The 53206-nt window shown below is 32.7% G+C and carries 49 protein-coding genes, 3 tRNA genes, 1 other RNA gene and 1 other annotated feature; of the genes, 48 read left to right on the top strand and 5 right to left on the bottom strand.

What is annotated here, in order from left to right:
- Both BMZ74_RS08180 and BMZ74_RS08175 read right to left on the bottom strand, forming a co-directional pair.
- On the bottom strand, positions 1-205 hold a 205-nt coding region (locus tag BMZ74_RS08180; protein ID WP_089861759.1), incomplete at its 3' end, for a transposase family protein.
- Positions 206-450: 245 nt separating this feature from the next.
- Positions 451-1731 (bottom strand): glutamate-cysteine ligase family protein, encoded by a 1281-nt coding sequence (locus tag BMZ74_RS08175; protein WP_089861758.1) that lies wholly within the window; start codon positions 1729-1731, stop codon positions 451-453.
- Positions 1732-1944: 213 nt separating this feature from the next.
- On the opposite strand from BMZ74_RS08175, the gene BMZ74_RS08170 reads away from it, so the two are divergent.
- Positions 1945-3111 carry a nucleotide sugar dehydrogenase gene (locus tag BMZ74_RS08170; RefSeq protein WP_089861757.1) on the top strand — a complete coding sequence of 389 codons (1167 nt, stop codon included), beginning with the start codon at positions 1945-1947 and terminating at the stop codon, positions 3109-3111.
- Positions 3112-3451: 340 nt separating this feature from the next.
- Entirely contained in the window at positions 3452-6982 is a 3531-nt protein-coding gene (gene nifJ / locus BMZ74_RS08165) for a pyruvate:ferredoxin (flavodoxin) oxidoreductase (protein WP_089861756.1), read from the top strand.
- 72 nt (positions 6983-7054) lie between these two features.
- Here the strand turns inward: nifJ and BMZ74_RS08160 are convergent, their stop codons facing one another.
- Positions 7055-8044 carry a YeiH family protein gene (locus BMZ74_RS08160; RefSeq protein WP_089861755.1) on the bottom strand — a complete coding sequence of 330 codons (990 nt, stop codon included), beginning with the start codon at positions 8042-8044 and terminating at the stop codon, positions 7055-7057.
- 206 nt (positions 8045-8250) lie between these two features.
- Here BMZ74_RS08160 and BMZ74_RS08155 point away from each other — a divergent pair, with 206 nt between their 5' ends.
- The 34 genes from BMZ74_RS08155 (at position 8251) to rlmH (ending at position 39182) form a co-directional block, all read left to right on the top strand.
- Complete coding sequence (locus tag BMZ74_RS08155; protein WP_089861754.1) at positions 8251-9153, top strand: LysR family transcriptional regulator; 903 nt, start codon at positions 8251-8253, stop codon at positions 9151-9153.
- A gap of 136 nt (positions 9154-9289) precedes the next feature.
- On the top strand, positions 9290-9712 hold the full coding sequence (locus BMZ74_RS08150) for an MgtC/SapB family protein (protein WP_089861753.1): 423 nt from the start codon (positions 9290-9292) through the stop codon (positions 9710-9712).
- A gap of 151 nt (positions 9713-9863) precedes the next feature.
- Positions 9864-11306, top strand: a complete 1443-nt coding sequence (gene lnt, locus BMZ74_RS08145) for an apolipoprotein N-acyltransferase (protein ID WP_089861752.1) — start codon at positions 9864-9866, stop codon at positions 11304-11306.
- A 239-nt stretch (positions 11307-11545) separates the two neighbouring features.
- Positions 11546-12541 carry an HD-GYP domain-containing protein gene (locus BMZ74_RS08140; RefSeq protein ID WP_089861751.1) on the top strand — a complete coding sequence of 332 codons (996 nt, stop codon included), beginning with the start codon at positions 11546-11548 and terminating at the stop codon, positions 12539-12541.
- A 307-nt stretch (positions 12542-12848) separates the two neighbouring features.
- Complete coding sequence (locus tag BMZ74_RS08135; protein ID WP_089861750.1) at positions 12849-14414, top strand: PAS domain S-box protein; 1566 nt, start codon at positions 12849-12851, stop codon at positions 14412-14414.
- A 24-nt stretch (positions 14415-14438) separates the two neighbouring features.
- Positions 14439-16223 (top strand): FapA family protein, encoded by a 1785-nt coding sequence (locus tag BMZ74_RS08130; protein ID WP_089861749.1) that lies wholly within the window; start codon positions 14439-14441, stop codon positions 16221-16223.
- Positions 16224-16328: 105 nt separating this feature from the next.
- On the top strand, positions 16329-17057 hold the full coding sequence (locus tag BMZ74_RS08125; protein ID WP_089861748.1) for a GntR family transcriptional regulator: 729 nt from the start codon (positions 16329-16331) through the stop codon (positions 17055-17057).
- A gap of 97 nt (positions 17058-17154) precedes the next feature.
- Positions 17155-17553 carry a PTS sugar transporter subunit IIA gene (locus BMZ74_RS08120; protein WP_089861747.1) on the top strand — a complete coding sequence of 133 codons (399 nt, stop codon included), beginning with the start codon at positions 17155-17157 and terminating at the stop codon, positions 17551-17553.
- Positions 17554-17570: 17 nt separating this feature from the next.
- On the top strand, positions 17571-18059 hold the full coding sequence (locus tag BMZ74_RS08115; protein WP_089861746.1) for a PTS sugar transporter subunit IIB: 489 nt from the start codon (positions 17571-17573) through the stop codon (positions 18057-18059).
- Between the two features lie 19 nt (positions 18060-18078).
- Positions 18079-18852 (top strand): PTS mannose/fructose/sorbose/N-acetylgalactosamine transporter subunit IIC, encoded by a 774-nt coding sequence (locus tag BMZ74_RS08110; protein ID WP_089861745.1) that lies wholly within the window; start codon positions 18079-18081, stop codon positions 18850-18852.
- A gap of 1 nt (position 18853) precedes the next feature.
- Positions 18854-19669: a PTS system mannose/fructose/sorbose family transporter subunit IID gene (locus BMZ74_RS08105; RefSeq protein ID WP_089861744.1), complete on the top strand. Its 816-nt coding sequence runs from the start codon at positions 18854-18856 to the stop codon at positions 19667-19669.
- A 119-nt stretch (positions 19670-19788) separates the two neighbouring features.
- Positions 19789-21567 (top strand): class I mannose-6-phosphate isomerase, encoded by a 1779-nt coding sequence (locus BMZ74_RS08100; protein ID WP_089861743.1) that lies wholly within the window; start codon positions 19789-19791, stop codon positions 21565-21567.
- Positions 21568-21650: 83 nt separating this feature from the next.
- A complete protein-coding gene (locus BMZ74_RS08095) occupies positions 21651-22430 on the top strand; it encodes a glucose-6-phosphate isomerase family protein (RefSeq protein WP_089861742.1) in 780 nt (259 codons plus the stop codon).
- Between the two features lie 120 nt (positions 22431-22550).
- Positions 22551-22627 (top strand) — tRNA-Arg (locus BMZ74_RS08090).
- A gap of 20 nt (positions 22628-22647) precedes the next feature.
- A complete protein-coding gene (gene tadA, locus BMZ74_RS08085) occupies positions 22648-23109 on the top strand; it encodes a tRNA adenosine(34) deaminase TadA (RefSeq protein ID WP_089861741.1) in 462 nt (153 codons plus the stop codon).
- A tRNA-Ser gene (locus BMZ74_RS08080) sits at positions 23096-23185 on the top strand. The genes tadA and BMZ74_RS08080 overlap by 14 nt, the downstream gene beginning before the upstream one ends.
- Positions 23186-23289: 104 nt before the next feature.
- A tRNA-Ser gene (locus BMZ74_RS08075) sits at positions 23290-23381 on the top strand.
- A gap of 32 nt (positions 23382-23413) precedes the next feature.
- Positions 23414-23680, top strand: an RNA gene (gene ffs, locus BMZ74_RS08070) — signal recognition particle sRNA large type.
- A 100-nt stretch (positions 23681-23780) separates the two neighbouring features.
- Positions 23781-25886 (top strand): DNA polymerase III subunit gamma/tau, encoded by a 2106-nt coding sequence (gene dnaX / locus BMZ74_RS08065; RefSeq protein ID WP_089861740.1) that lies wholly within the window; start codon positions 23781-23783, stop codon positions 25884-25886.
- The gene (locus BMZ74_RS08060) at positions 25840-26148 is read left to right on the top strand and encodes a YbaB/EbfC family nucleoid-associated protein (RefSeq protein ID WP_089861739.1); all 309 of its coding nucleotides are present in this window, start codon (positions 25840-25842) and stop codon (positions 26146-26148) included. The genes dnaX and BMZ74_RS08060 overlap by 47 nt, the downstream gene beginning before the upstream one ends.
- Positions 26148-26747, top strand: coding sequence for a recombination mediator RecR (gene recR / locus BMZ74_RS08055; RefSeq protein WP_089861738.1), 600 nt, complete (start codon positions 26148-26150; stop codon positions 26745-26747). Before BMZ74_RS08060 ends, recR begins: the two co-directional genes overlap by 1 nt.
- A 436-nt stretch (positions 26748-27183) precedes the next feature.
- Positions 27184-28647, top strand: a complete 1464-nt coding sequence (gene guaB / locus BMZ74_RS08050; RefSeq protein ID WP_089861737.1) for an IMP dehydrogenase — start codon at positions 27184-27186, stop codon at positions 28645-28647.
- A gap of 442 nt (positions 28648-29089) precedes the next feature.
- On the top strand, positions 29090-30133 hold the full coding sequence (gene trxB, locus BMZ74_RS08045) for a thioredoxin-disulfide reductase (RefSeq protein ID WP_089861736.1): 1044 nt from the start codon (positions 29090-29092) through the stop codon (positions 30131-30133).
- A gap of 229 nt (positions 30134-30362) precedes the next feature.
- Entirely contained in the window at positions 30363-30992 is a 630-nt protein-coding gene (gene tmk, locus BMZ74_RS08040) for a dTMP kinase (RefSeq protein WP_089861735.1), read from the top strand.
- 1 nt (position 30993) lies between these two features.
- The gene (locus tag BMZ74_RS08035) at positions 30994-31353 is read left to right on the top strand and encodes a cyclic-di-AMP receptor (protein WP_089861734.1); all 360 of its coding nucleotides are present in this window, start codon (positions 30994-30996) and stop codon (positions 31351-31353) included.
- A 50-nt stretch (positions 31354-31403) separates the two neighbouring features.
- Positions 31404-32393, top strand: coding sequence for a DNA polymerase III subunit delta' (holB, locus tag BMZ74_RS08030; RefSeq protein ID WP_089861733.1), 990 nt, complete (start codon positions 31404-31406; stop codon positions 32391-32393).
- 24 nt (positions 32394-32417) lie between these two features.
- Complete coding sequence (locus BMZ74_RS08025; protein WP_089861732.1) at positions 32418-33224, top strand: PSP1 domain-containing protein; 807 nt, start codon at positions 32418-32420, stop codon at positions 33222-33224.
- A 22-nt stretch (positions 33225-33246) separates the two neighbouring features.
- Entirely contained in the window at positions 33247-33573 is a 327-nt protein-coding gene (locus BMZ74_RS08020; RefSeq protein ID WP_089861731.1) for an initiation control protein YabA, read from the top strand.
- 5 nt (positions 33574-33578) lie between these two features.
- Positions 33579-34301, top strand: coding sequence for a tRNA1(Val) (adenine(37)-N6)-methyltransferase (locus tag BMZ74_RS08015; RefSeq protein ID WP_089861730.1), 723 nt, complete (start codon positions 33579-33581; stop codon positions 34299-34301).
- Positions 34302-34361: 60 nt separating this feature from the next.
- The gene (rsmI, locus tag BMZ74_RS08010; RefSeq protein WP_089861729.1) at positions 34362-35240 is read left to right on the top strand and encodes a 16S rRNA (cytidine(1402)-2'-O)-methyltransferase; all 879 of its coding nucleotides are present in this window, start codon (positions 34362-34364) and stop codon (positions 35238-35240) included.
- A 2-nt stretch (positions 35241-35242) separates the two neighbouring features.
- The gene (gene metG, locus BMZ74_RS08005) at positions 35243-37204 is read left to right on the top strand and encodes a methionine--tRNA ligase (protein ID WP_089861728.1); all 1962 of its coding nucleotides are present in this window, start codon (positions 35243-35245) and stop codon (positions 37202-37204) included.
- A 28-nt stretch (positions 37205-37232) separates the two neighbouring features.
- Positions 37233-37880 carry a redox-sensing transcriptional repressor Rex gene (locus BMZ74_RS08000; RefSeq protein WP_089861727.1) on the top strand — a complete coding sequence of 216 codons (648 nt, stop codon included), beginning with the start codon at positions 37233-37235 and terminating at the stop codon, positions 37878-37880.
- 2 nt (positions 37881-37882) lie between these two features.
- Positions 37883-38701 carry an MBL fold metallo-hydrolase gene (locus BMZ74_RS07995; protein WP_089861726.1) on the top strand — a complete coding sequence of 273 codons (819 nt, stop codon included), beginning with the start codon at positions 37883-37885 and terminating at the stop codon, positions 38699-38701.
- 1 nt (position 38702) lies between these two features.
- The gene (gene rlmH / locus BMZ74_RS07990; protein WP_089861725.1) at positions 38703-39182 is read left to right on the top strand and encodes a 23S rRNA (pseudouridine(1915)-N(3))-methyltransferase RlmH; all 480 of its coding nucleotides are present in this window, start codon (positions 38703-38705) and stop codon (positions 39180-39182) included.
- Positions 39183-39296: 114 nt separating this feature from the next.
- On the opposite strand, the gene BMZ74_RS07985 is transcribed toward rlmH, so the two are convergent.
- Positions 39297-39764 (bottom strand): hypothetical protein, encoded by a 468-nt coding sequence (locus BMZ74_RS07985; protein WP_089861724.1) that lies wholly within the window; start codon positions 39762-39764, stop codon positions 39297-39299.
- 388 nt (positions 39765-40152) lie between these two features.
- Here BMZ74_RS07985 and BMZ74_RS07980 point away from each other — a divergent pair, with 388 nt between their 5' ends.
- The 4 genes from BMZ74_RS07980 to BMZ74_RS07965 all read left to right on the top strand — a co-directional run bounded on the left by BMZ74_RS07980 (position 40153) and on the right by BMZ74_RS07965 (position 44578).
- The gene (locus BMZ74_RS07980) at positions 40153-41100 is read left to right on the top strand and encodes a 5'-nucleotidase C-terminal domain-containing protein (protein ID WP_177181396.1); all 948 of its coding nucleotides are present in this window, start codon (positions 40153-40155) and stop codon (positions 41098-41100) included.
- A 29-nt stretch (positions 41101-41129) separates the two neighbouring features.
- Positions 41130-42920: a sensor histidine kinase gene (locus tag BMZ74_RS07975; protein ID WP_089861722.1), complete on the top strand. Its 1791-nt coding sequence runs from the start codon at positions 41130-41132 to the stop codon at positions 42918-42920.
- Positions 42921-43017: 97 nt separating this feature from the next.
- Positions 43018-43731 (top strand): response regulator transcription factor, encoded by a 714-nt coding sequence (locus BMZ74_RS07970; protein ID WP_089861721.1) that lies wholly within the window; start codon positions 43018-43020, stop codon positions 43729-43731.
- A complete protein-coding gene (locus tag BMZ74_RS07965; RefSeq protein ID WP_089861720.1) occupies positions 43721-44578 on the top strand; it encodes a helix-turn-helix domain-containing protein in 858 nt (285 codons plus the stop codon). Before BMZ74_RS07970 ends, BMZ74_RS07965 begins: the two co-directional genes overlap by 11 nt.
- A gap of 49 nt (positions 44579-44627) precedes the next feature.
- Here the strand turns inward: BMZ74_RS07965 and rpsD are convergent, their stop codons facing one another.
- Positions 44628-45224 (bottom strand): 30S ribosomal protein S4, encoded by a 597-nt coding sequence (gene rpsD / locus BMZ74_RS07960; protein ID WP_089861719.1) that lies wholly within the window; start codon positions 45222-45224, stop codon positions 44628-44630.
- A 308-nt stretch (positions 45225-45532) separates the two neighbouring features.
- Between rpsD and BMZ74_RS07955 the strand changes: the two genes are divergently transcribed.
- The 8 genes from BMZ74_RS07955 to aroF form a co-directional block, all read left to right on the top strand.
- Positions 45533-46165 carry a class I SAM-dependent methyltransferase gene (locus BMZ74_RS07955; protein WP_089861718.1) on the top strand — a complete coding sequence of 211 codons (633 nt, stop codon included), beginning with the start codon at positions 45533-45535 and terminating at the stop codon, positions 46163-46165.
- Between the two features lie 14 nt (positions 46166-46179).
- Complete coding sequence (locus BMZ74_RS07950; RefSeq protein ID WP_089861717.1) at positions 46180-46596, top strand: hypothetical protein; 417 nt, start codon at positions 46180-46182, stop codon at positions 46594-46596.
- A gap of 162 nt (positions 46597-46758) precedes the next feature.
- Positions 46759-47286 (top strand): transcription repressor NadR, encoded by a 528-nt coding sequence (locus tag BMZ74_RS07945; RefSeq protein ID WP_342742438.1) that lies wholly within the window; start codon positions 46759-46761, stop codon positions 47284-47286.
- Positions 47287-47451: 165 nt separating this feature from the next.
- On the top strand, positions 47452-47649 hold the full coding sequence (locus BMZ74_RS07940; protein ID WP_089861715.1) for a hypothetical protein: 198 nt from the start codon (positions 47452-47454) through the stop codon (positions 47647-47649).
- Positions 47650-47653: 4 nt separating this feature from the next.
- Positions 47654-49165, top strand: coding sequence for a sodium:solute symporter family protein (locus tag BMZ74_RS07935; protein WP_089861714.1), 1512 nt, complete (start codon positions 47654-47656; stop codon positions 49163-49165).
- Positions 49166-49354: 189 nt separating this feature from the next.
- Positions 49355-50617: a transposase gene (locus BMZ74_RS07930; protein WP_089861713.1), complete on the top strand. Its 1263-nt coding sequence runs from the start codon at positions 49355-49357 to the stop codon at positions 50615-50617.
- 115 nt (positions 50618-50732) lie between these two features.
- Positions 50733-50974, top strand: a binding site (T-box leader).
- A 122-nt stretch (positions 50975-51096) separates the two neighbouring features.
- Positions 51097-51972, top strand: coding sequence for a prephenate dehydratase (pheA, locus tag BMZ74_RS07925; protein WP_089861712.1), 876 nt, complete (start codon positions 51097-51099; stop codon positions 51970-51972).
- 377 nt (positions 51973-52349) lie between these two features.
- A partial coding sequence (gene aroF, locus BMZ74_RS07920; RefSeq protein ID WP_089861711.1) for a 3-deoxy-7-phosphoheptulonate synthase occupies positions 52350-53206 on the top strand: 857 nt, incomplete at its 3' end.

The following is a 53206-nucleotide window of genomic DNA, read 5'->3' as shown; positions in this document are numbered from 1 at the left end:
CTGTTTTTTTATCTCGAAGAGAAGTATCCTGAATCATTTGAGTTTTTCTATCATGAATCTTTTCTGCTTTTTTGCCGCAGACAGGACATTTAACATGATCTATTTTATAGTCAGCTACAAAAACTAAATATTCCTCCGTTTTAATTAAATCTGTTGCAACTAGGTCTGGTAAATCCATTAAATCTGTGATAAGATTATTATGCATTTGCTTGACTCCTTTATTGAATTTTTGGTGTTGTAACTATTTAATTCAACGGAGCCAGGCAAATGCCTTTTTTATTTAGATATTTTTAGATTTACAGTTTTTTCTTCACAACATTAATTATACAACCCTAATTTAAAATTAAATTTAGTTATTGCAGCAGTACTTGCTTTTATGCTAGCTATATTTATAATGTTTTTTACTGAGTTTATTAAGTCAGAATAGTAGATAATAAAACCTGCTCTTGATCAAGAGCAGGTTTTATTATCTAAAATACACCACTGAAGAGCTGATTTTTTATTAATTTTTTCTTTAAATAAAGCTAGTGTTTTGTTTTTAAAATTACCATACTGCTGTTGGATATCTTTAAGCGGGTCTAGATAGGCTGACTCAACAGCTGGTAATCCACTGGCAGCTTTTTCAATTAATAGACTAATTAGAGCTTTTCTGGTCTGATAACTATTATTTGATAACATTTTATTTTTAAAATCCAAGAATTCAGCTTGATTATATTTTAATGATTCTTGATAAAGATAATTGAGATTTTCTTTTTGATAAAAAAGCCCCTTTAACAAGGCTGCAAAAGCAAAATTATAAGGATAAGGCACAGCATCAGCTGTTCTAATTTCAATATATTTTTTAGTTCTGATGTCAGGGAAAACCATAGAGAGATAGTGTTCAATCTGCTGAGAGTTATTATTTTTCATCAGATCTTTAATCAAAGTCTCTTTACTATAGACTAATTTATTATTGTCTTTATCAATAATAGCAGGTGTATTCAAAATATATTCAGCATAACTTTTATAGCTGAAATTCTCAGAAAAAACACCATTAATAATGCCAGAACGATTACTGTCACAGTGAGACCATATATTAGCTCTGACACTAGGCCCAGAAGTTATTTTGCTGGAGAAAAAGGCTGTATTATCGAATAAGTAATAAATCATAGGTGTTAAAAAATAAGCAGCTCTTATCTTTTTCTGATAATCTGCTTCATCTTCATAATCAATACTTAATTGGAGAGAAGCTGTCCCTTTCATCATATGATGAGCAAACTCACCTTTATTATTAAAATATTTATACATATAATGATAGCGTTTTTTAGGCAGTAATGGTATTTCACTAATCTTAGTTATCGGTTGATAACCAACCGCCATCAATATTTGCTTATTTTCCTGTAAAATAGGTTTTATTTCCTGCCAGAAAGCTAAATAAATTTTTTCTATTTTCTTTAAACTTTGATAAGGACTAATACTTAGTTCTAGCTGTCCTCCTGGTTCGAGAGTGATTGTGCAATTATCTTTCTGGAGAGCAATTAAGTTTTTAGCTTCATAAATTTTTTGCCAGTTATTAACTGATAATTTTTCCAAAATTGAGCTTATACCATGTTCTCCTCTATAACTAACAGCAGTTAAATCTTGATTGAGGACAAGATTTTCAAATTCTAGACCTAGTTTAAAGTCAGCTGCCTTAGTTTCAGCCTGTCTTATGTAATTAACTAATGCTTTAATCTGCTTTGAGTATTCCATAATTCATCCTTTCTATCTAGATTGTTGATTATTTTAGTCATATATATAAACTTAGCGCTGATTAACTAAATTCCTGCTTTAATTGACTACCTAAAGTTTATTTATTTTAATTGTGAGATCTTTTTGACTGGAGTTGAATCTTAGTGTTCTTTGTAATAAAATTAATTTGATGAATTATACTTAATATGAATATGACTTAAGGAGTCTGATAAGATGAAAATTACTGTTGCAGGGGCAGGTTATGTTGGATTATCGAATGCAGTGCTGCTGGCCCAGAACCATGAAGTAATCGCTGTTGATGTAATTGAAGAAAAAGTAGAGCAGATAAATCAGGGTCAATCACCAATAGTTGATAGTGAGCTTGAAGATTATTTAGCTAATCATGAGCTCAATTTGCGAGCTACAACTGATGCTTTAAAAGCTTATCGAGAAGCAGATTATGTAATAATTGCTACTCCAACTAATTATGATCCAGAACAAAACTATTTTAATACAAGAACTGTAGAGGCTGTAGTAGCCAATGTTTTATCATTTAATGAAGATGCAGTTATGATTATTAAATCTACAGTACCAGTTGGTTATACAGCAGAATTAAGAGAAAGATTTGATACACAAAATATTATTTTTTCACCAGAATTTTTACGAGAGGGTAAGGCGCTTTATGATAATTTATATCCATCTCGGATTATTGTAGGTGAGCAGTCTCGAAGAGCTGAAAAATTTGCTAATTTACTTAAAGAGGGAGCAATTAAAGAAGATATTCCAGTATTGTACACTGATTCCACAGAAGCAGAAGCAATTAAACTATTTGCCAATACATATTTAGCAATGCGGGTTGCTTTCTTTAATGAATTAGATACTTATGCCGAATTGAGAAATCTAAATACTAAACAAATAATTCAGGGAGTAGGGCTCGATCCACGAATTGGTGACCATTATAATAATCCGTCTTTTGGTTATGGAGGATATTGTCTCCCGAAAGATACCAAACAGCTATTAGCTAATTATAAAGATGTTCCTAACAATATAATGCAGGCTATAGTGGATGCCAATCGAACCAGGAAGGACCATGTGGCTGATATGATTATTGAACAGCACCCTAAAATTGTTGGTGTTTATCGTTTAACTATGAAAAAGAATTCAGATAATTTCCGTCAGTCCTCAGTCCAGGGAGTTATGAAAAGAATTAAAGCAAAAGGAATTGAAGTTATTGTTTATGAGCCAACATTAAAGGAAGAAGACTTTTATAATTCGCGAGTAGTAAATAATCTAGCTGATTTTAAAGCAGAATCAGATATAATTATTACTAATCGAATGGCTGCTGAAATTAAAGATGTAGCAGAAAAAGTATATACTAGAGATTTATTTAATAATAATTAATTAAAGACAGACTAATTAAAGAGACTTTTCAGCTAAAAATATAGTTAATATTAATTATTGGAAAGTCTCTTTTTGACTAACTTATTTTCTTTTATCAAGAATGTGATTTTTTTTACAATAGGTATAAAATGATTAATTTATTAATTAACAGTAAATAATTTAAAGCCTTTATTGACCTGCTTTAACAGCTGATTATAGTTGAAGAATTCTAACAATTTAGAATACCGGAAAAAGCTGTTTAAAAGATGTGAAATATTTGACAGCACAATTGTAAAGTATTATACTAAAAGAGGAAATAAATAATAAAAAATTTACCTTATTAATAGGAGGGAAAGTTATAATGGCAAAGAAAATGAAGACCATGGATGGAAACACTGCTGCAGCTCATGTAGCGTATGCTTTTACAGACGTAGCAGCTATCTATCCTATTACTCCTTCATCTCCAATGGCTGAATTAGTTGATGCCTGGAGCGCTAATGGTCGTAAAAATATTTTCGATCAAGAAGTTAAATTGACTGAAATGCAGTCTGAGGGAGGAGCATCTGGTGCAGTACACGGTTCTCTGGTGGCAGGAGCTTTGACAACTACTTTTACAGCTTCTCAGGGATTATTATTAATGCTGCCTAATATGTATAAAATTGCCGGTGAATTATTACCTGGCGTTTTTCATGTTAGTGCACGTACTGTTGCTACTCATGCTTTATCAATTTTTGGTGATCACTCTGATGTAATGGCTGCTAGACAAACAGGTACTGCTATGTTAGCTTCCGGTAGTGTGCAGGAAGTTATGGATTTAGCTGGTGTTGCTCATCTAGCATCAATTAAATCAAGTGTACCATTTGTCCATTTCTTTGATGGTTTTAGAACATCTCATGAATATCAAAAAATTGAAGTTTTAGATTATGAAGATCTGGCAGAATTAGTTGATTATGGCAAAGTCAGTGAATTTAGACACAGAGCTCTAAATCCTGAACGCCCTGTAACAATGGGTACAGCTCAAAATCCTGATATCTTCTTCCAAGCTCGCGAAGCTGCTAATAGTTTTTATGAAGCAGTTCCCGATATTGTAGAAGATTATATGGCGGAAATATCCAAATTAACTGGTAGAGAATATCATCCTTTTAACTATATTGGAGCAGAAGATGCTAAATATGTAGTTGTAGCGATGGGTTCTGTAACTGATACTATTGAAGAAACAGTTAAATACTTAGTTGAACAAGGAGAAAAAATTGGTCTGATTAAAGTAAGACTTTATCGTCCATTTTCCGAAAAATACTTCATGAAGGCTCTTCCAGAAACTGCTGAGAAGATTGCTGTGCTTGACAGGACAAAAGAACCTGGTGCAGTAGGGGAACCACTTTATGAAGATGTAAGAGCTCTCTTTTATGATAAAGAAAAACGTCCTGTAATTGTTGGAGGTCGTTATGGTTTGAGTTCTAAGGATACAACTCCTACTCACATCAAAGCTGTCTTTGATAATCTGAAAGAAGATAAACCTAAAAATAACTTTACTTTAGCAATTAAAGATGATGTAACTAATACTAATCTTGAACCTAAGGATTATATTAATACTTCACCAGCAGGTACAGCTCGCTGTAAATTCTGGGGCTTTGGTTCCGATGGTACCGTTGGTGCTAATAAAAATGCAGTTAAAATCATTGGTGATAATACTGACAAATATGCACAGGCTTATTTCTCCTATGATTCTAAAAAATCTGGTGGAGTTACAGTATCTCACTTAAGATTTGGTGATCAACCAATTAAATCTACATATTTAATTGATGAAGCTGATTATGTAGCCTGTCATAAAGAATCATATGTTGAAAACTTTGATATGGTTTCTGATCTCAGAAAAGGGGGAACTTTCCTTCTTAACTGTACCTGGTCAGAGGATGAATTAGCTGCCAAACTTCCAGCTGAAATGAAAAAATATATTGCTGAAAATGATATTAAATTTTATACCATTGATGGTGTAAAGATTGCTCAGGAAGTTGGTCTCGGTGGTAGAATTAACATGGTAATGCAGACTGCTTTCTTTAAACTAGCTGACATTATTCCTGTTGATGATGCTGTTAAATATCTCAAAGATGCCATTAAGAAAACTTATGGTCATAAGGGAGATAAGATTGTTGAAATGAACTATAAAGCAGTTGATAAGGCTCTTGATGCTTTAGTTAAAATTGATGTGCCTGCTGATTGGGCAAATGCTGAAGCTGAAGCTGAAGTAGAAACTGAAGAAAAACCTGAATTTGTCAAAGAAGTTCTGGAAGTTGTTAATGCTCAACAAGGTGATGATTTACCTGTTAGCACTTTTGTTGGTCGTGAAGATGGCCACTTCCCTCCTGGACTTTCTAAATACGAAAAACGTGGAATTGCTATTAATGTTCCTGATTGGGACTTTGATACCTGTATTCAGTGTAACCAATGTTCATTAGCTTGTCCTCATGCCGTTATCAGACCTTTCTTACTTGATGAAGAAGAAGCTGCTAATGCGCCAGAAGGATTTACTACTCTTGATGCTCGTGGCAAACAATTAGAAGGTTTACAATACAAGATTCAGGTAAGTCCTTATGATTGTACAGGTTGTGGAGTTTGTGCTGATGTTTGTCCTGTTAATGCTCTTGAAATGGAACCATTTGCTAAGATGGCAGAACAAGAAGCAGATAACTGGGATTATGCTATTAACGAAATAACTGTTAAAGATGACCTAATGGATCCAGTTAACATTAAAGGTAGTCAATTCCAACAGCCACTACTTGAGTTCCATGGAGCTTGTGCTGGTTGTGGAGAAACTGCTTATGCTAAGTTAGTAACTCAGTTATTTGGTGATAGAATGTTGATTGCTAATGCAACAGGTTGTTCTTCAATCTGGGGTGGTTCTGCACCAGTATCTGTTTATACAACTAATCCAGAAGGACATGGTCCTGCCTGGGCTAACTCCTTATTCGAAGATAATGCCGAATATGGATATGGTATGTATTTAGCTAATCAACAAATTAGAGCTAAAATTTCTGATCTAATGAAAGAAGCAATTGACTTAGATCTGGATGCTAAATTAACAGAGTTAATGAAAGAATTCCTGGCTAACTTCAAAGATGGAGAAAAGACACAGGAAATTAAAAAAGAAATGATGCCTTTGCTGGCTAAATATAGTGACAACGAAGTAATTGCTGAGATTGTTGATAGAAAAGAATTTATGACTAAAAAGTCTCAGTGGATTATTGGTGGAGACGGCTGGGCCTATGATATTGGCTATGGCGGTTTAGACCATGTAATTGCTTCTGGTGATGATGTAAATGTTCTGATCTTTGATACAGAAGTTTACTCTAATACCGGTGGTCAATCTTCTAAAGCTACTCCTACTGCTGCAGCTGCTAAATTTGCTGCTTCTGGTAAGAAGATTAAGAAGAAAGACTTAGGCCAAATGGCTATGACTTATGGTTATGTATATGTTGCTCAGATTTCTCTGGGTGCTAATATGAATCAGGCCATTAAGGCTATTGCAGAAGCTGAAGCTTATGATGGACCTTCCATTATTATTGCTTATGCTCCCTGTATTTCACATGGACTTAAAAAAGGTATGGGTTGCAGTGTATCTCAGGAAAAAGATGCTGTTAAAGCAGGATACTGGCACTTATTCCGTTTCAATCCTGAACTTAAAAAAGCAGGTAAGAATCCATTTAGTCTGGATTCAAAAGCACCTACAGGTAGTTTCAGAGACTTTATTCTTAGTGAAGTACGTTTTGCTTCCTTACAGAAAACATTCCCTGAAATTGCTGAAGAATTATTTGAACGCTCTGAACAAGATGCTAAAGAACGTTATGAATCTTATAAACGTCTTGAAGCAGCTTATGCTCCGGAAGAAGAATAATACTTCTATAAAAATAAATAAAAAAGGTAGCGGGACGCCGCTACCTTTTTTTTATGCTTTAAAATATTTATTTTATTTGAAAAATAAGATGACTAGTAAAGCTGCACCTGCAACCTGAATCCAGGCTGTTCCCAATCCTACTAAGAGGGTTTTTGGGCCCTGCTTAAGTAGAGCAGAAATTTTAATTTTTAAGCCAATTGCTGCCATAGCAGTAATTAATAATAAGTGACTAATTATTTTTAAATAATCAATTAAAAGATTGGGAATTAAGTTTAAAGATGCTAAAATACCCAGAATTAAAAATCCAATAATAAAAGTCGGTATTTTAACTTTTGCTTGTTTACTCTTAGACTTGTCATTAAATAATAAACTTAAAAGTACTACAACTGGTCCTAACATCAAAATTCTTCCCATTTTAACAATTGTGGCGATTCTGCCCACTAAGTCGTTAACTGAGAAACCAGCTGCTACTACTTGACCTGTTGCCTGAAGAGTAGTTCCAATTAGCAAACCGCTATTTGTATTATTAAGTCCAATTAATCTAGCTAGAAATGGCAAAGTGAAAATACCAATAGTTCCCAATAAATTAACTACACTAACGGAAAGGCCAATTTCTTCTTCCGTATTTCCAATTACTGGTGCTGAAGCTGCAATAGCTGAAGAACCACAGATTGCATTACCAATCCCAATTAAAAGTCCAAATTTGTTATTAAGTCCAAGCAACTTACCAATTATAAAACCACTAAAAACAGTTAAAGCTACGACGAAAATAATTAACATAATAGAAGTAAAGCCTAATTCTTTAAGTACATTTAATTGTAATTTAACTCCCATTAGCATAATAGCAGCTGCCAGTAATTTCTTTTCGGCAAATTTAACTCCCGGGCCATAACTATCATTTAAATCAATTAAATTACCAAGAATAAACCCTAGAATTATTGCAGAAGTTACTGCTCCTAGATTTGGGATTAACTTTGCCAGGTAGTTAGCCAGGATAGCAATTAAAATTGTTAAAGTTAACCCCTTAATATTTTCTTTTAAATATGATATTAAATACGACATTTTTTCCTCCCTGTAAACTTTTATTAATTAATTTATACTTAGCTATTATTTTACTAATAAATTTAACATTAGTAAAATAATTTGTTATTATAATATTCATAAGTAATTATTTATAATAAAATTTAAATTTGCTTAAACAACTATATTTAGTAAAAATAACTAGAGAATCTAAATTACTAGATTTATTAATCATTAAGGAGTCCAATATGAATATTAGACAGCTAAAAATTTTCATTAAAGTTTGTGAGCTGGAAAGTATGTCAAAAACAGCCGAAAGCCTCTATATGACTCAACCAGCTGTTAGTCAGACAATAATCAGTTTAGAAGATGAATTAGGAATAAAATTATTTGATCGTATCGGTAAAGAATTAAACCTTAATTATGCGGGAGAAGTATTACTAAAATATGCCAGACAAATCTCTAATTTATTAGTTGAAGCTCAAACTAGTATTGAGAATATTACTAATATGAAAAAAGGAAAATTAAAAATTGGAGCAAGCATGACAATTGGAACCTATCTTTTACCGGTAATGCTGGCTAAATTTCGTGCAGCAGAAGAGCATGAACTTGAATTACCAGTTATTATTGATAATACTTATTCAATTGCGAAAATGGTAGCTGAAAATGAAATTGATTTGGCTTTAATTGAAGGTCCGATTACAAATTTAGATTTGCAAGTTGAAAAATTTTATAGTGATCAGTTATATTTAATGTGTTCAGCTGAGCATAATTGGGCAGACAAAGAGCTGATTACAGCTGATATGATAAAGTGTGCTGACTTCATTATGCGAGAAAAGGGAAGTGGTACCAGGCAGATAATTGAGAATAATTTATTAAAAAATAATATTGATTATCGAATTACTCATGTTTTAAATAATATAGAAGCTATCAAAAAAGCAATTGCTGCTAATCTAGGGATTTCTATTTTACCAGAAATTGCAGTTACAGCAGAACTTAAATCTGGTTTGATTGTAAAAAAACAGCTGGCAAATTTAAATTTCAAACGTGATTTCAATCTCATTTTCCATAAAGACAAATTCTGGTCGCCTCTATTTACTGAGTTCCATAATTTTGTATTAGCTCAAAATAATTTTAAAGATCAGTTTTAAAGTGGTTTTAAGCTAATCTTATTTTTTGAAATAATTAGAGCAGGAAAAAATTTTTATTTAGAGAATAATATTAATATTATTAGGATCTAAATCCAATAGTTGTTATTTTTAAAAGGTAATGGATGGAGTGAGCTGTATGTTAATTGATTGGATAAGTATTTTTAAGCTGCTGCTTTCAGCTTTAATAGCGGCAGTTATTGGTTATGATAGAGAAAAATCGAATAAAGCAGCTGGAATTAGGACGAATGTTATAGTTTCAATTATTTCTTGTTTAATTATGATTTTATCGTTAGAAGTATCACAGGATAGTCTAAAATTTGGTTTAAATGGTGATCCAGCTCGACTGGCAGCTCAGGTAATTAGTGGGATTGGTTTTTTAGGAGCTGGCACAATTATTAAGCATAAAGATAAAATAGAAGGCTTAACAACTGCTGCCAGTCTCTGGGGAGTAGCTGGTCTGGGGCTTGCAATAGGCTATGGACTTTATGATATTTCTATTGCGGCTTCTCTGGTCATAGTTTTTAGCTTAAAAATTTCTCCATCAATTAAAAATAAGTAATTATTAAAAAATCTATTTTAAATTTTTAATTATTTTTGACTTACAAAGATATAATAATTAGTTATAATTAATATCTATTTAAGCTTAATAAGCTAAATTATCCTGATGAAAGTATTTAGAATAAATAATTTATTTGTCTGGAGAGAATTAAATGACAGCATTTTTGTTATTAAGTATTTCAGCTTTGTTTTTTTCTTTACCACTTTATTATCCCGACTTATATTTTTTAAGCTGGTTTGCTCTTTTTCCTTTTTTAATAGTCCAGTTTAAAGCAATTGATCAGCCGCTCAATAGAATTTTTATTCAAGGAACAGTCTGGGGATTTCTGCTGGCCTGTTTTTCAGTTAATTTTTTATATTATCCTCTTCAAATATACACTAATTTTAAATTGTTGGTTTTACTGCTAATATTAATGCTTTTGTTTATTCTACTAACTATTGTCTATGGTTTATTTTTTCTATTTTATTATTTTTTAACTTTTAGAATCTTAAAATTAAAAGAGCAATTTAATCCTTATTTGTTTGCAGTTAGCTGGGTTATTTTTGAATTTATCCGCTATCATTTATTTTTCTTTTTTCCTTTTCTGAATCCTGCTTACACTCAAGCTAGTTGTAAATTTATGGTCCAGCTGGCTGGTTTAGGGGGGATCTGGTCTCTGACCTTAGCTGTGATTTTAATAAATGCTTTATTTTTTAAATTTTATTTAAAGCAGCAGAAAAGAGATCTACTAGCTATTTTATTAGTTTTTTTATTAATTTTTAGTTATGGTAGTTTTAATTTAGAAAAATATAAGCCAGCTGAATTTGCAATAAATCAGACTAGCTTAAAAGATTTTAGACCAAAAAAACTAATTAAGGTCGGCCTTATAACTTCTCGAATCAGGCAAAGTGACAAATGGCGAGCTGACCAGATAAATAATAATTTTAATTTAATAACTATGGCAGCAGAAAAATTAAATTCAGCTGATTTAATTATAACCCCAGAAACTGCTTTAACTATAGACTTGAATAAAGATAATTATTTTCAACAAAAATTTTTAACTTTAGTTAAAGAAAATTTTGCTTTTCCACTTCAAGTAGGCAGTCTTGCCAGCCAAAATAATTTAACAGGTAATCAGTATTTTAATTCTATTTTTTTAATTGATTCAGCTGGTCAGTTTTTAGATCGATACAATAAAGTTAAGTTAGTTTATGGAGGTGAATATTTTCCACTTGAAAGAATTTTAAATAAAGTTTTTAGCGAATTTAATTTCAATTCTCTGGCAGAAGGAGATGAAATTAAGATTTTTAATTATAATAATTTACAATGGAAAACAGTTATTTGTTCTGAAATCCTTTATCCTGATTTTGTTAAAAAGCAGGCTGCTCAGGTTCAATTCATAGTAAATGAAACTAATGAAGCCTGGTTTGCTAATAGCCGTCTTCTTAAAAATATAATGTGGCAGGCATCAGTTTTGCGGGCAGTTGAAAATAGAAAAATAGTAATTAAAACTGGTAATTTAGCCTATAGTGGAATTATTTATCCTGATGGAAGTTATCAAAAAGTTAGTGATATAAATAATTATCATTTATTGAAATTCTGGGTTAAAAAATAATAATTTATTCAATTTATGTTAAAATTCTTAAATTTAGCATAAATAATTAGCTAGATTAGTGGATAACTTGTCTAAAAATGATATAATAAGAGTATAATAGCTATACATAGTTTAAATAAGTTAAGCTGATAGAAACAGTAAATTGGCTGAATAACTGAACTTTTTCTTGAAAAAAGGGGGTTTTTAAAATTTCTACTGAAATAAGTAATAAAGTAAAAGTTAATGATTTAAAAGAGGGAATGGTTATTGATGAAGAAATTAAAAGTGAGTTTGGTGGAATTCTTATTCCGCCGGGAACTGAACTAAATGAATGGATGATTGATAAGATAATTAGGCTTGATCTAGAAGCTGTAAAAATCAAGTCAGCTGCTGAATCTGAAAAGAAGATTGAAAATAAAGAAGATACTTTAGAAAAATATCAGGGTATAATAGAAAATTTTGCTTCTATATTTAAAAAGGCTTATTATATGAAAAAAGTTGAGTTTAATTCAGTAAAAACATTGTCTGAAGAAGCAATTAAAATTTCAGAACAGCTTGAACTGGCTGATATTTTAAAAATGACGAGAGATATTGATGACTATACTTATACTCATTCACTTCATGTGGGAATTCTGGCTAATAAGTTTGGTAAATGGTTAAATCTAGAGGAAAATAGAGTTAATAATTTAACTACAGCCGGTTTACTTCATGATATCGGAAAAACTAAAATCGATAAAGATATTTTGACTAAGCCGGCTTCGCTGACGGCAGAAGAGTTTGATATAGTAAAAAAACATCCCAAATATGGTTATGATCTTGTTAAAAAAAGTAATCGGTTTTCAAAAGAAGTTTTATCTGCTATTTTAACTCATCATGAAAGAATTGATGGTAGTGGTTATTTGCTTGGTCTAAAAGGTAAAGAAATACCCTTATTTGGTAGAGTTATTGCTATTCTGGATACCTTTGATGCTTTAACTACAGATAGGCCATATCAAAAAGCTGTTTCGCCTTTTAAAGCCCTAAAAATTTTAGAAGAAAATATCTTTGGTTATGACTATAAATTAAATTCTATTTTTGTAGAAAAAATTCCTGCTTCATTGATTGGAGAAACAGTAGAATTGAGTAATGGTGAAGTTGGAAAAATTGTATTTATTAATCCATTGAAACCAGAATCTCCTTTTGTTAAAACTGAAAATAATTTATATGATTTACAGGAGAAAAGAGAACTTGAGATCAAAAAATTAATTAAAAATTAATAATACTAATTAACAAGTAGCTGCTAAAAACTTAATTAAAAAATTTATTGTTTATAAGAGAATTCTCATCCAGGAGATGTTGAATTCTCTTTTTTATATCTAAAACTATTTAATTCAAATGCTAAGATGGATTTTATAGCTATTAAATCAACATAAATTAAATGTTTTTTATTGTCGAAAAATGTCTTATATGTTAACATTTACTAATTAAAGTGATAGAATAATATTAACAATATTTAAAATAGTCTAATAAAAGCAGAAGGTCTCTATTCAGATAAAGAATAAATATAATTAAGAGGTGAAAATAATGAAGGAAATTATCACGTCCGCAAAATTAAGACCAAGAATCAAACTTAATCTTGATATAATGGCAGATTTCTTTTCCACAAAAGATTTAAAGATGTGTGTGATTGCTTCAGATAATAGGAATAGAATTTTCACTCAGCAAAATGATGATATTAAAAAGCCAGTTATAGAATCTGCAGTAACTAATAATTTATATAAAAAACTATTTGATTTAAAGGAACAAAAGGTTAAGCTCTTTTTGGCTAAATATTTGACTGATTTTAAAAATGAACTAATGTTTTTTAAGTTAAATATTAATGATTATATTTATATTATTTATTTTCCTTATCAAAAAGTAAATATTAAACATAATTCAACTGCTCTTAATCGATTCAAAAAGCAGTTTCAATTTCTATTGAAAGATATTTATAGTCAGGAAAAAAAAGAAATCTATCTAAATCAAAGAAGCAAAGAAAATAGTAATTTAAGAAGAGAAAAATATATTGCTGCTTCTGCTTTAGATTCTGTGCCGGGTAATGTAGCAATTTTAAATGAGGCAGGAAATATTGTCTATATTAATCTTGCCTGGGATAGATTTGCTGTTGAAAATATTGCAATAGCTCGTGCTTTCAAAATAGGGAAAAATTATTTAAAAGCAGCCAAAGAAGTAGTTGGAGAAAGCAGCGATATTTTTGATGAATTAAATCATGGGTTGAAACAGTTATTAAATCGAGAAAAAGAATATTTTACTTTTGACTATTCCTGGAGTTCGGCTGGAAAAAAAAGATGGTTTAGAATGCATGCCTCATCTTTTAAAGGAATTGGTGAATATGAAATTTTAATAGTTCATCAGGATATTACTAAAGAAATTATTGCTCAAAAAGCAGCAGAAACACTTCTGGACCAGCTGCCTGGATTATTAATGAAATTTAATGAAAAGCAAGAATTGATTTATTTCAATAAAAGAGCTGCCCAAAATTTCAATTTAACCTCAAATGACTGTGGTCAGCAATTTATGGGTTTAACTTTAGATAATGAAGAAAGCCAAAGTTACCAGGATAAAATTGTTGAAGCATTACAGGAAGAGAAAATAATAGACTGCAGAGTGATTTTAAGTAAAAATAATCGTCAACTTTCTTATAAGAATATTTTACTACCTTATTATGAAACAGATAACTCGAAAAGTGTAATTTCGATAATTCCATTTCATAATCAGCAGTTTATTTCAAAAAGAAGTAATTATAATATAACTAATCCTTATTTACAGCTTTTTAATAATTTTCCGGAAGCTTTAGTTTTACTTGATAATGAAGGTAAAATAATTAATTCTAATAAGAAGTTTGGACAATTGTTTGGCTTTGAAATGAAAGAGCTTAAAAACAAAGAGCTGAGTAGCTTAATAGCTGATAAAGAAGATAAAGCAGCAAAAGATCTTGCTCATTTAGTTCTAACTGGTGATAAAATTGATCATTCTGTAGTTAGAACTGATTCACAGGGGAAAAGATTAAATTTAAATTTGATTGCCTTTCCAATTTTACTGCATATTAATAGAATTGGTATTTTTGCAATTTATCGAGAAACTAAATAGATATAGTACGAGGAGGCGGTTTTTGTGGAAAATAAAGATGGTGTAGTTTATCTAAAAAATGGTAAATTAAACATTACTGATCCAGAAGGGCTTGGCAGGTATCCGCGTATTAAAACTGGCGAAAATGTAAGAATCTATATAAATGGTAAAAAAGAAGGTAAAGAATTAGTTGTTAATCAGGATTTAGCAGACAAAATAGAATTTAAATTTGAAAGCATAACAGCAAATAAAGAACTTAAAATAGAAATTTCTGATGACAAGTTAAAAGCATATTTAATAATTTCTCTAACTCCCCGGCAGGAACTTATTTTAAAAGATACTGAAGCAAGTAATCATATAGTAGTTGAAACTGAAAGTAAAGCTAAGGTTTATCCTGATTTAGATAAAAAAGAAATTATAGATCTTTTAGATTACCATGATATTAAATTTGGCATCAAGCATGATTATATTAATCAAATAGTAGCAGCAAGTGATGATTTAAGTGGTGAGTACTTAGTTGCAGAAGGGAAAGCACCTAAAACCGGTCAAGATGCAGAAGTAATCAAAAGTGAAAAATATAAACAGCAAGACCGGCAAGATGAGAATTTTTTTAAACAAATTGATTCAATTGATAAAGGTGAACTAATCTGTTTTAAAAGGGAACTAATTCCTGGTAAAGCAGGGACTAATGTTTTTGCAGAAGAAATTTCTCCACCTCTGGTTAAAGATATAGAACTTATAGCTGGAAAGAATGTCCAGATTATTAATAATGGCTTGAAAGCAATTGCTTTAGAAGGGGGACAGCCCCAGCTAATTAAAAGAAATTCTAAAGTTGAGGTATATGTTCATAAACAATATATAATTAGCAGTGATGTTGACAAATATACAGGTCACATTAAATATGATGGAGATCTTTTAGTTAAAGGTAATGTTCAGGACTATTTTAATGTAAGTGTTGGCAGCAAATTAAAAGTAGGGGGAAATATAGCCAACGCTGAGATTAAAACTAATGGAGATCTCTTTGTGAAGAATAATATAATTGCCAGTAAATTATATATTGGTAATTATCTTGAAAAAAAAGTTGTTGCTAATATGAAAAAAATAATTTCTGATATAGAAAATCTAAAAATAGCTGTTGAAGAAATTATTGGAGAAGCTAGTAAAAGAGAGATGGATGTCAGCAGTTTTAGAACAGGAAAAGTAATTAGGCTCTTAGTAGAAAATAAATTTAAATCTTTAAAAAATCTAATTATAAATACAAATAAAGAAATTGATAAAGCAGATAAAATTAAAGAAAAATTTGAAGAAGTTACTCCTTATTTTACTAATATAGCTAATCTAGAAAGGATAAAAGATGAAAGGTTTTTATATGAATTTAAAGAAAATTTAAAAGAAATTTTAACTTCTCAAATAGAAAGTAAAGGATTATTAAATATATTTGCAGGTTATATACAGAACTCCGAAATTAAAATTGGAGGTTCAGTAATTATCAGCAGGTCTGGCTGCTATAATTCTACAATTAAAGCAAAGGGATCTATTTTTGCTAGAAATAAACTGGGGTTTGTTAAGGGGGGTGAATATCAGGCTGAAGAAATAATATATACTCAATCTGCTGGCAGCCAGCTGGGGAGAACTAATTTTATACTTGGTAAGCAAATATTTATTAAAGAAGCACTGGGTACACTAGTTATTAAAAGTGAAAAAGATAGAATAGTAATTGATCCTGGTCAAAAGAATATAAATTATAAAGTCGATAAATTTGGTAAGCTGGTTCAATCAGATAAATTACCTAATATTAATAAATATTTAGTGGGTGATAATGAGATTTAATAAATATTTTGACTTAATTAAAAATTTATGATATTATTATTTAAGTTAAAAGTTATGACATTATTACATTAAATAAAATTGTAGAATAGAAGGAAGTGTCTAATTATGTCACTAAATTTTAATAAAGAAGCTCCTCCATTATATTCGCAAATAAAAAAAGATATTAAAAGAAAGATAAAAAATAGTGAATATAAACCTGGTGAAAAAATCCCTTCAGAAAAAGAACTGCAGGAAATATTTGATGTGAGCAGGATTACTGTTAGAAAAGCAGTATTAGAACTTGTTGAAGAAGGCTATTTATCACGTCAAAGAGGAATAGGTACAATTGTCAGAAGGCAAAAAATAGAAGAAAAATTATCAAAAGTAATGACCTTTACTGAAGAAATGCAGATTAGAAATATAAAACCATCTACTAAATTAGCTAAAATAGAAAAATTAGTTCCTGAACATGAAATCGCTGAATTTATGCAGCTGGCTGAGGGAGTCGAAGTCTATAGAATTACAAGATTAAGATGCGCTGATGGAGAACCAATAGTTTTATTTATAACATATCTTAATCCAGTGTTAAGTTTACCATTAACTGATAAGAGCTACTATGGTTCTTTATATAAACTAATTAAAAAAACCAACAATAAAGAAGTTCGTAAAGCGGCTGAATATATTGAAGCAATAATTGCCGATAATAATCTGGCTGAAAAATTAGATGTAGAGATTGGAAGTGCAATTTTAAAGACAACTAGAAGAGGTTATGCTGACCATGAAAATCCATTAGAATATACAGAATGTTTCTATAGAGCTGATAAATACAGATATTTTGTTGAATTGAATCGGTAAAATTTTATCGGAGAGGTTTTTATTTAGATAGAAAGGAGGAAAATTTTTTTAATAATAAATGTTATGACATTATAATTTTTATTTTAGGAGGCTACAGATGATTGAAATAATTTTAGTTTCTCATGGTAATTTAGCTACAGGTATTTTAGATTCTAGTAAAATGATTTATGGAGATTTGGAAAATGTTAGCTGTATAACTTTATCTAATGATGGGGGAATGGAATATTTTAATGAGGAGCTGGCTGCTTTTTTAGATGAACTAGAAGTAGGTACTGATGTATTAATTATGGCTGATTTAAAAAGCGGCACGCCTTTTAATGTTAGTTTAGTAAATGCTCTAGAAAGAAAAGAAAAGCTTGCAATTGAAATAGTATCAGGATTAAATCTGCCTATGTTAATAGAAAGTCTGGCAATACGCGATGATTTAAGTCTTGGGGAATTAACTAAAAGAGCTATAGAAGCTGGGAAAGCTGGTATTTCAATAGCCAAAAAATAGTAAAGGGAGTGTTAAAAGTGGCAGTGTCTTTTATAAGGGTTGATGATAGAATTATTCATGGTCAAATTGTGACAAGATGGGCTAGAGAGAGAAAATGTGATGGTATAATTGCAGTAGATGATAAGACTGCTAAAAATAAAATTTTAAAATCAGTAGTGAAAAATGCTGCACCTCCTGGAATAAAAGCAGGTGTATTTACAGTTGAACAAGCTCTTCCCAAACTAAAGAAAGCCAGTCAGGTAAAAGAAAATTATTTTTTAATTGTAAAAACGCCTACCACGTTAGTTTCATTATTAGAAAATGGTTGTGATTTTATCAAAAAAATAAATATAGGTCCAATTAGTTCAAAAGAAGGCGCTGAAAATGTTGGTCCAAATGCTGCTTTGACTAAAGAAGAAATTAAAGCATGTGAATATTTCTATGAACAAGGAATCACTATTATATTTAAATTAGTACCAAATAGTAAACCTTATACCTGGAAAGATATTAGAAAAAAATATATTTAAAACAATAGGAGAGATGACTATGTTAATAAGATCTATGTTAATAGGGGTTTTCTGCTATCTTGGTGCATTAAGTGTACCCTGGGCAGGTGGACTTACTGGTGGTTGGTATACCTTATCAAGACCGTTAGTATCTGGAATGATTGTTGGAACTATTTTGGGTGATATTCAACAGGGTATTATAATTGGAGTAGCCGTACAGGCAGTTTATATTGCAATGATTACTCCAGGTGGTACAATGCCAGCAGATTTAAATTTTGTAGCTTATCCGGCAATTGCTTTAGGAATACTATCTGGATCTGATCCTAAAGTTGCAGTTACTTTAGCTTCTACAATTGGTATTTTAGGTACAATTATTCATAATTTTACAATGGTAACTAATTCAGCTTTTAATCATATGGGAGATAAAGCAGTAGAAGCTGGAGATTTAAAAGGCATTGTCCGGGCCAATGCTGTTTATCCACAGATTTTAACTTTCCTGGTTCGCTTTATTCCTACAGTTATCGCAGTGCATTTTGGCGCTCCTTATATTGATTCAATCATGAATTCTCTTCCCCAGACTGTAATAGATGCAATGGCTGTATTGGGAGGAATGCTCCCTGCTCTGGGAGTTGGAATTTTATTAACACAGATTATTAAAGATTATTCATTATTTGTTTTTTTCTTAGTTGGCTATATAGCAATAGTTTTCTTGCAGCTTAATATGATTGCTTTAGCAATAGTTGGTGCTTGTTTAGCTTTAATACATTTTAAATATAGTTCTACAGCAGATACTAATGAGGAGGCGATTTTATAACATGGATAATGAAAAAAAGAAATTAACTAGAAAAGATTTATTTGCAAGTTGGCTAAGATGGTTCTTGTTTAATCTGTCTTCTATTAGTTACGAAAGGCTTGCCTCTTATGGATTTTGTCATTCGATGCTGCCAATTATCGAAAAATTATACGATAAAAAAGAAGAACAAATAGCAGCCTTAAAGAGACACTCTGTTTTTTATAATACAGAACCACAACTAGGAAGTATAGTAAATGGTATAACAGCTAAACTAGAAGAAGCAAGAGCTAATGGAGAAAAGGTTGATGAAGAGATGATTAATGGTATAAAAGTTGGGTTAATGGGTCCGCTTGCTGGAATAGGTGATTCTTTAATTCCTGGAATGTTAGTTCCAATTTTATTAAGTATTGGAATGGGTTTAGCTAGTGGAGGCAGTCTTTTAGGGCCATTATTTTACATTATAGCTTTTAATTTAATAGTTATATCTGGGTCATATTATCTATATATGAAAGGCTATGAGTTAGGTGAAGAATCTTTAGAATTATTAATGGGTGAGAAAGCTCAAAAGATAAAAGAAGCCTTTGCAATGTTGGGAGCAGTAGTAATGGGGGGCGTTGCAGCTAATTATGTCAGCTTATCGACTCCATTAACTTATCAAAGTGGAGAAGTTAATATAGTTTTGCAAAATATGTTAGACAATATATTTCCTGAATTATTACCTTTAATACTTGTATTTGTTACCTGGTATTTAATGAGCAAAAAAAGAATAAGTTCTATTAAAATAATGTTATTTATGCTTGTGCTTGCAGCAGCTGGAGTTTTCTTAGGAATATTTTAAACTTAGATATTTTTAAAAATAGATGATCAACTAGAATATTCTAGTTGATCATCTATAAAATATAGTTAAATTTTAAAATTTATTGTTTAAATTATAAAATCAAAGGAGTTAATAATTTGATGAAAAGAAAAACTGAACAACTATTATTACCAGTTGAAAAAAAAATAAACTCTGAAAATAATTATGATATTTTTCCTAGTTATGAACTTAGTCCAGGCAAGATAAACGTTGGCTTTGAAAAATTAGCTAAAGAATTAGTAAAACATGAAAAAATTATTATGGATGGTTATGGAGGTGTGTTCTGGCAAGAAATAAAGGATAATCTAGATCAGATATTTAAAGCAAAAGGGATTTCAGTTTCCTGGCATAATATAGCTGATGCTTTGCTTCCAGAAAAAGAAATAGCAGAATTAGTTGCACCATTTTTAGGTGGTGATGATCCGATTTTTGGAAGTAAGTTTACAGGGGAAATAAATGATTTTTTTGATAAAAAGAAATTAAATTCTCTATCTGAAGATAATAAAGTAGATCTAAATATAGTTTATGGCACTGGTGCTAAACTAGTAGATTGGACTGGATATCTAGTTTATATTGATATTCCCAAAAATGAAATTCAATATCGTGCTAGAGCAGAGGAAATCTACAATTTAGGACTATCAAGTCCAGCAAAACCACATAAAATGTATAAGCAGTTTTATTTTGTTGATTGGGTTGTTTTAAACCTTCATAAAAAAGCTATGCTAACTGAGCTAGATTTAATAATAGATGGTCAAAGGACAGATCAGCTGACATTTATGTTTGGCGATGAATTCAGAACTTCTTTAACTGAAATTAGCAAAAATTATTTTAGAGTTAGACCCTGGTTTGAACCTGGTTCCTGGGGGGGCCAGTGGATGAAAAAAAGATTTTCTACTTTACCACAAAATGTTTCTAATTATGCCTGGTCTTTCGAATTGATTGTTCCGGAAAATGGGATAATTTTCGAAAGTAATAAAAAACTCTTAGAGGTTTCATTTGATTTTTTAATGTATAATAACTCTGAGGCAGTTCTGGGTGAACAGGGAGCAGAACGTTTTGGAAATGAATTTCCAATTAGGATTGATTATTTAGATACTGTTGCAGGAGGTAATTTATCGATTCAGTGTCATCCCAAAACAGATTATATTAAAAAACATTTCGGCGAAAACTTTACTCAAGATGAGACTTATTATATTATAGATTCAGAATCTAATTCTGGTGTTTATTTAGGGTTTCAGGAAAATATTGATCCAGAAGAATTTAGAAAAGTTCTAGAGAATAGTAGAGATTCATTGGAAAATGATCAGGTGGAAGATATACCAGTTGAAATAGAAAAATATGTCCAGAAAATTACTGCTGAAAAACATGATTTATTTTTAATTCCTAATGGAACAATCCATGGTTCAGGCTCTGGCAATTTAGTATTAGAAATTAGCAGTACACCTTATATATTTACTTTTAAGCTTTATGATTGGTTGAGAAAGTCACCAGGTAAACCCCGTCCGATTAATATTGAACGCGGCTTTGAAAATCTTTGCTTTGATCGTAAAGGGGAAAAAGTTAAAGCTGAATTAGTGTCAAAACCAGATGTGATAGAAAAAAATGCAGAATACAAAATTTTACACTTGCCTACTCATCAACAACATTTTTATGATGTCTATCGTTTGGAATTTAAAAATGAAATCAAAACAACTACTGATGGTTCTTGTAATGTTATGGTTGTTGTAGAAGGTGAATCAATAATTTTAGAAACTAAATCGGGTAAAAGAGCCAGATTTAATTATGGAGAAACCTTTGTTATTCCTGCAGCAGCAGAACAATATAAACTTATCAATGAAAGTAATAAAATAGTTAAAGTTCTTAAAGTATTTTTAAAATAAAAAATTAATACAGTATAAAGTCTTTAAAGATAAAAAGTATAAAGCTAATCTTAAAATAAGCTTTAGTTAGCTGGAGGTGCAAGATGAATTATGAGTCTGGTTTAAATATAAAATTAACTGATGATCCGATCGGCTTTGAATATTTAGAAGATCTGTTTGGACCAGAAGTTGAGAATAGAAAGCTAGATGATATTAGGCAGAGTTTAAAAAATCCAGATTGTAATGGCCCGGATGTTGTCTATTCTATTGCAATGGATGTTGGTAAAAAAATTCATCTTAAAGATTTAAAAAAAAGGAACTTATTGTTTGGAATTGTTAGATTTGCAGCCGGAAGATTAGGTGACGAACCTGTGAGATCACAGGGGCATATTCATGCTCTTTCGGCAAGTTGTAATATGTCTACGCCAGAAGTTTATGAAATCTGGAGTGGAGAAGCCATTATTTATATGCAAGAAACTGCTCTAGATGATCCTGGTCGCTGTTTTGCTGTTAAATGTAAGCCAGGAGAAGTAGTAATAGTACCGCCTGGATGGGCTCACTCTACAATTAGTTCAAACCCAGCAAACCCCTTAACATTTGGTGCCTGGTGTGTTCGTGATTATGGATTTGAATATAATGCTGTTAGAGAGCATAATGGATTAGCTTTTTTTCCAATTTTAGATAAAAAAAATAATATAATCTGGCAGAAAAATGATTGTTATCAGAATTCCAACCTTATTATTAAATCACCTAATAAATATAAGGCTTTTGCTATTAAAGAAAATATTCCAATTTATACACAATATGAAAAAAATAATGATTTATTTATGTTTGTTGCAGATCCAACTTTAAAAAAAGATGAGTGGAATGATTTTATTCCTTAAGTCTAAATTAAATAAAAAAAGATTATTATTTTGTGTAGTTAAATTTATCATAAAAAATACTTGACGATAATAGAACTAACTGTTATAATATTTATTGTTGCTTAAGAAAAGTTTTAGCGTGCGCCCGTAGCTCAACTGGATAGAGCGTCTGACTACGGATCAGAAGGCTAGGGGTTCGACTCCTCTCGGGCGCGCCATTTTTAAACAGGAGTATTTTATGGATGATTTAAAATATATGGAATTGGCCCTGGCTGAAGCCAGGAAAGCTTATCAGAGAGCTGAAGTTCCGGTTGGAGCATTAGTTGTTTGTAATGATCAGATCATTGGTCGTGGGTTTAATCTCCGGGAGAAAGCTCAAGATCCAACTGTTCATGCTGAAATGATAGCTCTGAGAGAAGCTGCTAAAAATAAGGCAAGCTGGCGCTTAGAAAATTGCCAGCTTTATGTGACTCTAGAACCCTGTCCAATGTGTACCGGAGCTATTTTGCAGGCTAGAATTAAACGCCTTGTTTATGGGGCCAGTGATCCCAAAGCGGGAGCTGTTGATAGTCTTTATCAACTTTTGTCTGATCAGCGCTTTAATCATCAGGTAGAAGTAGTAAGAGGGGTTATGGCAGCAGAATCTGCCCAGCTTTTAAAAGATTTTTTCCGTGAGCTAAGACAACGGAAGGATGGGTGAGTCTGGCTGAAACCGCTCGACTCGAAATCGAGTAGGCTTAATTGTCTCGAGGGTTCAAATCCCTCTCCTTCCGCCATTTATATTTTAGATTATTTTAAAAATAAAAATTTAAATAGAATTTTCAAAGTAGAGACATGTAAAATTTGTATGATCATCCAAATTTATAACTTCTTTATTTACGGAGAGGTGTCCGAGTCTGGCTTAAGGGGCTCGCCTGGAAAGCGAGTGTAGGCTTTCACCTACCGAGGGTTCGAATCCCTCCCTCTCCGCCATTAAAATTTAAAAAAATTTTATATTAGTTTGGCCGCACTAGATGGGGTGGTAGCGGTGCCCTGTAACCTGCAAACCGCTAAAGCAGGATTGAGGCTGTGGCTGAGGATTTTTTCTTTCAGGGTCTGGCCCTGATAAGTAGTGTTGACAATTGGGTCTCGCGCAATGAAGTCTTGTGAATCCCGTCAGGTCCGGGAGGAAGCAGCGGTAAGCAAGTCGCTTCATGTGCCGCGAGGGTGCCTGATTCGAGCCAACTGTCAGGGTAACGCCTGGGAGAAAATCTTCGAAGCACAGTGTGCGGCCTCTTTTTTTAAAAAACACCCGGTAAAGGGTGTTTTTGCTATATATTGAGCTGCTTTTGTTATATAATAGTTATATAATAAATATTTGAGGTGAAAAAAATGGCCTTTCTTTCCCTATATCGTAAATACAGGCCGGAGGGTTTTCAGGATCTAATCGGTCAGGATCAGGTTATCAGAACACTTAAAAATGCTTTAAAAAATGACAGAGTTGCACATGCCTATCTTTTTGCTGGACCAAGAGGTACTGGTAAAACATCAACAGCTAAGGTCTTTGCCAGGGCACTTAATTGCTCTAATCCCGGGCCAGACTTTGAGCCGTGTGGAGAATGTAACTCCTGTCAGAGAATAGCTAACGGCAACTCGCTTGATGTAATAGAAATTGATGCTGCCTCCAACCGGGGAATTGACGAAATTCGTGAACTGCGGGAAAAAGTAAAATTTTATCCTGGTGAAGGAAAGTATAAGGTTTATATTATTGATGAAGTTCATATGCTGACTAAAGGAGCTTTTAATGCTCTATTAAAAACTCTGGAAGAACCACCAGCAAGTGTAGTGTTTATTCTGGCTACTACTGAGCCCCATAAAGTTTTAACAACAATTATGTCTCGCTGCCAGCGCTTTGACTTTACTTTGCTTAGTTTAAATAATTTAAAGGCAAGGCTGGCTTATATTAGTGATGCTGAAGGATATCAGATTGAGAAACCAGCACTTGATATTCTGGCCCGTAGTGCTCGTGGCGGAATGCGAGATGCAATTAGTCTGCTTGATCAAGCTATTTCTTTTAGTGATGGGGATTTAACTGAAAAAAAAGTTAGTCAGATGCTGGGAAGAGTCGCTAAAGACCAACTACAGCAGCTGCTTTACTGTTTAAACGAACAAAATACACAGCAGGCTATTCAGCTGCTTGAGCAACTGCTCGAATCTGGGCTTGGTATTGAGCGTTTAAGTGAAGAATTAATTGAATATTGCCGGGAATTGCTGTTAATTAAAGAATGTGGGCTTGAATCTGGAATACTTGAATATTCAGCTAGTCAGCTGGAAGAACTTGCTCAGGCTGCAGGAGGCTTAAGTACAGTCAGAATTACTGAAATTATTGATGAGTTTGCAGTTTTAAAGCAGAAATTGCGTTCTAGTGCTCGTCCCCGTTTACAATTAGAGTTAAGTGTTATAAAATTAAGTAGTAACCAGCCAGCAGAAAATAAATTTGAGCAGCGCCTGGCAGACTTAGAATATCGGCTTAACAGTTTATTGCAGGATACCACTAACTTATCGGCTCTTAATGAAAAATCTAGTCTTGAAGATAGTGCTTTTGAAAAGAAAGCTAATTCTGTTAAGGATAGTTTTGCTGATAAATTGAAATCTTCTCAAAAGATCAGTGATCAGCATTCAGCAGATAAGCCTGAGGAAGAAAAAAGCGAACACCAGAGTGCTGCTGAAGTTGAAACTGAAGGTCAGAATCAGAGAAAAGAAAATAAAGTGGAAATGCCAAAACATGAACAAGGAGCTCAATCTAAACTAAACTCAGAGCAAGAAGCTGCTGTTAAAGTTGAAAACAAAAATAATAAAGATGCTTCTATTAATAGTTCAAATTCTCAATCTGTTCTAGATTTAGCTCAGGTTAAACAGATCTGGGGAGAGGTACTTAATCAAGTACGTCAATTAGATATATCTGTTCAGGCTCTTTTAAGGGAAGGCGATCCAGCAGCTGTACGGGGAAATATTATTTTTGTATTATTTCCAGAAGATAAAAAATTTCATTATAAAGGTGCCTGCAGTAATAAGGCTTTAATTAATAAAGTATTACGTAATCTTTTGCGTCAGAATGTAGAATTAGAATTAAAAATAGGGGAGCTGCAAGAATCTACTGCAGATAATTCAGGAAAAGTTCCTGAACAAGTACCGGCAGAGTCCGCTGGACAAAAAACCTCTCCAAAAACTAATTCTGCACCTAGGACTAGTTCTAAAAAAGAAATTAGTCAGCCTGACCAGAAAAAAATAAAGCAAAATAGTTATACTGATAATAATAAAAATACTAAGAATAAATCAAATCAGTCAGGTCAAAATAATGACCTTGATATAGAGACAATTGCCAGAATGTTTGCTGGTGAAATAATAGAAGTTGATGAATCAATTTTGGCTAAAAGAGGAGGAATTCAAAATGAACATGCAGAAAATGATGAAACAGGCTCAGAAAATGCAGGCTAAAATGGCTAAAATGCAGTCTGAGTTAGAAGAAAAGACAGTTGAAGCAAGTGCTGGTGGTGGAGTTGTGAAAGTAGTTGTTAACGGAAAACAGGAAGTTGTTGACTTAAAAATTGATCCTGATGCTGTAGATCCTGAAGATGTAGAGATGCTGGAAGATCTTGTTCTGGCTGCTGTAAACCAGGGAATGCATGAAGTACAGGAAATGGTTAACAAAGAAATGGGTAAAGTAACTGGTGGTATGAATCTACCAGGGATGCCTTAATGAATCCTTATCCCAGGCCAATGGGAAAATTAATCGGTGAGTTGAGTAAGCTGCCCGGCATCGGGCCTAAAACAGCTCGCCGACTTTCTTTTTACATTTTAGGTCAGAATAAAAACGAAGTTAAATCTCTGGCAGATGCTTTACTTGAAGCAAAAGAAAAAATTAACTACTGTAAAATTTGTAACCATTTAACTGAAGCGGAAAAGTGTTCTTTTTGTCAGTCAGAAAGCAGAGACCAGACTCAAATTTGTGTAGTAGAAAGTCCTCGTGATGTAGTAGCAATGGAAAAAACTGGCGAATATAATGGCTTATATCATGTTTTACATGGCGCAATTTCGCCAATGGATGGTATAGGACCAGATCAGATTAAATTGCGCAACTTAATGCCCAGGTTAGAAAATGGAGCAGTAGAAGAAATAATTGTAGCAACTGATCCTAATGCAGAAGGAGATGCAACAGCTCTGTATCTGGCTCGTTTAATCAAGCCGTTAGGAGTAAAGGTTACCAGAATAGCGCATGGTATTCCAGTTGGTGGTGACCTTGAATATGCTGACGAAGTTACTCTTTCTAAAGCTCTAGAGGGAAGAAGAGAGTTATAACTTGAGTTTTTAATTGAGAAGCCTCTACTGGCTTCTTTTTCTTTATCATTAAAAAAAGAAATTTAATTTATTACTTTATTTAAGCTCTTAATTTGAGATTTGTTTTGATAAATCTTGACAATTTTCTTGAGCTTTGTTAAAATACTTTAAATATTAAAGAGTGCTTTTTATAATTTTACTTAATTTTTACTTTTAAGATTTAATTACATAAAATAACTAAAATTAATAGTTATTAAATAACTTATTTCTGGTCAACTTACTTAACAAACGATTTGTTTTGAGTATAAAGTTGACTAAATTTTTAATTGTTTATTCATTTAAGGCTTTGCTTGATTATTAGGGGATTAAATATTAGTTGGCAGTTCTAGTTATTTTAAACTCAAGACTAAGTTAATAGGCTATAACAATTTATTTAATTATCCAGGGAGGATGAGTTATGAAAAAAATAGTTAAAGAAGGTTTGACTTTTGATGATGTGCTTTTAATTCCAGCTGAATCAAATGTTGTACCAAAAGAAGTTAGTACAAAAAGTAAATTGACTGATGATATTTATCTTAATACACCGATTATTTCAGCCGGGATGGATACTGTAACTGAGGGTGACATGGCAATTGCTATGGCCAGAGAAGGTGGTCTGGGTGTTATTCATAAGAATATGTCTATTCAGCAGCAGGCAGCTGAGGTTGATCGAGTTAAACGTTCGGAAAGCGGAGTAATAGTTGATCCTTTCTATTTAAGCCCAGATGCCAAGATCGAAGAAGCAGAAGCATTAATGTCTAAATTCCATATATCTGGAGTTCCGATTGTTGATGCAGAAAATAAACTGCTTGGAATTTTAACTAATCGTGATCTTCGTTTTGTAGAAGATTATAGTCGTCCAGTTTCTGAAGTTATGACTGAAGAAGAGTTAGTTACTGCACCTGTTGGAACTGATCTGGAAGGTGCTAAAGAACAGCTGCGCAAGCATAAAATAGAAAAACTGCCAATTGTTGATCAGAACGGTGTCTTAAAAGGTTTAATTACAATAAAAGATATTGAAAAAGCTAAACAGTATCCAAATGCATCTAAAGATAAACAAGGCAGACTGCTGGCAGCAGCAGCAGTTGGGACTGGTAATGACACTAAAGAGAGAACAAAAGCATTGGTTGAAGCTGGAGTCGATATCTTAGTTATTGATACTGCTCATGGTCATTCACAAAATGTACTTAAAGTTGTTGAAATGATTAAAAATAACTATCCCGAATTAACAATAATTGCTGGTAATGTTGCAACTGGAGCTGCAACTGAAGCTTTAATTAAGGCGGGAGCAGATGTTGTTAAAGTTGGGATTGGTCCAGGTTCTATCTGTACAACTAGAGTTGTAGCTGGAGTAGGAGTTCCTCAGATTACAGCAATTAGTGATGCAGCAGAAGCAGCTGCTAAATATGGAAAGACTATAATCGCTGATGGTGGAATTAAATATTCAGGAGATATTGTAAAGGCAATTTCTGCTGGTGCTAATACAGTGATGATTGGTAGCCTGCTGGCAGGAACGGAAGAGAGCCCAGGAGATTTAGAGATTTATAAAGGTAGAAGTTATAAAGTTTATCGTGGTATGGGATCTGTTGGAGCAATGAAACAGGGTAGTAAAGATCGTTATTTTCAGGAGGACGAAACTGAATCAGAAAAATTTGTCCCGGAAGGTATTGAAGGAAGAGTACCATATAAAGGAACTCTTTCAGAAACTATCTATCAACTTTTAGGAGGACTAAAATCTGGCATGGGTTATTGTGGAACTCCTGATATTGAGAGTTTAATTAATGATTCACAAATGATTAAGATATCTTCTGCTGGTTTACGAGAAAGCCATCCTCATGATGTTAAAGTAACTAAGGAAGCTCCTAATTATAGTATTGATTAATAAAGATGTAAATATAATTTAATTAGCTAGTTTTTGAATTTATTTAGTTGATTTTTAAACCAGCTAATCTCCAGTTGGAGATTAACTGGTTTTCTTTTTTATGTTCAATCCTATTTTAAATTACTATAAAAATAAATTAATATTATACTTTTGGGTAATATAATTTTTTGCTAAATAATGTTAATCTTAATTTAATAGATTTTTTATAATAATTAGTATGCCTAATTTGTTGTATATGTTAAATTTAATTAGTCTTTAGAATAACTAATTATTTTTTAGCCCACTACTAAAAGGCTCCCACTGAGTGGGAGTCTTTTGTTTTGAGAATAAAAAACATTTGTTATTAACTTTACAGAAAAAATAGTTAGATAGTATTAAGATTATATCTGTTAGAGAGAGTAATTTTATGCCTAATACCAGTCTTATAACAGGGGGAATCATAATGGCTGATCAAAATAGAAAGCACGAAAATTTAATTATAGTTGGTGGCGGTCCAGGAGGCTTATCAGCTTCAATTTATGCAGCTCGTAATGGAGTTAATCCACTAGTCTTAAATGGACCAGAACCAGGAGGGCAAATTTCAACAACTTCCGAATTAGAAAATTATCCGGGTTTTCCAGAACCAATTGGAGGCTTCGAATTAACTCAGAAAATGACTCAGCAGGCCGAAAATTTTGGGGTTCGCCTGGAATACGAAAGTGCTGAGAAGATAGCAATAGTTGATAATAAGTTTATTGTAAAAACAGAAATTAATGAATATGAAGCTGAAACACTAATTATTGCAAGTGGAGCAGAACCTAAAACACTTGGTCTTCCACGTGAAGATCATCTGCGGGGGAATGGTGTTTCTTATTGTGCAACTTGTGATGCAGCTTTCTTTAAGAATAAAAAAGTTGCTGTTGTTGGAGGAGGCGATACTGCACTCTGGGAAGCAACCTTTCTGGCTAAATTTGCTGCTCAAGTTTATATTATTCATCGAAGAGGTAAATTTAGAGGTGCAAAGATATTATCTGATCGAGTTAAGGCTAAAGAAAATATTGAAATCATCTGGGACACAGAAGTAAAAGAATTAATGGGTGAAGATAAATTATCAGGTCTCAAGATTTTTAATAATAAAAATAATACTGTAAGTAAACTTGCAGTAGATGGATTTTTTGTGGCAATTGGTCATCAACCCCGGACTAGTTTTTTACCAGCAGAGATCGAGCTTGATAGTTACGGATATTTAGTTGCTGATAAGCATCAACATACTAATATTCCAGGTATCTTTGCAGCAGGTGATGTACAAGATCCTGATTATCGTCAGGTAGTTATAGCTGCTGGTTCAGGAGCTAAGGCAGCTATTGAAGCTTCAGAATATCTGGAAAAAAATAGTCCAACTTTTGCTGCTCAAACTGTTATTAATAAAGCAGAAGCTGCCCAGCAAACAGAAAACTTTTCTACTGAGCAGGAGCCTGCTTTAAGTTTTAATCTTAAGCTTGATTAAATTTACTCAATTTTTATAAATTTTTCAACTAGTTAGATTAAAATTTTATCTTAAAATTAAAATCTTTTAGTTAAATATCCATATCAAGTTAAGTCGGCATTTATCCCGTCATGACAATGGCTGGTACTTTAATGCCGACTTTTCTGTTATTGCATTAGCCTGCTTAATATTATATAATTACTTTAACATAAGATTTATTTAACAAAGATTTTGAGAGGGGCTGGCTGTGTTGGCAAAAGGTTTTTTTATAACTTTTGAAGGTATTGAGGGTTCTGGTAAAACAACTCAAATTGAGCTGCTGGCTAATTATTTAGAAACAGCAGGTTATCCAATTTTAGTTACCAGAGAACCAGGTGGAACAATGATCGGTAACAAGATCAGGCAAATTTTGCTTGATCCTCAAAATGAAGCAATGGACTACCATACAGAAATATTGCTTTATGCTGCTGATCGGGCTCAGCATTTTCAAGAAAAAATTAAGCCAGCTTTAAAAGAAGGAAAAATAGTTATTTCTGATAGATTTGTTGATTCTAATCTAGCTTATCAGGGTGTCGGCCGGGGACTTGATTATGATTTTGTTTATAAAATTAACGATTGGGTTATTGACTCCTGTTGGCCAGATCTGACACTATTGCTTGATCTTGATTTTAGAACTGGTTTAAAGCGGGCCCGGGCTTTGAGTGCAGATCTTACTGGTGATCGAGTAGAAAGAGAAGCAGATGCTTTTCATCAAAAAGTAAGAAATGCTTATTTAGATCTAGCTGCTAAAGATGATCGTTTTGAATTGGTCGAAGCAGCTGGCGATAAAACTGAAGTTCATCAAAAAATAAAAAATATAATCAGCAGGAGGTTAGCTTAAAATGAAAAAAAAGGCTGAAACTGGTAAAACAGTAAAAATGATAATTGCCATTGTTCATGATCATGATGCAGCTGATCTTTTAGAGGCGTTAACAACAGATGGTTTTCAGGCAACAAAAATGGCATCCACAGGTGGATTCTTAAGAGAAGGAAATACTACCTTTATAATTGGATCTGATCAGGCACATGTCGAAGAAGTTTTGGCTATAATTAAGCAAAACTGTGAATCAAGGAAGAAAACTGTCGCTCCGATGTCACCTGTTGCTAATTCTCTAGAAGGATATTATTCTTTTCCAATGGAAATAAAAATTGGAGGCGCAACTGTATTTATTATTGATGTTGAACAATTTCTTAAAATGTAAAACTGGTAAAATACTCAGGTAAATAAATTTATTAATTAGAGGAGTCAATTATGAGTTTTAGTTCAATAATTGGACAGGCAGAAGCAATAGATGTTCTGAGTGAAGAAATAAGGCAAAATAGAATTAGCCATGCCTATCTATTCAGTGGTAAATCGGGAATTGGCAAAGGAAAATTGGCTTTTGAGTTTGCTAAAGCTATTTTTTGTCAGGAATCGCCAGCAGATAGCTGTGGTCACTGCTTAAACTGTCGTAAAATGGATCATCAAAACCATCCTGATTTTAAAAGAATTGCAATTGCAGATGAAAAAAATTCAATTTCTATTACTCAAATTAGAGATTTAAAAAAAGAAATTGCCTATAAGCCTTATGAAAGTGCACATAAGGTTTATTTAATTGAATCAGCAGAAGAAATGACTGCTGAAGCTGCTAATAGTTTGCTTAAGACTCTGGAAGAACCGCCGTCTTTTGCAACCATTATTTTATTAGCAGAAGATACTAGCCGATTGTTACCGACAATAATCTCGCGCTGTCAGCAGCTTAGCTTACAACCTGTTACGCGATCACAGATAAAAGATATTTTGTTGGAACATGGTCTTCAACCAGAAGAAGCAGAGATTCTGAGTCAAACTGCCGGTGGCAGTCCTGGTCAGGCCTTAAAGTTAGCTGAGATTGATGATTATTTTTCTGTGAGAAAAAAAGTTTATGATTTTGTAAAAAATATTAAAAGTAAAAATACTATCGAAATTTTTAAATTTAGAGATTATCTGGTCTCACTAATTTCAGCTGGATTTCCTTGTTTTGATTTGCTATCAGATTGGTATCGCGATATAATTATGATTAAACAGAATTATCAGGCTACACTTAAGAATAAAGACTATTTGCAGGATATGAATAGATTAGCCGGAGAAGCAAACCAGGAACAATTAATTAAAAATCTAGATCTAATAGAAAAAAGTGAACTTTATATTAAAAAAAATATAAAAGCAGAGTTAAGTTTAGAAGTTTTGCTATTTAAATTACGCCAGGCTGATCAAGAATAGATAATAATTGAGGTGTTTATTTTAATGTATACGGTAGTTGGAGTAAGTTTTAAAAAGGCCGGTAAGATCTATTACTTTGATCCTGGTGAACTTGAAATAAAGACAGGAGATTATGTAATAGTCGAAACAGCCCGGGGAATCGAATATGCAGAAGTAGTGGTTGGCAAAAAAGAGGTTTCTGAAAAAGAAATAGTAGCCCCGTTAAAAGATGTGATTAGAAAGGCAACCTTAAAGGATCGCGAAGTATATGAAAAAAATCTGGAGTTAGAAAAAGATGCCTACCAGATTTGTTTAGAAAAAATTGACAAACATGCTCTACCAATGAAATTAATTGATGTTGAATATACATTTGATCATAATAAGATAATTTTTTATTTTACAGCTGATGGCAGAGTAGATTTTAGAGAATTAGTTAAAGATCTGGCGGCTATTTTTAAGACTAGAATTGAACTTCGGCAGATTGGAGTTCGTGATGAAGCTAAGATGCTGGGGGGACTGGGACCATGCGGTTTGCCTGTTTGCTGTGCCACTTTTTTGCGTGATTTTAAGCCTATTTCAATTAAAATGGCTAAAAAACAGGATCTTTCTCTTAATCCTGCTAAAATATCTGGCCTTTGTGGACGCTTAATGTGCTGCCTTAGATATGAAACAAAAAGTTATCGCTATTTAAAAGAATCAATGCCTAATGTTGGAGAAAAAATAGAATTAGAAATAGGCAATGGTAAGATTGTCGATCGTAACTTGGTAAAACATACAATAGAGGTAGATATCGGCACAGATGAAAATATTGAAATTGATGTTGGAGAATTGGATGATTACGATTTAGATTGAATGCGAAAGGAAGGCTAATTTGATGGATCAAGAAATACTAAGTACTCTTGCGCATTTCCAGGAACAGATTGAAGCACTTTCGCTTCGCTTTCATAAATTGAAAGATATTACTTACCAGCTATACCAGGAAAATGAAGAATTACAGCAGGAAAACGAAGAACTTAAAGCATTACTTTTTAAAGAACAGCAGGCTGCTGAAGAAGCGGTAGTGAAAAAAGAAGGTTATAGCAATTTAATTCATATTTATGATGAAGGCTACCATGTTTGTCCGTTAAGTTTTGGCGAAAAAAGAAAAGGAGATTGTCTTTTTTGCTTAAACTTACTGGAAAATCAGGGTAAGGAGCAGTAGCTTATATGGAAGAAACTAACTATTTAATAGAAGAAGAACTTAAAATAATTCAGGATGACCGTTTTTTTAAATTTGGAACTGATTCAGTACTGCTGGCTAATTTTGCCAGATTAAATCCAGGCAGCAAGGTAATTGATCTGGGCACAGGCAGTGGTGTAATTCCACTGCTTTTAGCATATAAACATAAAAATCTTAAAATAACTGGGGTAGAAATTCAGCCTGAAGTAGCTGAATTGGCCCGGCGTAATGTAATGCTCAATAACTTAGAGCATGCCATAAAAATTATTAATCAGGATTTATGTAAATTAAATAATTCTGTTAATAGTGGTCGTTATGATGTAGTTATTTCTAATCCACCTTATCTTCCAGTTGCAACAGGAGAGATTAAGTCAAGCAAATATCTTGCTCTGGCCAGACATGAGATTGCGGCCAGTCTGACTGATATAATAACTACGGGTGTAAAAATAGTGAAGTTTGGCGGCTATTTCTATCTGGTTCATCGCTCCGAAAGGCTAACAGAAGTTATTGAACTTTTAGTTAAGCATAATTGTCAGCCCAAAGAGCTGCGTTTAGTGCAGCCTCGTCAGGATAAAGAATCCGATATTTTTTTGTTAAAAGCTAAAAAAGGTGCTAATCCAGGATTGCGGGTTAAGCCAGCTTTAATTATGTATCAGCAAAATAGTAATCAATATACCCCTGAAGTAAAAGAGATTTATCAGAGTGTTTAGTCAGTGTAATCTAATTTATAATATAAAAACAGTATTTTAAGCAATTGAGGAGGTCTTTTTTTGCAGAGCTCTAAACTTTTTCTCTGTGGGACACCAATTGGTAATTTAGGAGATGTTAGTCAGAGACTTTTAAGTACTTTAAAAGAAGTAGATCTGATAGCATGTGAAGATACCAGACGGACCCAGAAACTTTTAAATTATTTTTCAATTAAGCAACGATTAATTAGTTATCATGAACATAATGAAAAAAAAAGAACTGAGGAACTGCTGGCAAAGCTAACAGCAGGAGCAAGCATTGCTCTGGTTAGTGATGCTGGTATGCCAGGGATATCTGACCCAGGCCAAATTTTAGTTACAGCTGCCCTGCAGGCTGGAATAGAAGTGATTCCTATTCCCGGGCCAAGCGCTTTTCTGGCGGCTTTAGTAGTTTCAGGACTTGACATTTCTTCTTTTAGTTTTCAGGCATTTATTCCTCGTTCTGGAAAAGAGCGGACTCAGTTTTTGGAAAAATTAGCTTTAAGGACAGAAACAACTGTATTTTATGAATCCCCTTATCGCTTAAAAGAAACATTAATAGACCTAAAAGAATTTAGCCCTGAACTTGCTGCTAGAAAAGCAATGATTGCCCGGGAAATTACTAAACTACATGAAGAAAAATATTATGGAACTATAGCCGAATTAGCAGCAGAAATAGCGCAACTAGAGATTAAAGGCGAAATAGTTATTGCTGTTGCTGGTAGGCAAGCAAGTGAGTTCGAAAAAGAAGGTTGGGAAGATCTAACAATTTTAGATCACCTGCAGCTTTTAATTGCAAGTGGAATGACCAAAAAACAGGCAATTAAGAAAGTTGCCAGTCTGAGGGATCTCCCCAAGAGTAAAGTTTATAAAGAAGCAATTGCAATTAAGGCTGATCAAGCAAAATTTAGAAAGGATGATTAACTTTGAGTAAGGATACTTATTATGTAACAACCCCAATTTATTATCCAAGTGATAAATTACATATTGGCCATGCTTATACAACAGTAGCAGCTGATACTATTGCCCGTTATAAGAAAATGCAGGGTTATGATACAATGTTTTTAACTGGATCTGACGAGCACGGTCAGAAAATAGAACGTAAAGCTCAAGCTGCCGGGAAAGATCCTAAAACCTATGTTGATGAAATTGTAGCTACTTTTAAAGAGCTCTGGCAGAAGTTAGACATAGATTATGATTATTTTATTAGAACTACAGAACCAAGGCATGAAGAAGTTGTTCAGAAAATATTTAAAAAGTTATTTGAAAAAGGAGATATTTATAAAGGGAAATATGAAGGCTGGTATTGTACCCCCTGTGAAGCCTTCTGGACAGAACGTCAGTTAGAAGAAATTGCTGGGCAAAAAGTTTGTCCGGACTGTAAAAGACCAGTTGAATGGGTTGAAGAAGAGAGTTATTTCTTTAAAATGAGTAAATATGCAGATAAACTATTAGATCATATTAAAACACATCCTGGTTTTATTGAGCCGGAAAGCAGACGGAATGAAATGATAAATTTCATTGAAAGTGGACTTGATGACTTAAGTGTTTCCCGAACTACTTTTGATTGGGGAATTCCAGTTCCTATTGATGATAATCATGTTATCTATGTCTGGATTGATGCGCTGAGTAATTATATTACCGCAATTGGTTATGAAAATGATCAGTCAAATTTCAATAAATATTGGCCAGCAGATCTACATTTAGTTGGTAAAGATATTTTGCGCTTCCATACAGTTATCTGGCCGATAATTTTGATGGCCCTGGAACTTGAATTACCAAAACAAGTTTTTGGCCATGGCTGGCTGCTAAGCAAATCTGGTAAAATGTCCAAATCAAAAGGCAATGTAGTTGATCCAATGGTATTGATTGATGACTTTGGTAAAGATGCAATTCGTTATTATTTATTACGCGAAGTTGCTTTTGGTACAGATGGAACATACTCTACTGAAGCTTTAATTCAGAGAATTAATTCTGACTTAGCAAATGATTTAGGAAATTTACTAAAAAGAACGGTTTCTATGGTAGAACAATATTTTGACGGAATTATTCCTGAGCCCGCAAAAACAGCTGAACTTGATCAGGAATTAATTGATCTGGCAGCTCAAACTAAAAATGAAGTTGAAAGTGAAATGACTGAACTTCGCTTTACAGTAGCTCTGGAAAAGATTTGGAACTTTGTCCGGAGAACTAATAAATATATTGATCAAACTACTCCCTGGCTGCTGGCTAAAGATGAAGCAGCTTTACCAAGACTTAAGACAGTTCTCTATAACTTATTAGAGTCATTAAGAGTTACAGCAGTAATGCTAAAACCTTTCTTAACAGAAACACCTCTGCAGATTGGAGAACAGTTAGGGCAGTTGGCAGAAATAAAAGCAGCTGACTGGCAGGATAGTAAGTGGGGAGGTCTTAAAACTGCCTTGAAAATAAAAAATGGGGAAGCAATTTTTCCTCGTATTGATGTAGATGAATATTTTTCTAAAGTAAGTGCTAGAAAAGCAGCAGTTAAAACAGCTCAAGCTGAGGAGGATAAAAAAGTGGATTTAGTAGCAGTTAAAGATAAAATAACCTTTTCTGAATTTATGAATGCTGATCTCAGAGTCGCTGAGATTCTGGAAGCAGAAAAGATTGAAGGTAGTAATAAATTATTGAAGTTAAAGGTTGATATTGGTCTTGAAGAAAGGCAATTAGTTGCTGGAATTGCCAAGCATTTTAGCGCTGAAGATGTAATTGGACGTAAAATACTAATCGTAGCTAATCTTGAACCAGCAACTATTTTTGGGGTTAAATCAGAAGGAATGATTCTGGCAGCATCTGACCCCGAAGGAAATATGGTACTTTCTACAGTAAGTGATGAAATAGCTAATGGTAGTCAGGTGAAATAATCCAAATGAAAGCTGGGAGGAATTAATAGTGAAAAACAGAGAAAATATACCTAGGGCAACAATTGAGCGGCTTCCTTTATATTATAGGTGTTTAGATAAAATGGATACTTTTGAAGAAGTCGAAGTAGTTTCATCAAAAGACCTGGGAGGTAAGCTTGATATTCCTTCAACCCAGGTAAGAAAAGATCTTTCCTATTATGGTGAGTTTGGCAGACGGGGTGTTGGTTATAATGTAAATGAATTAAAACGTTCAGTTGGCAAAATTCTGGGAGTTGATCGAACCTGGGAAGCTATTTTAGTTGGGGCTGGTAACCTGGGGAGAGCACTTGTTAATTATGGTAGTTTTGCCATGATGGGCTTTAAGATAACTAATGTTTTTGATAATGATCTTAATAAAATTGGTAATGTAATTAATACCCTTGAAGTCAAAAGTATTCAGGAACTACCAAAAGTTGTACAGAAAAATGAAATTAAATTAGGAGTTATTTCTGTACCAGCCGAAGCAGCGCAAGAAGTAGCAGATGAGATGGTTGATGCTGGAGTTAAAGCAATCTGGAATTTTGCTCCGACCAGACTTTATGTACCTGATGGTATAGAAGTAAGAAATGAAGATCTGGCAGTTGGAATAGTGAGTTTGATTTATCATTTAAGCTGGCAGGAAGAAACAGGTGAGTAAATTTGCAAGTAGAAATATCAGTTTTAGCAAGTGGAAGCAAGGGTAATTGTACTTATATTAGAGCTGGCGAGCATGCAGTTTTAATTGATGCTGGTCTAAGTGGAAAAAAAATTGAGCAGCGTTTAAGTCAGCTTGATCGCGATCCAGCTGAATTGGATGCTTTATTAATTACTCATGAACATAAAGATCATATTAAAAGTATTGGTGTTTTATCACGTCGATATGATCTGCCTATTTATGCTAATCAGGGAACCTGGCAAGCAGCTGAATCAGAAATAGGAAGAGTAAAAAAAGAAAACTGTCGAATTTTTGAGCAGGATTTTATGATTGGAGACCTTGCCTTTGAAGCTTATCCAGTTTCTCATGATGCGGAAGCTCCAGTTGGCTATATTTGTCGGGCTGCTGATCGTAAAATTGTACTGGCAACAGATACAGGAGTGATGTCAGCAGAAATTATTTCTCGGCTTAGAGGAGCTGATTTTTTTGTGCTGGAGTCAAATCATGATCTTGAAATGCTAATGACGGGAAGATACCCTTACTTCTTAAAAAATAGAATCAAAGGAACTGAGGGCCATTTATCTAATGATGATACAGCAGCTATTCTGCCTCAGCTGGTGCGTGATAACTTCCCAACAGTAGTTTTAGCTCATTTAAGCGAAGAAAATAACAATCCTAAAGTTGCTTATATAACTGTTAATAATGCTCTAAAAGAAGCTGGTTTAAAAGTTGGACGAGACCTTCAGCTTGGGTGTGCTTCGCAAAAAAAATCTACCCCTTTGTTTAAACTAATCAAAGAACAACAACAAAGGGAAGCTTTTTAGTATGGAGATTAATATAATTACTGTTGGTAGTTTAAAATCAGCATTTTTAGAGCCTGGAATTAATGAATTTAAAAAAAGGTTGCAGAATTACTGTAAATTGAACTTTTTTGAAGTTGCAGCTGAAAAAATTCCTAAAAACCCATCCCCGAAAGATCTGGAACTAATTAGAGAACACGAGGCAGAGCAAATTAGAGATTATCTCTCAGCAAGAAGTTATAGTTTTGCTCTCGATATAAAAGGAAAACCAATGACCTCAACAGGCTTTGCACGTTCACTAAGTAACTTGCAGCTGCGGGGCTATAGTTCTTTTAACTTTATTATAGGTGGGGCAACAGGTTTAAGTTCCGGGTTATTAGCTCAGGTAGATTATCGAATTTCTTTTTCTCATATGACATTTACCCACCAAATGATCAGACTGATTTTATTAGAGCAAGTTTATCGAGCTTTTAAAATAAATAATAATGAACCATATCATCTATAAATATAACAGCCCCTGCTGGTAACTGGATCTGATTTCCAGATTATCAGAGGGGCTGTAGTTTTATGGGGTTGAATATACTTTATTAACTTAGACTTTCTTAGAAGCTAAAATTATTTAATTATTACTTTCAATTAGATAGTTTTCGAATTCTGAGCTAAGTTCTGGAACATCTGCTAGTTGAGCAGGATCCATTTCCTGATTACCGCTTACAATAGTGTCATTAATTAATAGAACATCAAGCTTTTGATTTTCAGTAAACTGGTCAAGATCAGCTTGAATTTTATCAGTTACAGAAGCAATATATTTTTGATTTAATTCTGTAATTTGACTATCCATATCTTCAGCACCACTTTCTTGAATGGCGGCTAAGTCTTCAGTATATTTTTGATAAAGATCTTGAGTTTCTGGATGTAATTGAAGAACATTTTCTAGAGCTAATCTACCTGCGGTTACAGGAGCTTTTTCTGTGTCAGCACCAGGAGCATTTCCCATATCACTATCAACGTCTTGAGCGAAAACTGCTCCACTACCTAAAATTAAAACAATTAATAATACTGCTATTACTCTACTTTTCTTAAACAATTTAATCATCCTTTCGCATTTTAGTTTTTTAGATTTAGTTAAATTTTTGTTTTGCTTAAATTTTAAATTTGATTTTTAAATTTAATTCTTTACGTTAATAATAAAGTGTTATTATGTGCTTTTTAAGTATTAATCAGAGATTATTAAAACTGATAATTAAAACTCTGCTCTAGCTGCCAATCAGCTTGCTTTAATTTATTATCTCACCTCCTCTGTCTAATATAATAGCAGTTATTTATGAGCAAATTATGATTAAAAAATGAATTATTTTTAAAAAATAATTTTTTTTAAAATAATTAAGAGCACTTTGTAATTGATTGACTTAACTATTAAGATACTGTAAGATGATAATTAAGATAAAAATATAGTTCTGAAAGGAATGATCAGCTTGCAAAAAGCTAGTGCCATATTTTTAGTTCTCTTTATTTTTTTGATGCAGCCAGTTATGGCAGCAGATTCAAAAATTACAAATGAAAGTCAGCTAAAAAGTAGTAAAACATCCGATTCTATTAATATTGAAAATGATCAGGAAATAGTTAATTTAAAAAAAGAAATTGAAGCACAAAATAAAGAAGACATGTCAAAAATAATTAGCAGCAGCCTAAGTGAATTAAATGGAGAAAAAAATGATGTTAGAACTGGTGAAACAAATTTAGGAGACTTAATTGCTGATGCAATTAAGAAAATATCAGGAGCAAATTTAGCTTTAATTAACAGTAAAGCAATTCAGGCTTCTATTCCAGCAGGATTGATTAGTATTGGAGATGTCAGGAAAGCTTTGCCAGCTAAGGATCAAATAATTGTCAAAGAAATTAGCGGCAGTCAATTATGTGCTGCTTTAGAATATAGTCTTTCACGCTATCCAGAACCAGCAGGATCTTTTCCGCAGGTTAGTGGAGTCAGAATTATTTTCACTCTTGCTAAATCTGGTCAGGCTGAGATACTTAAAGTTTTGATTAATGGAGAAAAAATTTTAGCAGATAAGTCTTATTTGCTGGCAACTAATGATTTTATTGCCCGGGGCGGAGATGGCTTCGAAATGTTAGCTCAAGCAGAAACTGTTAAAGAAGTTGGGCGTCTCGATCAAATTTTTATTAATTATTTAGCTGAGCAGGAAATTATTAGGGGAGAAAAACAGGCAAGAGTTATTGAGTTGCAGAATCTTGAAAATGGTTATGCTTATCAAGTGCAAAAAGGTGATACCCTTTCTAATTTGGCTACTAAGTTTGCTACAACAGTTAAAAATATTATGGAACTCAATCAGCTGCAACATAAAAATTTAATTTATGCAGGGCAAAACTTACTAATTCCTGATTTAATTAAGGCAACAAAATAACTAAACAGTAATTTTAAGGTGGTAAATAGATGAATTCATTCTGGCAGGAAAAAACTTTTTTTACCAAATTACTATTAAGGTTTTTTGCTATTACAATGATTGTAATTTTAATTTTTGGTTTTTCTGTTATCTATTATTTCAATAATTTTTATCTTAATCAAAAAGAAGAAGAAATCCAAAAAAATAGTGAAGCAGTTTTAGATTATTTAGCTGCTTCGGTTAATAGTGAAGACAAACAGGAAATAGTTAATTGGCTGGGGATTATTGGTAATTTAAATGATGGGCAGGCCTGGTTGATTAATCCAGAGGGCTATCTTGAATTTAGCTATCCCTATTCTTTTGATGAAACGAAGCGTTTTTCTAGTTATGAAAGCATTTTTGCTGGCCAGACAATTTCGCGTCAGGTAGATGCTGCTGACTTTGATAATACCATGATGCTGGTGGGTATTCCAGTAATCTATGAGTCTAATGTAATTGCTGCTTTGTTGGTCTTTACACCAGTTAAAGAAATAAATGCAACAGTTAATCAGATTACTAAGTTGATGTTTTTAATTTCTACCCTGTCTTTATTATTAATTTTATTTATTTCTTATTTCTGGTCAAGATCACTGGCCAGACCGTTGGCTAATATTGGTTATGTAGCTGCTCAAATTAGTGCAGGTAAATTTGGCAAAGAAGTAAAGATTGATCAAAAACAAGTTAGTAAAGAGATATTATTATTGGCAGGTAGTATTAATATTATGTCACGCAAGCTGGCTCAGACTATTAAAAGTTTGTTATCAGAAAAAGAAAAACTGCAGCATGTTCTTTCAGGTATGAAGGAAGGTTTAATTGCAGTTAATGATCAGGGAGAAATAATATTAATCAACCGGACAGCTGTTGAACTTTTTAATCTTGAAAAATCTTCTAGAGGTAAAAAAATTAATTCGATAATTCAGGATGAGAAAATAATTAAAGCTTTTGAAGAAATTTTAACAGCAGAACAGGAAGAATGGCAGGAAATAATTTCGAAAAAGGAACAGACCAATCAATATTTATTGGTGCACTGTGCAGCTATTAGTTTAAAAGATGAACTAAACCGAGGTGCAGTTGCTCTTTTTCACGATATAAGTGAAAGATATCGTTTCGAACAACTGCAGCGGGAATTTGTGGCTAATGTTTCCCATGAACTAAAAGCTCCTTTAACTTCAATTCGAGGTTCAGCTGAGCTCTTACTTGATGGAGTAATTAAGGATCAAGAACGTCAGCAGCAATATTTAGAAATGATTCTGACTGAAAGTAATCGTTTAACTAATTTAATTGATGAGACTTTAATTCTGGCTGAAATTGATGCTGGAGGACTAGAATTAAACAAAGAAAAAATTAGTCTGCCAGATATGATTAACCATTTAAAATTATTTTTTGAAAATATCAAGAAAGACGAGCAGCAGTTAGAAATTTCAGTTTTAGAATTAACAATTACAGCTAATAGAGAAAAATTGAGACGAATTTTAATTAATTTATTAAGTAATAGTGTTAAGTTTTCACCAGCAGGAACAAAAATTAAACTTAAGGTTGAGCTAATCGGCCAAGAGGTAAAATTTTCAGTCTCTGACCAGGGAACTGGAATTCCTCAGTCGGAATTAAAAAATATTTGGGAGCGTTTTTATAAAATAGATAAAGCCCGAACTCCTGGTAAAAAAAGTAGTGGATTGGGATTAGCAATTGTTAAGCAGTTGGTAGAAGAGCATAATGGACATGTTTTTGTGAAAAGTGAAGTTAATAAAGGTTCTATTTTTGGCTTTTATTTGCCTTTAAATGACTTTAAAGCTGATGATTAATTTAATTTTTTCTCTAAATTAGACAAAAATTAATTATTTGCTCAAAGTTTCATCACAAAATTTTGTTAGACTTAATTTAAGAGGTGATGAATCTATCATGGTTAAAAATAAAATATTGATTATTGATGATGACCTTCATATATGTCAAATCCTGCGTGATTACTTTGAATTTGAAAACTTCGAAGTTTTTCTTGCTCATGCTGGTCAAGCAGGATTAAAAATGATAAAAGAAAAAAAACCGGATTTGTTGATCTTAGATTTAATGTTACCAGAACTTGATGGATTACAGATATGTCAAGAAATAAGGCCTCACAATCATTTGCCAATTATTATTTTGAGTGCTAAAAATAAAGAAACAGATCGAATTAAAGGACTTGAACTGGGAGCAGATGATTATGTAACTAAACCATTTAGTCCGAAAGAAGTTGTGTTAAGAGCTAAAAGCGTTTTGCGTAGAGTTAGTAAGGAAAAAAGCCAGTCTGAAGCAGAGCTGAATTTTCCCGAATTATTAATTAATAAAAATCAGCGTTTAGTAAGATCCTCTGAACAGGAAATTTCTTTAGCGCCCAAAGAATTCGACTTATTGTGGCAGATGGCATCTTCGCCCCGGACTGTATTTAGCCGGGAAAAATTATTGGAACTTGTCTGGGGATATGATTATTTTGGAGATATTAGAACTGTTGATACCCACATTAAATCCATTCGAAATAAGCTTGGCGATAGAGCTGCTGCTTATATTCAGACTGTCTGGGGAGTGGGATATAAATTTAAAGTCGAAAATATGAGGAGCAGTGAGCAAAATGTCCATTAAACAATTAGTGATAATTTGGGCCGCACGTTATGAATATCAGCCAGGATGGAGTTCTAACCAACATTATCAGCCTTACTTTCAGCTTATCTATATTCAGCAGGGGGAAGGGGAGATTTGTTATCAAGATCAGCAGTTTAAAGCTTTGACCGGAAATATGTATTTAATTGTTCCTGGAGAAAAGTATAATTTAAAAACTTCAGAAAACATTTTGCAGACAATTGATCTTAAGTTCAAGATTTTAAATCAGGAATTAGCAAATAAAATAAAAAATGTTGGCAGAAAGTTTAAAGAGTTTACTCAGCAGGAATATTTGTTAAATAGAATTTTACAGACAGTAAAGAATAAAGATAATTATAGCCAGCAAATTAGTGAAACTGTTTTACTGCAGCTTTTGCTTGAAATTTTAAAACATAATTCAGCAGAACAGAATAATTTAGATGATGTACTGATAGACCTGGCAGCAGATGATCAGGACGAAGCTGCTGATCGTGTCTGTAAGCTTTTTATTAATTATGTTAAAAAGAACTATCAAGCAGATCTATTATTAAAAACAATTGCATCAGATCTAGGTTTTAATCAGAGTTATATTTGTCAGTGTTTTGATAAAAATTATCAGCTTACTCCGATGAATTTTTTATATAAATATCGGATAGAAAAAGCAGCTGAATTAATTAAATATTCCGATTACAGTTTGCGAGAAATCTCACAGTTAACTGGTTTTAAAACAATTCATCATTTTAATAGAACCTTTAGTAAGTATCAGGGGCTTCCACCTGGAAGATATCGTAAACAATATCTAGCTGGACTCGAAGCAGAACTAACTGCAGATATTTTGACAGCTAATTAAGATTGTAAATTTAAATGGGATAACTCGCCTGAGTTATCCCATAATTTATTTACTTGCGCGAATAATATTCAATTACTAGCTGGTCATTTATTTCAATGGGAATTTCTGAAATTTCTATTTCTGAGCTTAACTGGGCAGAAAAATTATCATAATCACGATCAAGATAAGCTAGCTTAGTTAAATAGCGTTCCTGAAAGTTTTCTTTAAAAAGATTATTTTTACGATATTTTTCTCTAAGAGTAATTTGATCTCCAACTTCAATCTGAAAAGATGGAATATCTATTTTTTCATTATTAACCAGGATATGACCATGGACTACCATTTGTCTAGCCTGACGAATAGAACGGGCAAAGCCAATTCTATAAACTAAATTATCTAATCTTCTTTCCAGACTTTTAATTAGATTATCACCAGTAACTCCTTCTTCCCGACTAGCCGAATCTACATACCGGCTGAATTTCTTTTCCATTAACCCATAATAAGCACGTAAGCGCTGTTTTTCTAATAACTGCCTACCATAATTTGATAGTTTTTTATTTGCGCGATTAAAGCTGCCATCAGCTCTTTTCATTGCTTTCGGATGTCCATAAATATTAATTCCTAAACGTCTCGATTCCTTAAAACGGGGACCTCTTTTTCTGGCCAATCTTAAACTTCCTCCTTTTAATAAGTATTAGCCGCGGTTATTTAATACATAGTAATTTTATCAAGATTAACTACTGCTGTCGAGTTACTATTTTACAAATCCAAAACTTTTAACTGCTATTTTAAATAAATTTATTTATTATTTAAAGAAAAAATCGGAAAAAAGATTTACAAAGTTCTGGTGTTTGTAATATAATGAACATAATAAGATAATTATTTTTTTGGGTTAAAAAATGTAGTTAATAAGTAGAAGAGAATTTATAAAAGATTTTAAAAAGAAGACTTACTGGAGGTTAAATAACTGTTATAATGAAATGCAAACTCTGTCAAAGTGAAAAACTAGAACTTATTGAAGTTGAACAGAAGTATTATTACTGTCAAGATTGTGAACTTATTTTTCTTGAAAATGAGGCAATTATCAGCCCCCAAAAAGAAAAAGCAAGATATGAAGAACATAACAATAGCTTTCAGAATAAAGGTTATGTCAGTATGTTTAGGGATTTTATTGATTCTGTTCTTGTACCATATTTGAGTCTTTCTTCTAAACAGATTCTTGATTTCGGCTGTGGATCAGCACCAGTATTGGCTAAACTTATGACAGCTAAAGATAATCAGGTTGATTATTATGATCCTTATTTTTATTCTGATAAATTTTTTATAAAAAAAAGCTACGATTTAATCACAGCCACAGAGGTATTAGAACATTTGAGTAATCCCTATCGAGAATTGGAGCTGTTAACTTCACTGTTAAATCAAGGGGGTTATCTAGCTGTGATGACATCTTTTCATTCCGGGCCAGAAGAATTTGTTGATTGGTGGTATAAATCAGATTTGACTCATATAACTTTTTATAATTTAAATACCTTTAAGATGATAGCCTCAATTTTTGATCTAAAAATAATTTATACAGATCAAAAAAAATATATTCTTTTTAAAATTTAGAGGAGGAGAAGCTTTTGTTTAAAAAAATTGTTTTATTTTCACTTTTATTAACACTTTTAATTACTGTTACTGCTGGAGCAGCTGCTACTGATGTCTGGGAACAGGCTAAAGCAGCTGGTGTTCAATTCCGGGGAATTGGTAATGAACCGGATTGGCTGGTAGAAATTAGACAGGATCAGATGATTAAATTTATTAATGATTCTGGCAAGTTGGAAGTTAAAGCTCCAGTTGATGATATGTGGATTGGTCCTGCTGGAGAAGACAAAATTTATTATGTAGAAAATGATGCTATTCAATTTCAGGTAATAATTATGAAAAAACCTTATCAAGATCAAATAAGTGGAGAAAAATTCCCTTATCAGGTTAGAGTTGTTTTTCCAAATAAAAGCTATACAGGAGGCGGCAAACTGTTAATTCCTGTTCAGGAATAACTGTTTTAAAGTTAAAAGGTCTGGCAGTTTAAACTGCCAGACCTTTTCTACTTTCATTCAAAAGAGATTTAAGTTTGTAAAATATGATAGATATTTAAATTATGTCTTTACAGATGACAGGACAGATGATAAAATATAGAATAATAATCTGGAAAGGAGGAAATTAAAATTAAAGCTAACCAGCGCAGAAAAAGTTTATTAGAATGTCTTAAAAAATCAGCAGAGCCTATAGTTGGTTCTAGACTTGCTGAAGAATTTCAAGTTAGCAGGCAGGTTATTGTCCAGGATATTGCTTTATTGAGAGCCGCAGGTGAAGAAATAATAGCGACATCACAAGGGTATTTATATGAAAAGAATTTGCGTTTACCTACTGTTAGAATTTCAATTGCCTGCCAACATGATGATGGGCCTGCTTTAAGAGATGAATTGAATACTATTATCGAATATGGTGGTAGAATTATAGATGTTAAAGTTGAACATCCAATTTATGGAGAATTAAGCGGTAATTTATTGATTAGTAATCAAGAAGATATTAATAATTTCATAAAAAATTATCAATCAAATGATGCATCTTTACTTTCCGTACTTACAGAAGGTGTTCATCTTCATACTATTGAAGCAGTTAATGAGCAAGTTTTAGAGAAAATAAAAACAGAATTGGGAAATAAAGGGTACTTGCTGACTGATTAATTAAGATTATAAATTAATTATGCTTATTTACTTTATTTATATACTTACTGTAAAGACACCTGTAAAATTAATATGTAAAGATAAAAATAACTTTTAAACTTGTACTGGGCTGTAGTAGAAATATTATTAAGTTTTGTTAATTGAATTCAATCAGGAGGAAATATGATGTCAGAAAAAAAATTAAAAAAACTACGTTTTTTATTTGTTACTTTGATTCTTTTACTTGTTTTATCTGCTTTTATTATACCTTATACACTGCTTAGTTCTATTAATATTTTTGGGGGAAGTTTTTTATATTGGACAATTTTTGCTCTATTAGTTATTTTACTTACAATTAAGATTACTACTTATTGGAGGGAATAATGTCATGTCAACTACATATTTATATCTGGCAATTTTAATTTATATGATACTTGGTTTTATTGTTGCGTTTAAGGCTCGTTCTGGAATGGAAAAAGGTGCAATTGAATATTTTTTGAATAATCGGAATACAAGTGGTATTATTGCTGCTTTATCTTATAGTGCAACTACCTACAGTGCTTTTATGATGATTGGTCTGGCCGGTTTTACTTACTCGGGAGGAGTGGGTGCACTTGGTTTTGAATTAGTTTATCTTTCTGGTCTATCGTTAGTTGCTTTTTTTGGTCCTCGTTTCTGGCTAATTGGTAAAAAAAATAATTATGTTTCTCCTTATGAAATGTTGGCTGATCGTTATCAAAATAATTGGATAGGAGTTGCTGCATCTTTTTCAGCTTGTATTTTTTTAATTCCATATTTAGCTGTACAATTGATGGGAGTTGGCTATCTATTGAGTGGACTTTCAGGAGGTAGCATTCCTTTTTTAACAGGAGTTATCATTGCTGTTTTACTTGCCATAGCCTGGGTATTAATTGCTGGTATGAAGTCTGTAACCTGGACTGATTCTTTACAGTCTTTAATTATGATAACTGTTAGTATTTTAATTTTATTTTATGTTATTTATCATCATTTAGGAGGATTTATTAGTTTTTTCAATCAATTAAGTACTCATTCAGGCCAAATTTTGACTGTGCCCGGCCCTGGTTTTTTTAATTTTAAAACTTTTTTAGGTTTAAGTTTACCCTGGTTTTTCTTTTCAATTTCTAATCCTCAGGTTAGCCAGCGTCTTTTTATTCCACGAGATTTAAAAGCGATGAAAACAATGATTAAAGGATTTTTAGCTTTTGGCTTTATTTATACTCTAGTTTCAGTTATCTGGGGATTTTCAGCTCTATTATTGATCCCGGATTTAGAAAACTCTGATCTTGCGACTCCTGCTCTACTGGCATCAGAATATGTGCCAACACTTTTATCTTTGATAGCTATGGTAGGAATAACAGCAGCGGCAATTTCTACTATTGATTCTATTATGTTAACACTTGCCTCATTAGTAGTGCGGGACTTATTCAAAAAAGATCAATCAGCACAGCCGGCTGTAAAAGAGCGTAAATTTGGACTAAAAAAAGACCATCAGGAGCTAAAAATTGCCCGAATTGTAATCTTTGTTATAGCTTTACTAGGATTCTTTTTTGCGATTCAAGAACTGGATTTAATTGCTGCTCTTTCAGTAGCTGCTTCAGTTGGGCTTCTAGTAGTTGTGCCTTCAATTTTCGGGGCTTTTTATTGGAAATCAGCTACTGCTGCTGGTTCTTTAAGCAGTATTTTATTGGGTTCTTTCACCGCTCTTTATTTACAGTTTAGTGGTTGGCATCCTTTCGGATTAGGGGCAGGAATCTGGACTTTGCTGATTAGTTTGTTTAGCTTTATTATAATTAGTTTATTTACAACAGCTCCTCAAGAAAAAGCAGAACAATTTATCGGTTATTTAAAAACTGAATGTCAGCAAAAAAACATTTTGTAAATAAGGAGTTTCCCCATTTTTTAAAATAGCAAAAACTCAAAGTTATCAACAGGCAAAATTGTGGATAATTAACTCTTAGAAACTCTTAAAATAGATTATCCACAGATTACGTAAAAAAGGTGAAACAAGCTCCTGTTTTTGGTATAATTAGTTTACAGACAAAAAACACCAAAAAGGAGTTGTTTCACCGTGACTAATTATACCAGATTTATCTATGAAATGAAACGAAAAGTAAGTAATTTCTCTAAAAAAATTACTAAAAAATTGTCAAAACCAAAATCTAAGTTCATTACTCAGATGATTTATGGCTTTTTGAATTCTCAATCAGTTCTTTTAAGTGAGATTTCTCGTGCTTTAAAAGAAGACATATTGCTAAAAAAAACTATTGAAAGATTATCCAGAAATCTTGAAAATTTTGATGAACAGGAAGACTTGATTGGAAAATATATAAATGAATTAAAACCTCACGTTAATGATAATACTGTTTTTTGCTGTGACAAATCAGATTTAGTTAAGCCTCACAGCTATGAATTAGAATTGCTTGATAGGGTTAGAGATGGCAGTACTGGTGAAACTGAAAAAGGTTATGATACTTTTGAAATTGCTGCTTTAACTGAAAACAAAGAATTGCCTATTGAAATATATTCTCGTATCTATTCAAGTCTGGAAAAAGGATTTAAAAGCCGAAATATTGAAGCTTTAAACGGACTAGATTTTGTAGAAAAACATTTTGGCAAAAAGGGTATCTATGCCCTTGATAGAGGCTATGACGCCAACATGTATTATGAATACTTTACTAAGGGCAATAAAGATTTTGTAATTAGAGCTACAAAAAAACGTAATGTTATCTATAAAGGTAAGAGTGTAAATATAGAAAAGGTAGCTGCTTTTTACAAGGGTAAATATGCCTATCATTATAAAAATAAAAAGAATAAAGAGAGACACTTAAAATTTAGCTATGCACCGATTAAATTACCTGCATTAAAAGATAAAAAACTAACTCTTGTGATTATTAGAGGTTTAGGCAAAAAACCAATGTTGTTAATTAGCAATTTAAAACCTGATGCCAAAAAACTTACACTGGCAATTTTAAAAGCATATATTAGAAGATGGAAAATAGAAGAATATTTCAGATTCAAAAAGCAAAAATTTAATTCAGAAAATTTCAGAGTTAGATCAATAAAAAGAATTAGAAATTTAGACTTAATTTTATCAATAACTATAGGATTTTTAGCTTTATTTTCAGATAAAAAACGAAAGACAAAACTAAGAATTATAGTTAAGAAAGTTTCAGAAAGAATCTATAATCTTCCAGACTTTGATTACTATGCATTAGCTGATGGAATCAAGGAAATACTGTCTAAATCCTATACTGGAATAGCTACTTTTTTAAAGAGTTATTACAAAAAACGACGATCACAAAAGATATTAAGGCTTTCTTTACCCTTGTGACAGTAAGGATAGTTTTTGCTATTTTAAAAAATGGGGAAAGTCTTTTTTGTAAATAGCTTGACAAGTAATAAAATTTAAGATAAAATGATAAAAAATTAAAAGAAAATAATTTATTCTAAAAACTATGATCAGGGAAAGTAGTTAACTTAAGTTATTTCAGCGAAGCAGGGGTAGTGAGAGCCTGTCAATAACTAATTTAATGAAGTTCCCCTGTGAGTTGTTAGCTGAACTAAAAAGTAAGCTTAACCGGCTGTTTACCGTTATCCAGGCAGATTATCGGAGTTGATCCTGTAATTGTTGAGTGGGCTTTTTAGCCAAAAAGATTGGTACCACGAGAATTCAAACCCTCGTTCTTTAACTAGAACGGGGGTTTTTTGCATATTTAGATAGCTGATAAATTTAAAGTTTAGTTTAGAATGGTTTAGCTGTCAGATTTTTAAGAGAAAGTTATTTTAAAATATATTAATAGAGGTGGTAAGGTGAAAAATTTAAAATATGGTTATCTTGGCCCGCCCGGAACTTTTAGTGAGCAGGCAATTGCTAACTATTGTCAAAATTATGGTGGGGAAGTAAAACCGTTAAATTCAATTCGAGATATAGTGACTGCTCTTATAAAAGGCAAAGTAGATTTAGGCTTGCTTCCCTTAGAAAATTCTCTGGAAGGATCAGTTAATCTAAGCCTTGATCTTTTATATCAGACATCTGAACTACAGCTTTATCGCGAAATAGTTCTACCAATTGCTCAATATCTATTAGCTAAACCGGGCACTAAGCCTATTGAAATCAAGGAAATTTATAGTCATCCACAGGCAGTTGCTCAATCTGGAGATTATTTAAATAAACACTATGGAACAGCCAAAATAATTTATACAGATAGTACAGCTGCTGCAGCTAAAAAAGTTATGACAGCAGACGGTCGCGCTGCAGTAGGTTCGATCAGACTTGCAGATATTTATAATTTAGAAATTATAGCAGCTAATTTGCAGGGCGATTTGCCTAATGCAACTCGATTTGTTCTAGCTGCCAGACAGGAGAATGATTTTACAGCCAACACACATCTTGGTACTCAGGCAGTTTCTGAGTTTAAAACATCAATTATTTGTGCTCCAAAAGTTAATCGAGCAGGTATACTTTACGAAATACTCGGAAAATTTGCAGCTTTAAATATTGATTTAAGCAGAATTGAATCACGCCCCAGTCGGCAGCGTCTAGGAGAATATATTTTCTACATTGATCTTAAAGGAAATAGTCAGGAGCAGAAACTTAGCTCAGCACTAACTGAAGTCAAAAATATGTCAGCTTATTTTCGCTGTTTAGGATCTTATCCTCTAACAGTTATTAAAAATGAAACTTGAAAAATAAATATTTGGGCGAAAACAAAAAATTTATTTGACAGGTTAAAAAGCAACTGCTATAATACTTGTTAAATAAATAATTTTTAATAACTTAGAAAGAGGACCCAGTAAGCTAATAGCTGAAATACACCTCTTGAGTTGCCAGCTGAAAGTTTTTAACAAGTAAGTGAAAAGGCCGTAAACCGTCGTTATCCGGTGCGGGAGTGTTAGCTCCCAGAGAGATAATCTGTTAATTATAAGATTAAAACAGGTGGTACCGCGATTATAATCGCCCTGATTCAGGGGCGATTTTTTGTATTTTTAGGGGTTTTATTTAAAGAATTATTTAAATTTTAGATGCTTAAATTTAATTTAGAGAGTAGAGAGGAGAAAAAATAATGATAGCAGTTTTAAAAAGAAATGCAACTGAGGCAGATAAAGATAAGGTAATAAACATGATAGAAAAAGAAGATTTTGCTGTCCATCCAATTCAGGGAGTGGAAAAAACAGTAGTTGGTGTTTTAGGAGACCCAGCAAGAAGATCAAATTTAAGAGAAAAATTGCTGACTCTGTCTGCTGTAGAAAAGGTAATTTTAATTTCTGATCCCTATAAATTAACAAGCTGGAATTTTAAGCAAGAAAAAACAGTAATTGAGTTAGGAGATGGGGTAGAAGTAGGAGGAGAGGAACTAACAATAATGGCAGGGCCCTGTTCAATTGAAACCAGAGAACAGGTTCTGGAAACAGCGCGAGCTGTCAAAAAAGCAGGAGCCCAAATATTGCGAGGAGGAGCTTTTAAGCCGAGAACTTCCCCCTATTCTTTTCAGGGTTTGGGAGAGGCAGGCTTAAAGTTAATGGCAGAAGCTCGCGAAGAGACAGGCCTAAAGTTAATTACTGAACTAATGGATATTGAACATCTAGAATTAGTTAGTCAATACACAGACATTATCCAGATAGGGGCCCGCAATATGCAGAATTATGCGCTTTTAAAAGCAATTGGAAAAACAGACAAACCAGTTATGCTAAAAAGAGGTATGGCGGCAACAATAAAAGAATGGCTGCTGGCAGCAGAATATGTAATGAACGAAGGTAATCATCAGGTAATTTTATGTGAAAGAGGAGTAAGAACATTTGGAGAAGAGACAAGAAATACACTGGATTTAAGTTCAATACCTTTAGTACAGCAGCTAAGTCATCTACCGGTAATAGCAGATCCAAGTCATGGGACAGGTAGATGGGAATTAGTAACACCACT

Source organism: Halanaerobium salsuginis (assembly GCF_900114545.1).
In the GTDB taxonomy this organism is placed as follows: Bacteria; Bacillota; Halanaerobiia; order Halanaerobiales; family Halanaerobiaceae; genus Halanaerobium; species Halanaerobium salsuginis.
Note: the sequence above shows the minus strand (reverse complement) of the source record. Positions and strands in the feature narration are given on the sequence as shown.

Coding starts and splice junctions, on each gene's coding strand:
- BMZ74_RS08170 (WP_089861757.1), top strand. CDS start 1,945: ATGAAAATTACTGTTGCAGGGGCAGGTTATGTTGGATTATCGAATGCA.
- BMZ74_RS07965 (WP_089861720.1), top strand. CDS start 43,721: ATGTCCATTAAACAATTAGTGATAATTTGGGCCGCACGTTATGAATAT.
- BMZ74_RS07935 (WP_089861714.1), top strand. CDS start 47,654: ATGTCAACTACATATTTATATCTGGCAATTTTAATTTATATGATACTT.
- BMZ74_RS07940 (WP_089861715.1), top strand. CDS start 47,452: ATGTCAGAAAAAAAATTAAAAAAACTACGTTTTTTATTTGTTACTTTG.
- BMZ74_RS08060 (WP_089861739.1), top strand. CDS start 25,840: ATGAACATGCAGAAAATGATGAAACAGGCTCAGAAAATGCAGGCTAAA.
- nifJ (WP_089861756.1), top strand. CDS start 3,452: ATGGCAAAGAAAATGAAGACCATGGATGGAAACACTGCTGCAGCTCAT.
- tadA (WP_089861741.1), top strand. CDS start 22,648: ATGGATGATTTAAAATATATGGAATTGGCCCTGGCTGAAGCCAGGAAA.
- lnt (WP_089861752.1), top strand. CDS start 9,864: ATGACAGCATTTTTGTTATTAAGTATTTCAGCTTTGTTTTTTTCTTTA.
- BMZ74_RS08175 (WP_089861758.1), bottom strand. CDS start 1,731: ATGGAATACTCAAAGCAGATTAAAGCATTAGTTAATTACATAAGACAG.
- BMZ74_RS08100 (WP_089861743.1), top strand. CDS start 19,789: ATGAAAAGAAAAACTGAACAACTATTATTACCAGTTGAAAAAAAAATA.
- BMZ74_RS08035 (WP_089861734.1), top strand. CDS start 30,994: ATGAAAAAAAAGGCTGAAACTGGTAAAACAGTAAAAATGATAATTGCC.
- BMZ74_RS08015 (WP_089861730.1), top strand. CDS start 33,579: ATGGAAGAAACTAACTATTTAATAGAAGAAGAACTTAAAATAATTCAG.
- recR (WP_089861738.1), top strand. CDS start 26,148: ATGAATCCTTATCCCAGGCCAATGGGAAAATTAATCGGTGAGTTGAGT.
- BMZ74_RS07970 (WP_089861721.1), top strand. CDS start 43,018: ATGGTTAAAAATAAAATATTGATTATTGATGATGACCTTCATATATGT.
- holB (WP_089861733.1), top strand. CDS start 31,404: ATGAGTTTTAGTTCAATAATTGGACAGGCAGAAGCAATAGATGTTCTG.
- BMZ74_RS08160 (WP_089861755.1), bottom strand. CDS start 8,044: ATGTCGTATTTAATATCATATTTAAAAGAAAATATTAAGGGGTTAACT.
- BMZ74_RS07955 (WP_089861718.1), top strand. CDS start 45,533: ATGAAATGCAAACTCTGTCAAAGTGAAAAACTAGAACTTATTGAAGTT.
- BMZ74_RS08135 (WP_089861750.1), top strand. CDS start 12,849: ATGAAGGAAATTATCACGTCCGCAAAATTAAGACCAAGAATCAAACTT.
- BMZ74_RS08020 (WP_089861731.1), top strand. CDS start 33,247: ATGGATCAAGAAATACTAAGTACTCTTGCGCATTTCCAGGAACAGATT.
- BMZ74_RS07975 (WP_089861722.1), top strand. CDS start 41,130: ATGAATTCATTCTGGCAGGAAAAAACTTTTTTTACCAAATTACTATTA.
- BMZ74_RS08125 (WP_089861748.1), top strand. CDS start 16,329: ATGTCACTAAATTTTAATAAAGAAGCTCCTCCATTATATTCGCAAATA.
- BMZ74_RS08110 (WP_089861745.1), top strand. CDS start 18,079: ATGTTAATAAGATCTATGTTAATAGGGGTTTTCTGCTATCTTGGTGCA.
- BMZ74_RS08150 (WP_089861753.1), top strand. CDS start 9,290: ATGTTAATTGATTGGATAAGTATTTTTAAGCTGCTGCTTTCAGCTTTA.
- rlmH (WP_089861725.1), top strand. CDS start 38,703: ATGGAGATTAATATAATTACTGTTGGTAGTTTAAAATCAGCATTTTTA.
- BMZ74_RS08095 (WP_089861742.1), top strand. CDS start 21,651: ATGAATTATGAGTCTGGTTTAAATATAAAATTAACTGATGATCCGATC.
- BMZ74_RS08120 (WP_089861747.1), top strand. CDS start 17,155: ATGATTGAAATAATTTTAGTTTCTCATGGTAATTTAGCTACAGGTATT.
- BMZ74_RS08155 (WP_089861754.1), top strand. CDS start 8,251: ATGAATATTAGACAGCTAAAAATTTTCATTAAAGTTTGTGAGCTGGAA.
- guaB (WP_089861737.1), top strand. CDS start 27,184: ATGAAAAAAATAGTTAAAGAAGGTTTGACTTTTGATGATGTGCTTTTA.
- BMZ74_RS08140 (WP_089861751.1), top strand. CDS start 11,546: ATGGTTATTGATGAAGAAATTAAAAGTGAGTTTGGTGGAATTCTTATT.
- trxB (WP_089861736.1), top strand. CDS start 29,090: ATGGCTGATCAAAATAGAAAGCACGAAAATTTAATTATAGTTGGTGGC.
- BMZ74_RS08025 (WP_089861732.1), top strand. CDS start 32,418: ATGTATACGGTAGTTGGAGTAAGTTTTAAAAAGGCCGGTAAGATCTAT.
- BMZ74_RS08105 (WP_089861744.1), top strand. CDS start 18,854: ATGGATAATGAAAAAAAGAAATTAACTAGAAAAGATTTATTTGCAAGT.
- dnaX (WP_089861740.1), top strand. CDS start 23,781: ATGGCCTTTCTTTCCCTATATCGTAAATACAGGCCGGAGGGTTTTCAG.